The 57,540-nt window shown below is 73.2% G+C and carries 47 protein-coding genes and 1 pseudogene (2 of these 48 only partly in view); 26 read left to right on the forward strand and 22 right to left on the reverse strand.

The window, feature by feature from the left end:
• The 4 genes from ABTY61_RS03225 to ABTY61_RS03240 all read right to left on the reverse strand — a co-directional run.
• Positions 1-1,495 carry the 5' portion of an ABC transporter substrate-binding protein gene (locus ABTY61_RS03225; protein ID WP_350503187.1) on the reverse strand. It extends 224 nt beyond the left edge of the window, so 1,495 of the gene's 1,719 nt are visible here — the first part of the coding sequence; its start codon is at positions 1,493-1,495; its stop codon lies off the left edge, out of view.
• Positions 1,496-1,658: 163 nt separating this feature from the next.
• Positions 1,659-1,751, reverse strand: a complete 93-nt coding sequence (locus ABTY61_RS03230) for an Ms4533A family Cys-rich leader peptide (RefSeq protein ID WP_350503188.1) — start codon at positions 1,749-1,751, stop codon at positions 1,659-1,661.
• A gap of 147 nt (positions 1,752-1,898) precedes the next feature.
• Positions 1,899-2,609 (reverse strand): hypothetical protein, encoded by a 711-nt coding sequence (locus ABTY61_RS03235; RefSeq protein WP_350503189.1) that lies wholly within the window; start codon positions 2,607-2,609, stop codon positions 1,899-1,901.
• 241 nt (positions 2,610-2,850) lie between these two features.
• Positions 2,851-5,760, reverse strand: a complete 2,910-nt coding sequence (locus tag ABTY61_RS03240; protein ID WP_350503190.1) for an AAA family ATPase — start codon at positions 5,758-5,760, stop codon at positions 2,851-2,853.
• Between the two features lie 195 nt (positions 5,761-5,955).
• On the opposite strand from ABTY61_RS03240, the gene ABTY61_RS03245 reads away from it, so the two are divergent.
• The 4 genes from ABTY61_RS03245 to ABTY61_RS03260 all read left to right on the forward strand — a co-directional run bounded on the left by ABTY61_RS03245 (position 5,956) and on the right by ABTY61_RS03260 (position 11,408).
• A complete protein-coding gene (locus tag ABTY61_RS03245; RefSeq protein ID WP_350503191.1) occupies positions 5,956-6,630 on the forward strand; it encodes a cutinase family protein in 675 nt (224 codons plus the stop codon).
• Positions 6,631-6,792: 162 nt separating this feature from the next.
• Positions 6,793-7,731 carry an RNA-guided endonuclease InsQ/TnpB family protein gene (locus tag ABTY61_RS03250; RefSeq protein WP_350503192.1) on the forward strand — a complete coding sequence of 313 codons (939 nt, stop codon included), beginning with the start codon at positions 6,793-6,795 and terminating at the stop codon, positions 7,729-7,731.
• A gap of 49 nt (positions 7,732-7,780) precedes the next feature.
• Complete coding sequence (locus tag ABTY61_RS03255) at positions 7,781-10,267, forward strand: penicillin acylase family protein (protein WP_350503193.1); 2,487 nt, start codon at positions 7,781-7,783, stop codon at positions 10,265-10,267.
• 52 nt (positions 10,268-10,319) lie between these two features.
• On the forward strand, positions 10,320-11,408 hold the full coding sequence (locus tag ABTY61_RS03260) for an alpha/beta hydrolase (RefSeq protein WP_350503194.1): 1,089 nt from the start codon (positions 10,320-10,322) through the stop codon (positions 11,406-11,408).
• Positions 11,409-11,499: 91 nt separating this feature from the next.
• On the opposite strand, the gene ABTY61_RS03265 is transcribed toward ABTY61_RS03260, so the two are convergent.
• From ABTY61_RS03265 to ABTY61_RS03285, 5 genes are all read right to left on the reverse strand, one after another.
• Entirely contained in the window at positions 11,500-12,537 is a 1,038-nt protein-coding gene (locus tag ABTY61_RS03265) for an AfsR/SARP family transcriptional regulator (RefSeq protein WP_350503195.1), read from the reverse strand.
• 129 nt (positions 12,538-12,666) lie between these two features.
• Complete coding sequence (locus tag ABTY61_RS03270) at positions 12,667-14,136, reverse strand: serine/threonine-protein kinase (RefSeq protein WP_350503196.1); 1,470 nt, start codon at positions 14,134-14,136, stop codon at positions 12,667-12,669.
• 13 nt (positions 14,137-14,149) lie between these two features.
• A complete protein-coding gene (locus ABTY61_RS03275; RefSeq protein ID WP_350503197.1) occupies positions 14,150-14,914 on the reverse strand; it encodes a serine/threonine protein kinase in 765 nt (254 codons plus the stop codon).
• 224 nt (positions 14,915-15,138) lie between these two features.
• Positions 15,139-16,611 carry a DUF8189 domain-containing protein gene (locus ABTY61_RS03280; protein ID WP_350503198.1) on the reverse strand — a complete coding sequence of 491 codons (1,473 nt, stop codon included), beginning with the start codon at positions 16,609-16,611 and terminating at the stop codon, positions 15,139-15,141.
• A gap of 13 nt (positions 16,612-16,624) precedes the next feature.
• Positions 16,625-18,154, reverse strand: coding sequence for a DUF8189 domain-containing protein (locus tag ABTY61_RS03285; protein ID WP_502895201.1), 1,530 nt, complete (start codon positions 18,152-18,154; stop codon positions 16,625-16,627).
• 318 nt (positions 18,155-18,472) lie between these two features.
• Here ABTY61_RS03285 and ABTY61_RS03290 point away from each other — a divergent pair, with 318 nt between their 5' ends.
• The 13 genes from ABTY61_RS03290 (at position 18,473) to ABTY61_RS03350 (ending at position 32,296) form a co-directional block, all read left to right on the forward strand.
• Positions 18,473-19,141 (forward strand): class I SAM-dependent methyltransferase, encoded by a 669-nt coding sequence (locus ABTY61_RS03290; protein ID WP_350503199.1) that lies wholly within the window; start codon positions 18,473-18,475, stop codon positions 19,139-19,141.
• A gap of 71 nt (positions 19,142-19,212) precedes the next feature.
• Entirely contained in the window at positions 19,213-20,598 is a 1,386-nt protein-coding gene (locus ABTY61_RS03295) for an MFS transporter (RefSeq protein WP_350503200.1), read from the forward strand.
• A gap of 147 nt (positions 20,599-20,745) precedes the next feature.
• On the forward strand, positions 20,746-21,438 hold the full coding sequence (locus ABTY61_RS03300; RefSeq protein WP_350503201.1) for an aspartyl/asparaginyl beta-hydroxylase domain-containing protein: 693 nt from the start codon (positions 20,746-20,748) through the stop codon (positions 21,436-21,438).
• Positions 21,438-22,184, forward strand: a complete 747-nt coding sequence (locus ABTY61_RS03305; protein WP_350503202.1) for an SDR family oxidoreductase — start codon at positions 21,438-21,440, stop codon at positions 22,182-22,184. The genes ABTY61_RS03300 and ABTY61_RS03305 overlap by 1 nt, the downstream gene beginning before the upstream one ends.
• A gap of 17 nt (positions 22,185-22,201) precedes the next feature.
• Complete coding sequence (locus ABTY61_RS03310; RefSeq protein WP_350503203.1) at positions 22,202-23,209, forward strand: GNAT family N-acetyltransferase; 1,008 nt, start codon at positions 22,202-22,204, stop codon at positions 23,207-23,209.
• A 72-nt stretch (positions 23,210-23,281) separates the two neighbouring features.
• Positions 23,282-24,703 (forward strand): helix-turn-helix domain-containing protein, encoded by a 1,422-nt coding sequence (locus ABTY61_RS03315; RefSeq protein WP_350503204.1) that lies wholly within the window; start codon positions 23,282-23,284, stop codon positions 24,701-24,703.
• Entirely contained in the window at positions 24,693-25,562 is an 870-nt protein-coding gene (locus ABTY61_RS03320) for an isocitrate lyase/phosphoenolpyruvate mutase family protein (protein ID WP_350503205.1), read from the forward strand. The genes ABTY61_RS03315 and ABTY61_RS03320 overlap by 11 nt, the downstream gene beginning before the upstream one ends.
• Positions 25,559-26,731 carry a phosphonopyruvate decarboxylase gene (aepY, locus tag ABTY61_RS03325; protein ID WP_350503206.1) on the forward strand — a complete coding sequence of 391 codons (1,173 nt, stop codon included), beginning with the start codon at positions 25,559-25,561 and terminating at the stop codon, positions 26,729-26,731. The genes ABTY61_RS03320 and aepY overlap by 4 nt, the downstream gene beginning before the upstream one ends.
• A complete protein-coding gene (locus tag ABTY61_RS03330; RefSeq protein ID WP_350503207.1) occupies positions 26,721-27,887 on the forward strand; it encodes an iron-containing alcohol dehydrogenase in 1,167 nt (388 codons plus the stop codon). Before aepY ends, ABTY61_RS03330 begins: the two co-directional genes overlap by 11 nt.
• An 11-nt stretch (positions 27,888-27,898) precedes the next feature.
• Positions 27,899-28,930: a C-terminal binding protein gene (locus ABTY61_RS03335; protein ID WP_350503208.1), complete on the forward strand. Its 1,032-nt coding sequence runs from the start codon at positions 27,899-27,901 to the stop codon at positions 28,928-28,930.
• Positions 28,930-30,102 carry an aminotransferase class I/II-fold pyridoxal phosphate-dependent enzyme gene (locus ABTY61_RS03340; RefSeq protein ID WP_350503209.1) on the forward strand — a complete coding sequence of 391 codons (1,173 nt, stop codon included), beginning with the start codon at positions 28,930-28,932 and terminating at the stop codon, positions 30,100-30,102. Before ABTY61_RS03335 ends, ABTY61_RS03340 begins: the two co-directional genes overlap by 1 nt.
• A 117-nt stretch (positions 30,103-30,219) precedes the next feature.
• Positions 30,220-31,215 carry a GNAT family N-acetyltransferase gene (locus ABTY61_RS03345; RefSeq protein ID WP_350503210.1) on the forward strand — a complete coding sequence of 332 codons (996 nt, stop codon included), beginning with the start codon at positions 30,220-30,222 and terminating at the stop codon, positions 31,213-31,215.
• A gap of 16 nt (positions 31,216-31,231) precedes the next feature.
• Positions 31,232-32,296 (forward strand): peptidogalycan biosysnthesis protein, encoded by a 1,065-nt coding sequence (locus ABTY61_RS03350; protein ID WP_350503211.1) that lies wholly within the window; start codon positions 31,232-31,234, stop codon positions 32,294-32,296.
• Positions 32,297-32,393: 97 nt separating this feature from the next.
• On the opposite strand, the gene ABTY61_RS03355 is transcribed toward ABTY61_RS03350, so the two are convergent.
• Positions 32,394-35,222 (reverse strand): FAD-binding and (Fe-S)-binding domain-containing protein, encoded by a 2,829-nt coding sequence (locus ABTY61_RS03355; RefSeq protein ID WP_350503212.1) that lies wholly within the window; start codon positions 35,220-35,222, stop codon positions 32,394-32,396.
• A 214-nt stretch (positions 35,223-35,436) separates the two neighbouring features.
• Here ABTY61_RS03355 and ABTY61_RS03360 point away from each other — a divergent pair, with 214 nt between their 5' ends.
• From ABTY61_RS03360 to ABTY61_RS03390, 7 genes are all read left to right on the forward strand, one after another.
• Positions 35,437-36,123, forward strand: a complete 687-nt coding sequence (locus tag ABTY61_RS03360; protein WP_350503213.1) for a 2OG-Fe dioxygenase family protein — start codon at positions 35,437-35,439, stop codon at positions 36,121-36,123.
• Between the two features lie 5 nt (positions 36,124-36,128).
• Positions 36,129-36,977: a class I SAM-dependent methyltransferase gene (locus tag ABTY61_RS03365; RefSeq protein WP_350503403.1), complete on the forward strand. Its 849-nt coding sequence runs from the start codon at positions 36,129-36,131 to the stop codon at positions 36,975-36,977.
• Complete coding sequence (locus tag ABTY61_RS03370; RefSeq protein ID WP_350503214.1) at positions 36,974-38,359, forward strand: diaminopimelate decarboxylase family protein; 1,386 nt, start codon at positions 36,974-36,976, stop codon at positions 38,357-38,359. The genes ABTY61_RS03365 and ABTY61_RS03370 overlap by 4 nt, the downstream gene beginning before the upstream one ends.
• A complete protein-coding gene (locus ABTY61_RS03375) occupies positions 38,356-39,678 on the forward strand; it encodes an MFS transporter (RefSeq protein WP_350503215.1) in 1,323 nt (440 codons plus the stop codon). The genes ABTY61_RS03370 and ABTY61_RS03375 overlap by 4 nt, the downstream gene beginning before the upstream one ends.
• A gap of 11 nt (positions 39,679-39,689) precedes the next feature.
• Positions 39,690-40,985, forward strand: coding sequence for an ATP-grasp domain-containing protein (locus ABTY61_RS03380; protein ID WP_350503216.1), 1,296 nt, complete (start codon positions 39,690-39,692; stop codon positions 40,983-40,985).
• Positions 40,982-42,130 carry a GNAT family N-acetyltransferase gene (locus ABTY61_RS03385; RefSeq protein WP_350503217.1) on the forward strand — a complete coding sequence of 383 codons (1,149 nt, stop codon included), beginning with the start codon at positions 40,982-40,984 and terminating at the stop codon, positions 42,128-42,130. Before ABTY61_RS03380 ends, ABTY61_RS03385 begins: the two co-directional genes overlap by 4 nt.
• A 216-nt stretch (positions 42,131-42,346) precedes the next feature.
• Positions 42,347-43,183: a hypothetical protein gene (locus tag ABTY61_RS03390; RefSeq protein WP_350503218.1), complete on the forward strand. Its 837-nt coding sequence runs from the start codon at positions 42,347-42,349 to the stop codon at positions 43,181-43,183.
• Positions 43,184-43,424: 241 nt separating this feature from the next.
• Here the strand turns inward: ABTY61_RS03390 and ABTY61_RS03395 are convergent, their stop codons facing one another.
• The 7 genes from ABTY61_RS03395 to ABTY61_RS03425 form a co-directional block, all read right to left on the reverse strand.
• The gene (locus ABTY61_RS03395) at positions 43,425-44,525 is read right to left on the reverse strand and encodes an acyltransferase family protein (protein ID WP_350503219.1); all 1,101 of its coding nucleotides are present in this window, start codon (positions 44,523-44,525) and stop codon (positions 43,425-43,427) included.
• 789 nt (positions 44,526-45,314) lie between these two features.
• Positions 45,315-45,671, reverse strand: a complete 357-nt coding sequence (locus ABTY61_RS03400) for a beta/gamma crystallin domain-containing protein (RefSeq protein WP_350503220.1) — start codon at positions 45,669-45,671, stop codon at positions 45,315-45,317.
• Between the two features lie 213 nt (positions 45,672-45,884).
• Entirely contained in the window at positions 45,885-46,538 is a 654-nt protein-coding gene (locus ABTY61_RS03405) for a serine aminopeptidase domain-containing protein (RefSeq protein WP_350503221.1), read from the reverse strand.
• A 106-nt stretch (positions 46,539-46,644) separates the two neighbouring features.
• Entirely contained in the window at positions 46,645-47,076 is a 432-nt protein-coding gene (locus tag ABTY61_RS03410; RefSeq protein WP_350503222.1) for an SRPBCC family protein, read from the reverse strand.
• A gap of 269 nt (positions 47,077-47,345) precedes the next feature.
• A complete protein-coding gene (locus tag ABTY61_RS03415; protein WP_350503223.1) occupies positions 47,346-47,627 on the reverse strand; it encodes a hypothetical protein in 282 nt (93 codons plus the stop codon).
• A 560-nt stretch (positions 47,628-48,187) separates the two neighbouring features.
• Entirely contained in the window at positions 48,188-49,702 is a 1,515-nt protein-coding gene (locus ABTY61_RS03420; RefSeq protein ID WP_350503224.1) for a cryptochrome/photolyase family protein, read from the reverse strand.
• Positions 49,699-50,232, reverse strand: coding sequence for a DUF4383 domain-containing protein (locus tag ABTY61_RS03425; RefSeq protein WP_350503225.1), 534 nt, complete (start codon positions 50,230-50,232; stop codon positions 49,699-49,701). The genes ABTY61_RS03420 and ABTY61_RS03425 overlap by 4 nt, the downstream gene beginning before the upstream one ends.
• 560 nt (positions 50,233-50,792) lie before the next feature.
• Here ABTY61_RS03425 and ABTY61_RS03430 point away from each other — a divergent pair.
• Together ABTY61_RS03430 and ABTY61_RS03435 are read left to right on the forward strand one after the other, a co-directional pair.
• Positions 50,793-51,854 (forward strand): MerR family transcriptional regulator, encoded by a 1,062-nt coding sequence (locus ABTY61_RS03430; protein WP_350503226.1) that lies wholly within the window; start codon positions 50,793-50,795, stop codon positions 51,852-51,854.
• A 330-nt stretch (positions 51,855-52,184) separates the two neighbouring features.
• Positions 52,185-53,447, forward strand: a complete 1,263-nt coding sequence (locus ABTY61_RS03435; RefSeq protein ID WP_350503404.1) for an NAD(P)/FAD-dependent oxidoreductase — start codon at positions 52,185-52,187, stop codon at positions 53,445-53,447.
• A 93-nt stretch (positions 53,448-53,540) separates the two neighbouring features.
• Here the strand turns inward: ABTY61_RS03435 and ABTY61_RS03440 are convergent, their stop codons facing one another.
• From ABTY61_RS03440 to ABTY61_RS03460, 5 genes and pseudogenes are all read right to left on the reverse strand, one after another.
• On the reverse strand, positions 53,541-54,350 hold the full coding sequence (locus tag ABTY61_RS03440) for a DUF1295 domain-containing protein (RefSeq protein WP_350503227.1): 810 nt from the start codon (positions 54,348-54,350) through the stop codon (positions 53,541-53,543).
• Positions 54,347-54,532 (reverse strand): hypothetical protein, encoded by a 186-nt coding sequence (locus ABTY61_RS03445; protein ID WP_350503228.1) that lies wholly within the window; start codon positions 54,530-54,532, stop codon positions 54,347-54,349. Before ABTY61_RS03445 ends, ABTY61_RS03440 begins: the two co-directional genes overlap by 4 nt.
• Positions 54,529-55,818, reverse strand: coding sequence for a class I SAM-dependent methyltransferase (locus ABTY61_RS03450; protein ID WP_350503405.1), 1,290 nt, complete (start codon positions 55,816-55,818; stop codon positions 54,529-54,531). Before ABTY61_RS03450 ends, ABTY61_RS03445 begins: the two co-directional genes overlap by 4 nt.
• 30 nt (positions 55,819-55,848) lie before the next feature.
• Positions 55,849-56,556, reverse strand: a pseudogene (locus ABTY61_RS03455) (DUF1365 domain-containing protein); the annotation flags it as partial.
• 329 nt (positions 56,557-56,885) lie between these two features.
• Positions 56,886-57,540, reverse strand: partial view of an endo alpha-1,4 polygalactosaminidase gene (locus ABTY61_RS03460; protein ID WP_350503229.1) — the 3' portion only. The gene runs 272 nt beyond the window's last position; only the last 655 of its 927 coding nucleotides appear in the window; the start codon falls outside the window, past its right edge — the gene reads right to left on this strand; its stop codon occupies positions 56,886-56,888.

The raw sequence follows: 57,540 nt of genomic DNA on the forward strand, positions 1-57,540 counted from the left end.
CCAGCTGCGCGGAGTTGAAGTTGTAGCCGTCGGTGACGATCTGCCGGCCGTCGAAGATCGGCGCCAGGAACGGGCCGCCGGACGGCCAGTCGGCGCCCCAGCCGGAGAGGAAGAGGCCGGGCTCGGTGCCGACGGTGTGGATGGTCTTGGAGTACCGGGTGCCGTCCAGGGCGTCGAGCTGGACGGTGATCCCGGCCGCCTTGAGGCCGTCCTGGACGGCGGCGGCCAGGTTGGGGCCGTAGCCCTTGCCGCTCTCGGTGGAGTGGGTGAGCGTGATGGTCAGGCCGTTCGGGTAGCCGGCCTCCTTGAGCAGTTCCTTGGCCTTCTCCGGGTTGCCGGTGGCGCCGGCCGGGAACGGGTCGTACGGCGTGTACCCGAAGGTCTCCTGGGTGGGCAGGTAGGTGGTGGCGGCCTCGGCGAGCGAGGAGCCGCCGGCGGCGTTGACGACCGAGGTGCGGTTGAGCGCGTAGGCGACGGCCTGCCGGACCTTCGGGTCGTCGAAGGGCTTCACCTTGGGGTTGAACGCCAGGTAGTTGACGTAGCCGAAGTGGCCGGTGCCGACGCGGGCGGCGAGCGCCTTGTCGTCCTTCACCTGGGCGAGTTCGGAGGGGCCGAGGTTGGTGTCGGTGGTGACGGCGGCCGCGTCGGCGCCGGTGCCGGCCGAGAGCCGCTGGTTGATCACCGCCGGGTCGAGCCCGGACTGCACGTCGACGGTGTCCGGGTACGCCTTGCGCTGGTCGTCGGTGGCCGCCGACCAGTTGGGGTTGCGCTTGAGGACGAGGTGGGTGCCGTCGTTCTCGTTCTTCTCGACCAGGTAGGGGCCGGAGGCGATCGGGTGGTCCTGGTACTTCGTCCCGGTGTCCTTGGCCTTGGGGACGGGCGCGAACTGGGTCTGGGTGGCCAGATAAGGGAAGTCGCCCTCGGGCTTGTCGAGGTGGAAGACGATGGTCTTCTCGTCCGGCGTCTCGATGGCGTCCAGGGTGCGGCCGTCCTTGTAGGGGCCCTGGTAGTCCGCGGCGCCGATCAGCCAGTCCCGCAAGTACGGTGCTCCACCGGAGAGTTCGGGAGCGAAGGAGCGCTCGATGCCGTACTTGATGTCGGCGCTGGTGATCGGCGAGCCGTCCTCGAACTTGAGGCCGTCCTTCAGGTGGTACGTCCACACCTTCGCGCCGTCCGAGGCGGTGCCGGTGTCGGTGGCGAGGTCCGGGACGACCTTGGTGCCGGCCGCGCCGTCCGCCCGGTTGCGGGTGGTGAGGGTGCGGAACACCAGCGAGGGCACGTTGCCGCCGCCGGAGGTGTACATCCGCGCGGGGTCGAACTGGTCCTGCGGGTTCTGGTTGAGGACGGTGAGGGTGCCGCCCTGCTGCGGTGCGGCGTCCTTGCCGGTGCTCCCACCGCCGTCGGCCTTCGGCCCGCACGCCGCCGCTCCGGCGACGAGGGCGACGGTGACGGTCGCCGCGGCCAGGCGGCGAGGGGTGAAGGTGGTTCGAGACATCGGAAAAGGGGCCTTTCGCTACCGATGGTGTACGGAGGAAGGCGGGCGGCGGTGGGGCCTGGAAAGACGGTGAGGTCTCGGAGGAAGTGCGCGGCACCGCGCCCGCGGGAATGGGGCGACGCCCCGAGGCGGCGATCAGCGCAGCGCTTCGGGACAGGCGGATTCAGCGACAGAGGTTGTCGGCGACGCAGTGCGCGGCCACGCCGATCAGCGCCAGCTCGATGGCGGCGCACTCGATCGGGTGATGGTCGGACATGCCGAGAAGACTGTATGACTTCATGTGGATTGTCAAAGGTCAGATGCGCGCCCGGCCGTCCCGGGAGCGGAAGCGCGGAGGCGGGCCCGCCGGTGCCGTCGTGGACGACACCGGCGAGCCCGCCTCCTGGTTTCCGGGTCGGACGGGTCAGTCGAGGGTGTAGCCGAGGACCCCCTCGGCGACCTGGCCCTCGCAGTTGATGTCGTTGGAGTCGAAGTGCTCGCCGTTGACGAGGCAGCGGCGCAGGACCCGGCTCGGCACGCCCGCCGGCGGCGCGGTGTAGGCGTAGCCGAGCGTGGAGAGGAACTGCTGGCCCTCGCAGTTGCCGGACGGCGAGGTGAAGGTGTCCACGCTGTTCCAGACCTTGCACGAGTAGAGCGGGGCGGTACCGGCGACCTGGCTGCCGTAGAGCCAGCCGAGGCTGCCCTCCAGGAGGTAGCCGGCGGGCGCCGACCCGGTGGTGCTCAGGTGCTCGGGGCCGTTGTACCGGTTGAGGTTGACGGTGCCGGCGGCCGGCTGGGTGGTGCACTGGAGCTGGGCGCTGCCCTCCCAGCTCGTGACCGGCCCGATGGCGGCGGACGCGGCGGCCTTCACGCCCCGGGCCGCGAGCAGGTTGTTGTTGTTCGGCCAGGCCTGCGCCGTGCCCACCTGGAGACACTGGGTGCTGCTGAAACCGGCCGCCTGGGCCTGCGCGAGGGCGTTGTTGAGCGCGCTCTGCTTGGCCTGGGCCGACGTCGAACCGAAGCCGTCGCCCGTGTAGTTGGCCTGGGCCGGGGTCGCCGAGGCGGGGATCGCGGCGACCAGCAGCATGGTTCCGGCGGCTGCGGCGATGCCCAGTGCGCGGGGGATTGCCCTCATGGTGTGGCCTTTCGTCGTTGGATCCGGTGCTGGCCGGCGCGGGTGGCCGGCCCGGGGGGCGTGTGCCGGGGCCGAGTTGCGGGTCACCGAGTCCCCGGCGCCGACCGAGAACCTAACGGCCCGACAGGTCGCCGCTGTAGCCCCCGATATGGGGGGCTTGAGGCCGGTGGGCCGGAGGGTGTCCACTGGCTCTGCTCTGCTCTGCTCTGCCCTGCCCTGCCGGTGCCGGTGCAGGTGCAGGTCAGGGCGCGGCGAACCCGTCCTCCCGCACCCGGGTCGCCAGGTCGATCTTGGTGTAGGCGGGCCGCCCCGCGCGGCGGTACTTGGCCTTGACGCGGTCGAGGTAGTCCTTCGCCGTGTTCGGGGTGATGCCGGCCCGGCGCGCCGCGGACTTGAGGGTCAGCCCCGAGGCGTAGTCGAGCAGGACCTGCAGTTCCTTGGGCGACAGCCGGGGCCGTTCCGTTCCGTTGTCGTGCGCGTGCTGCGAGCCCTGGTCGGCGGTCATCGCGACCTCCCCCGTACCGCCGCAGCGGGCCTGCGAGCCGCCGCGGGCGGCCCGCCAGGGCAGCTCCGACCGGGCCAGCAGGGCGTGCGCCCCGACCTGGCCGAACAGTCGCCGGGCCGCGTCCGTCGCGCTCTCGTAGCCGGAGCGGTCGCCGCGGTCGGCGGCGATGTCGGCGGCCACCAGCTGGGCCATCCCGGCGCGGACCACGAAGCCGGAGGCGGCCAGCCCGTCCGCGGCCCGGCGGGCCAGCGCCGTCGCCCGGTCCTGCTCACCGCGGGCCCGCAGCAGCCGGGCCGAGGCCAGCGACACCACGGCTCCGGCCGCGGGCAGGCCGGCGCTGCGGGCCGCCCGCCCCGCCAGCTCGACGTGCCGGGCGACCAGGGCGGTGTTCCCCTCCGCCGCGTGCACCGCGGCCATCAGGTCGTGGCCGTGGGCCGGCATCGGGTCGCGCCACCGGTCGTCGCCCAGGCTGAGCAGCCGGGCGGCCTCGGCCGCCGTCGGCGGCTGCCCGCAGATCACCGCGGTCTCCACGACGGCGTGCCGGACCACCGCGCGCCACACCGCCGTCGGCGGCTCCGGCTGGCCGAGCAGCAACTCCCGTGCGGGCCCCACGGCTTCCGCTCCGCCCTGCCAGGCCGCGGCCCGCAGCCGGAGCGCCGCCGCGATCGCCAGCGTCTCGGCGGCACCGAGCTCGCGGGCCAGCTCCAGCGCCCGGTCGGCGGCCGCCCGTGCCGCGTCCATCGGGCCCGACATCAGGAGCAACGCCGCGCGCACCGCGTGCAGTTGGGGGAGCACGTAGTGGTGCTGGTGGCGCTCGGCCAGGGCGATGCCGTGCTCGATGCGGTCGGCGGTCCGCTGCCGCCGTTCCAACAGCACGCCGGCCCAGCCGCGTTCGGGAAGGGTGGCGAGCGCCCGGAGCCGGCCGCGCGCGTCCAGCGAGTCGGCGAGCCGCTCCGCCGCGTCCAGGGCCCGGCGGGCGGTCGGCACCGCCCCCTGGCCGATCGCGGCGAGGCTGGTCAGGGTGTGCGCGGCCAGCCGGGTGCCGTCCGAGTCGTCACGGTGGACGGCGGTCTCGATCCGGTGCAGGCTCCGCCTGGTCCGACCGTTCATCAGATCCAGTCTGGCCAACTGGAGTTGGTCGGACGCCAGGACCCCGTCCCGGTCCAGCAGGCCGTAGACCCGGTCCGTCCGGCCGCGCAGCCGTTCCACGAGGGCGACCGGCCCGACGGCCCGCGCCCGGTCCGGGTTCGTGTCGGACAGCAGCGGGCGCAGCGCCTCGGCGGCCTCGTCCAGTCGGCCGGTGAGGGTGAGCGCGCGGCCCAGGAGCACGGTGGCCTCGGTGCGCGGCTCGGTGGGATCCGCCCGCTCGGTGGGATCCGACCGCTCCGGGAGCGCGTCCAGCACGGCGCGCAGCCAGCGGGCGCCGGTCGCGGGCTCGGTTTCGAGGACGGCACGGGCCGCGGCGGTGAGCCTGATCAGGCCTTCCCGGCCCGCCGTGGGCGCCGCGTACTCGGCCTGCCCGGCCCACGCCGCGGGCGGCGCCCCGCACCGGTCGAGGTGGTCGGCGGCCCGCCGGTGGGCCCCGGCCCGCCAGACCGGGCCGGCCAGCCGGTAGACGGCGGCGGCGGGCAGCGGCTGGGCGAAGCGGTAGCGGCCACCGGCCGGGGTGACGCAGCCGTGCCCGGCCAGCTCGTCGAGCGCCTCGTCCACCGCCTGGACGGGAAGGCCGGCCACGGCCGCCACCAGCGGCGGGTCGAATTCCGGTCCGGCCACGGCCGCGGCCCGCAGCACCTCGCGGGCCCGCTCCGACAGCGTGGCCAGCTCCCCGCGCAGCTCCGGTCCGGGCTGCCAGCCGTCCGCGGGCCGCTGGGCCGCGGGACGCTGGGCCCTGGGCCGCCCGATGGCGCGCGGATCGCCCGCGGCCAGCCCGGCCAGCAGCTCGGTGGACACCTCGGCGAGGGCGCGCAGGTAGCGGGGGTTGCCGCCGCTCGCCCCGGCCAGTAATCGGCGGCGCTCCGGTGCCGCGTCCGGCAGCAGCCGGGCGAGCGCGCCCGGACCCAGCGGAGCGAGCTCGATCCACTCCGCGTCGGCGTCGACCAGCGTCCGGGTCAGCCAGGGCGGACAGCCGCCGCTGCGACAGGCCAGCACGACGGTGAACCGCCCGGCCGGCGGGCTCGCGACCAACCGGTCGAGCAGCAGCAATGACTCCCGGTCGGCCCACTGGAGGTCGTCCAGCAGGAGGACGGGCGAGGCCCCGGCGAGCGCCTCCCGCAGCCGCCGGTGCCGCCGGTGCCCGTGCCGGGCCCCTTCGCCGTCCGCCCCGCCGTCCGCCGCGCCGCCCGTCCCGCCTGCATCGTCGGCGAAGCCTTCGAGCAGGCCCCGGGCACCGGTGCCCCAGAGCGCGTCCAGCAGCAGCCCGTACGGCACCGAGCGGCTGCCCCGGGCGGCCCGCGCCTGCCCCACCGGTCGTCCGGACCCGGCCGCCGAGCGCCGCAGTTCGGCCAGCAGCCGGCTCTTGCCGATCCCCGGCGGCCCCTCCACCACCCCGACCGTCGGCCGTCGGTCGTCGGCCTCCAGCAAGCCCGCCAGGCGGCGCAGTTCGTGGTCGCGCCCGGCCAGTTCGTCATCGTCCCGAGAAATCCGCACGAGCTGGCATGAAACCACGTCCGGCACGGATCGCCCAGGCATCGGACACGAAGAGCCCCCGCCCCCGACCGCCGGCCCGCGCGGCGCGCTTCATCGGGATGTCATCGGCCGCTGCGATGGTCGTCCGGTGACCTGGGCCGACCACGCACCGCGACGGAGCGGGCGGGTGGGCCGACCTCGTGGGGAGGAATCGCAATGCAAGCACGAAAGATCGCGGCCGCGTCCGCCGGACTCCTGCTGACGCTGGGGCTGACGGCGGCTCAAGGCGCCACGGCACAGGCGGCGGCCACGCGCGTGGCCGCCCCGTGCGAGGGCACCTACACGATCGTCGTCGGGGGCACCGGCAGCTCGTGGAACAACGACGGCTTCTACGGCAACATCCAGCAGCACGTCGGGTACCCGACGACGATCCCCAACGGCGCGAGCACCCGGGCGGGCGTCAACGAGCTGAACCGGCTGGTCCGCGACCAGCGCGCGGCCTGTCCGGACCAGCACGTCAAGATCGGCGGATACTCGCTGGGTGCCGGGGTGGTGCACGTCTGGGTGACCGAGAACTGGCAGACCTTCGGCAACGTCAACGCCATCCTGGTCGCCGACCCCAAGCGCCAGGGCCCTCCCGGGGCCAACGGCGGGGCCGTGCCGTTCGGCGGCATCATCGGTGCCCCGCTGGCCGGCGCCGACCGGTTCTTCGGCAATGTGCCGGTCAAGACGATCTGCCACTGGGACTACGTCTGCGACGAGTCCGCCGGCATCTGGACCTACCCGAACAACCACGTCAAGAACTACCCCGAAGACTTCAACATGGACCACCACAACGACAGCGCCAACGAGCAGTGGTACAACGGCGCCTGGTACCCGGCGAGCTGGTAGTCGCCCCGGGCCGCCGGGCCCGGAGCCGACTCTCCCTCACCTGATTCTGCCGAGGAGGCCCGGGGCTTCGGCCCCGGGAGGAATCGGTTCCTTGCCTCGGAGCCGCGAAGCGGTGGAGTGAGCTGCGGAGTTCTGGGTGCACGGGTGGTGTACAACGACGCGTTGGCGGCTCGGAAGGAGGCGAGGAAGACCGGGCGGCCGTACCCGAAGAGCGCCGAGCTCCAGAAGCTGGTGATCACCGGGGCGAAGAATACCGCCGAGCGGGCGTGGCTCGCGTCGGTCGGTGTGGATCCGTTGATCCAGTCCCTTCGGGACCTGGATACCGCCTACCGGAACTTCTTCGACTCCGTCTCGGGAAAGCGGGTCGGTCGCCCCGTGGGACTGCCCCGGTTCAAGTCGCGCAAGGACAGCCGGCAGTCGCTGCGGTTCACCCGCAACGGGTTCCGCATCCGGTCCAACGGGAAGCTGAACCTGGCGAAGATCGGTGACGTGCGGGTGAAGTGGTCCCGCGCGCTCCCGGCCGACCCGTCGTCCGTGACCATCGTGCTGGACGCGGCGGGCCGGTACCACGCCTCCTTCGTGGTGGACGTGGAACCCGACCACCTGCCCGAGGCGGACACCGAGGTCGGCATCGACCTCGGCCTGACCACCTACGCCGTCCTCTCCGACGGCAGCGTGCTCGACAACCCACGCTTCCTCCGCAAGGCGGAGAGGAGGCTTAAGGCCGCGCAGCGGGAGCTGTCCCGCAAGGCCAAGGGCAGCCGGAACCGGGCCAAGGCCCGAAGGAAGGTCGCCAGGGCGCATGCCAAGGTGGCCGACAGTCGCATGGACTGGCTGCACAAGGAGACCACCAGGATCATCCGCGAGACCCAAGCGGTGTACCTGGAGGATCTGAACGTGCGCGGCCTCGCCCGGGGCCGTCTGGCCAAGTCCGTCCACGACGCCGGATGGGCCACCTTCCGGCGCCTCCTCGAAGACAAAGCAGGGCGGGGAGGATGTCAACACCTGTCAGTGCCCGGGGAACTGATCCGTTGGCGGAGGGGGCGGGGGCGGTTGCGGGGGTGCCGCCCCCGTCATCGGGATGTCATCGCCCCTCCCTAGCGTGGCCGCGTACGGACAAACCCTCGGATGACAGGGAAGGGACGGCCCGATGGCGCGGAGGGGAATCAAGGCGAGGCTGCCGGTGGCGGTCCTGGCCGCGGCGGCACTGATGGGCACGACGGTGGCGGCCGGACCACCGGCCGGCGGGTCGGCCGCCGCGGGAGCGCCGGACAAACCGACGATCCGCTACACCGAGTACGGCATCCCGCACATCATCGCCGCCGATCTGGCGGGGCTGGGGCAGGGGTACGGCTACGCCGCGGCCAAGGACAACATCTGCACCCTGGCCGACACCTACCTGATGGTCGACGCCCAGCGGTCCCGCTACCTGGGCCCGAACGGCAAGGCCAGCCCCGGCCAGAGCCAGAACAGCACCACCAACCTCAACAGCGACCTCTATTTCCAGCGGATCAACGACAACCGGGTGGTGGAGGGGCTGATCGACCAGCCCGCGCCCAAGGGGCCCGAGCCGGAGGTCAAGGACGCCATCCGCGGCTACGTCCAGGGCTACAACCGGTACCTGGCCGAGACCGGCGTCGACAACATCTCCGACCCGGCCTGCCGGGGCGCGGCCTGGGTGCGGCCGATCACCGAGCTGGACGTCTACCGGCACGCCCACGCCGAGATCATCATGGGCAGTGCCGACCCGCTGCTGGACGGTGAGGTCAACGCCGCACCCCCGGGCGCGTCGGTCGCCGCCCAGCCCGGCGCCGCCCAGCCGGCCGCCGCGGCGCCGCAGCTCTCGCCCGAGGAGACCGGCAACCGGATCCGCGAGGCGATGGCCGCCGCCCGGCAGCAGGGCAGCATGGGCAGCAACGCCCTGGCGGTGGGCTCCCAGGGGGTGTCCGGGGGCACCGGCATGATGCTGGCCAACCCGCACTTCCCCTGGCAGGGCAAGAACCGGATGTGGCAGGCCCAACTGACCATCCCGGGACGCTTCAACGTCTCCGGTGCCAGCCTGCTCGGCCTGCCCGCCGTGAACATCGGGCACAACGACGACGTCGCCTGGAGCCACACCGTCGCCACGGTCGCCCCGTTCGGGCTGTTCGACGTCCAGGTGGACCCGCTGCACCCCACCAACTACCTGGTGGACGGCGTCTGGACGCCGATGACCTCGCAACAGGTCGGGGTCGACGTGCTGAACCAGGACGGTTCCGTCGGCCGGGTCACCAGGACGCTGTGGTCCACCCGGTACGGCCCGATCACCACGTCGCTCCAGGGCAACTCGCTGCCCTGGATCGTGAGCGCCCACGCGGTGCGCGACCCGAACATGGACAACCTGCGGGCGTTGAACACCTGGTTCCACCTCGACCAGGCCAAGGACGTCAACGACGTGGTGAACGCCCTGGAGACCACCGAGGGCGTCCCCTTCTTCAACACCGTCGCCTCGGACCGCAAGGGCAACGCCCTCTACGCGGACATCCAGGCCGCCCCGAACATCAGCGACGCCCACGCGCAGTCCTGTCTGACCCTGACCGGCCAGGTGCTCTTCAACCAGTCGCTGCGGCTGCCCAACATCCCGCCGGTCTCCATCTTCGACGGCAAGCGCAGCGAGTGCGACTGGCCGAACGACCCGAACGCCGTCGCGCCGGGGCTGATGGACCCGCACAAGCAACCGCGGCTGGTCCGCTCCGACTTCGTGGGCAACGCCAACGACAGCGCCTGGCTGGCCAACCCCGAGCAGCCGCTGTCGTTCCCCCGGGTGATGGGCGACAGCGCGGCGCCCCGGACGCTGCGCACCCAGGAGCTGATCCTGACCGCGCAGAACCGGATCAACGGCACCGACGGGCTGCCGGGCCGGGGCTTCACCCCGGAGAACATGCGGCAGCTGCTGTTCGCCGACAACAGCAGGGCAGCCGACCTGGCCCTCAACGCCACGGTGAGCGCCTGCCAGGGCGCGCCGTTCGGGCTCGTCCTGGTGGACGGGAACCTGGTCAACATCAGTGAGGCGTGTCCGATCCTGGCCGCCTGGAACCACAAGTTCACGCCGGACAGCCGGGGTTCCTGGCTGTTCGAGAACGTCTGGTTCTACCTGGGCAACGGGCAGGCGATCGAGAAACTGCCCTGGCGGGTGCCCTTCGACCCCAAGGACCCGGTGCACACGCCCAATTCGCTGGACGCCGGCAACGACGCCGTCCGCAACTCGGTCGCCCGGGCCGTCCTCGCGCTGCGCAACTCCGGCGTGGCGCTGGACGCGCGGCTGTCGGACGTCCAGAAGGTCACCCGCAACGGCGAGCAGATCCCGGTCCCCGGCGCGATGCACGAGCTGGGCGTGCTGAACGTGGTCACGCCCGGCGCGGTCGACGGCAAGTTCGACATCACCTTCGGCTCCAGCTTCATCCAGGAGACGCGGTTCACCGCCGACGGCCCGCCGCAGTCCGCCTCGGTGCTGGCCTACTCCCAGTCGGCCAACCCGAACTCGCCGCACTACGCCGACCAGACCAGGCTGTTCTCGGCCGGCCAGTGGGTGACGGAGCGCTACACCGAGGACCAGATCGCGGCCTCGCCGGCCCTGGAGGTCAAGGTCCTCGACTGAGGCCTTGCAGCGCACGACCAAGCCCACGACGACACCCACGAGGGGGAACACCATGACGAGGACACCGCACCGCTGGCGAAGGCTGGTGGCCCTGCTGGCCGCCGTGGTCGGCATCGTCGGGACGGCCACCGCGGCCGCTCCGGCCCAGGCCGCCGCCGGCACCGGGGCACCGCCGAGGATGACGGACGGGTACGGCCTGACCCAGACCGACCAGGCCGTGGGCGACCGGACCGACTTCTACCTCACCGTGACCACGCCCGAGGTCGCGGGCAAGCACCACATCAAGATCATCCTGCCGAGCGGGTACTACGACGACCCGGCCCGGCGCTACCCGGTGCTGTACTTCCTGCACGGTTCGCCCGACGACCCGATCCAGCAGAACTACCCGGCGCTGACCATGTCCAACGCGATGATCACCGTCATCCCGGACGGCGGCGCCCGCGGCTGGTACGCGAACTGGCTCAACCAGAACACCCCGGCCGGCGCCCAGAACTGGGAGAACTTCCACCTCAACCAGGTGATCCCGTTCATCGACGCGAACCTGCGCACCGTCGCCACCAAGAAGGCCCGGGCCGTCGCCGGGGTCTCCATGGGCGGCTTCGGGGCCTTCCACTACGCCCAGGACCGCCCCGACCTGTTCAGCCAGACCGCCTCGCTGTCGGGGGACATCGACCTCTCGGTGGACTCCATGGACCTGCGGCTGGCCGTCGTCGCCTCCCTGATCGACGCCCAGGGCGTGGTCTGCGGCTCGTCGTCCGGCGCCTGCGACCCGAACAACGACCCCTACAAGCCCGCCGTGGACAGCGACGCCCTGTTCGGCACGCCGTACCCGCTGTTCAACGCGGACTGGCGGTGGAACGCCGCCGACCCGTCCCAGCACATGGACAAGCTCGCGGGCATCGGCGTCTCCGTCTACGTCGGCAACGGCCGCGGGGTGGCCACCGAGCCGGAGTTCTGGCTGGAGGGCGCGTCCAAGCACGTCAAGGACCGGATGGACGCCCTGGGCATGCCCTACCACTACGTCGACTACGGCGACGGCGCCGCCTGGGGGAGCCACTGCAACGGCGCCCACAACGGCGGCTGCTGGGAACAGGACCTGCTGGACCTGATCCCCCGGCTGGAACGCGCCTTCGCCTCCTGACCCCACCGGGCCGCACGGCCCCGACGGGCCCCACCAGGGCGGTTCCCGGTGGGGCCCGTCGCCCGTGCCGGGCGGGACCGGGCAGGAACGCTCACGCCCCGTGCAGGATCAGCCGGCGGGTCCGCCGCAGCACCGGCCCCGGGGGCACCCCCAGGTCCTCGGCGAGCCGGCGGCGGGTGCGGTCGAACACGGCCAGCGCGTCGGCCTGGCGACCGCCCCGGTACAGCGCACCCATCAGCATCGCGGCCACCGGCTCGTTCAGCGGCTGCTCCGCCGACAGGGTGATCAGCTCCGTGACCGCCCGGGCGCACTGGCCCAGCTGGAGCCGCAACTCCGCCCGCCGCTGGGCGACGGCGATCCTGCGCTCGACGAGCCGCAGCCGCTCCAGTTCGGCGAGCGGGCCGGGCAGTCCGGCCAACGGCTCCCCGCCGAACAGGTCCAGGGCCCGGGAGCAGAGGCGGACCGCCTCGGGCAGGTCGCCCGCCCGGTGGGCCGTCCCGGCGGCGGCGACCAGCTCCTCCATCCGCGCCAGGTCCACCTCGGTCGCCCCGGTGGCCAGCCGGTAGCCGTACCGGTCGTGCTCGATCACCGGGACCGGGCAGTCCGCGAGGCGCAGGGTCTTGCGCAGCCGGTAGACGTGGACCGGCACCACATTGGTGACCGGCGGCTCCGACCCCCACACGCCGTCCAGGAGTTCCTGCCGGCTGACGGTCCGCCCCCGGTGCAGCGCCAGGGCCGCCAGCACGGCCTGCTGGCGCAGGTGCCCCAGGTCCACGGCCCTCCCGTCGTGCCAGGCCCGCAGCGGTCCGAGTACGGAGATCCGCACCCTCGGACCGGCCGTCCGGCCGTCGGCGCCCCGGGGCAGCTGGTCCGGCCCCGGCGTACGGGGCCCGTGGCCGGGGGAGACCAGCCCGCAGTCGAAGGCGTGGACGATGGCGGCGGCCCGGTCGCGCAGCCCGAGCTTGCCGAGGATCCGCGCGAGGTGTCCGGCCACGACGTCCTCGGAGACGGCGAGGGCGGCCGCGATCTCGTCGTCCCTCAGTCCGCAGCCGACCCCGTGGAGCACCGCGCGCTCCTGCTGCCCGAGTTCGGCTGCGCCCGGCCGGGCGGTGGTGGCGGTCGTCGGCATCGCTGCTCCCTGCACTCCGCGCCGACCGGTCCGGCCGGCGCCGACGTCAAGGTAGTGGCGGCCGTACCGGGCCCGGAATCCGGAACGATCCGGAGTGGCCCCGGGACGGCCCCGGGCGAGCGGTGGCGCTCAGGGGCAGTCCGCGAGGGCCGGACGGTCCTTGGTGCGGACGGCCGGGAGCCAGGCGGTGCCGGTGCCGGTCGCGGTGCCCGTGCCGGTCGCGGTGCCGGGGAGGCGCACGCGGTACCAGAGGGTGGAGGTGCGGTCCTCCTCGTCGATGATCGGCAGGCCGGTGGCGAGTTGGCAGTCGGCGTCCAGGGTGTCGCCGTGCCAGACCCGGGTGGGGACGACGTTGTCCGCGGTGTAGGGGCGCCGCGGGTCGACGGCCAGGCCGAGGCTGCACCCGCGGTCGCGGTCGGCGCGGTCCTGGCAGCTGCGCTCGGCGTTGAAGACCCGGATCCGCCCGGGGTGCCCGGGCGGCTCGGACCGCGGCCAGAACGCCGCGGCGGAGCCGGCGGCCGCGGCGCAGGCGACCAGGGCGAGCAGGGCAGCGCGCGCCCGGGGGCGGCGCCGACGGCGCGGGCGGCGGCCGCCCTGGTGGTCGCGGATGCGGGCGAGCAGGCTCTCGGCGGTGTGCGGGGCGCGGGCGGCATGGGTGGGGGCGAGGCAGTCGGCGGCCAGCTCGCGCCAGAACGGGGGGACGTCCGGGGCCAGCCGCAGCGCGGCGCGGCCCTCGGCGTACTGCTGGGCCGCAGCGCTGCGGGCGGTGGGGGTGGCGCCGGGGAAGGGCGGGACGCCCGCGGCGAACACCTCGTGGATCACGATGCCGAGCGCCCAGATGTCCGCCGTGGTACGGATCTTGACGCCCTGCTCGCCGAGCGGCTCCTTCCACCGCTCCGGCGGGAGGTAGTCGGGGGTGCCCATCGGGGCGCAGTGGCCGTGGGTGCCGGTGAGTTCGATGGCGAGGCCGAAGTCGGAGAGGCGGACCTCGCCGTCCCGGCCGATCAGGACGTTCTCGGGCTTGAGGTCGGTGTGGACCCAGCCGGAGCGGTGCAGGTGGGCCAGGCCCTCGCAGATGCCGGCCACGATCCGGCCGCCCCGGGCCTCGTCGACGCCGGTGGCGAGCAGCTCGCGCAGGGTGCACCGGGCGCGCTCCATGACCAGGACGATCGCGCCGTCCAGCGCGGGGTGGTCGGGCGCGGTCAGGGCGAGGGTGTCGAGCAGCGGGACCAGCCGGGGGTGCGGGGCGGTGCGGGCCAACTCGACCTCGCGGCGGGCGGCTTCGGCGACGCTGCGGGCCTGGCGGGGGGCCAGCCCGGCGGTCGGCAGCACCTTGAGGGCGACCGTGTCGTCCGGTCCGGTGGTGCCGTCCGGTCCGGTGGTGCCGTCCGGTCCGTCCGTGCCGTCCGTGCCCCCCGGTCCGTCCGTGCCCTCAGGTCCGTCCCGGGTGTCGTCCGGAGCGGCCGTTTCGCTCCGGCGGGCGGCGTAGACCGTCGCCCAGCCGCCCTCGCCGATGAGCCCGGTGACGGTCCACTCGCCGACCCGGTGGCCGGGCGGCAGCAGGTCCTCGCCGTCCCCGCGGAAGGCCGGATCGTGCATGGTCGGTGCCCTCCTACCGTCCGGGCTCGGCGGCTTCGGGGCGCGGCAGGAGGGCGAGGTGCTCCTCGCGGACGATGCCGAACTTCAGCGCGAGCCCGACGACGGCCTCGCGCTTGCCGCTGCGGCGGTCCGTGCGGCCGGCGCCGTCGGGCAGGTCGATGCGGAGCTTCTCGTCGGCGAGGTAGTCCAGGTGCGAGCTGACCGCGCGCGCGGTCAGCCGCGCGCAGGCCGGGTGGTTGCGCAGCCGGGCGACCACCTGCGGGGTGGTGGGCACGGCGGCGGGGGAGAGGTCGCGCAGCCACGGTTCGCAGAGCGCGACCAGCACCAGGAAGTAGGTGGCGGTCTCGTCCAGCGAGTACGCCGTCATGGTGCGGCTCTCCCGGGAGCCGGGGCGGGCGTGCGGGTCGAGGTAGACGTGGTCGGGCGCGAACACCTGGAAGGACAGCGGGGTCTCGCGCCGCGAGGGCAGCACCACCCGGGAGAACTCGAAGGGGATCGGCGCGCCGAGCCGGCGCGGCGGCACCCGGAGGTACTCGCCGGCGCCCTCCGGGTTCTCCACCAGGTAGGCGTGGGTGTTGCTGAGGTTGCTCAACTGCCAGTGGTCGTCGGTCGCGTGGATCTCGCCGGCCAGCCGGGAGACCGTCTCGTCGCCGAGCCGGAGCTCCACCGGTGTGCCGACCGAGCCGCGCCCGAAGCGCGCCCGTTCCCCCGGACCGAGCCGCAGGGTCACCGCGTCCTCGCCGTTCCCCTCCGGCAGGTGGACGAGAATCCCGCTCACCGTTCCCCCGTCCCGCGCACCGCTGTTCCGTGTCGCATGTTCCGTGTCGCCCGCCGACCGTTGCCCCGACGGACGAACGTTACCTCTTTGAGCATGACAATAAACGGAATGGTGGTGCAGACCACGTGACGGGGCGCGGCGGGGGCGCGCGGCTGGGGGTGGACGCGCCGCACGGACCGGCAGGTCGTAGCTGCCGATCCGTGCTCTGGGGACTACCGGTGTCGTCAGTTGACGGCGGGGCCGGCGGTGGTGTTGAGCCAGGCCCAGTCGGACCAGGTGGAGAAGCCGGTCTGCCACTTGTGGTAGACGCCGGCGCTGCCGGCGCCGAAGACCTCGATCCGGCCGTCGGCGTTGGCGGCGGCGAAGATCTCGGTGCCACCGCCGCCGAAGGTGTCCCACTGGCCGTACGGGGCGTTCACGCCGGTCTGCCAGATGTGCTGCGCGGTGGTGCCGTTGATGGCGAAGGCCTCCACCCGGCCGTCGGGGGAGCGCTCACTGGTGATCCGTGCGCCGGCCGGTCCGCCGGCGGCCTCCCAGTCGGACCAGGTGGTCGGGTTGGTCTGGTACTTGTGGAAGACGCCGGTGGGTCCGGAGGCGAGGACCTCCAGCCGGCCGTCCTCGTTGTGGTCGACGGTGAGGGCGTGGCCGCCGCCGCCGAAGGTCTCCCAGGTGGACCAGGCGCCGCTGACGGCGGTCTGCCACTGGTGCTGGAAGGTGGTGGCGTTGAGGGCGAAGACCTCCAGTCGGCCGTCGGGGGCCTTGCCGAGCCGGACCTCGCTGTCGGCGGGTCCGCCGCCGGCCGATTGCCAGTCGGACCAGCCGCTGTTGGGTGCGGTCTGGTACTTGTGGAAGAGGCCGACCGGGCCGGAGGCGAAGACTTCGAGTCGGCCGTCCTGGTTGGCGCCGACGGCGAGGTCGTGGCCGCCGCCGCCGAAGGTCTCCCAGTTCGACCAGGCGCCGGAGGGCTGGAGCTGGTAGCGGTGCTGGAGGGTGCTGCCGTTGAGCGCGAAGACCTCCAGTCGGCCGTCCGCGTTCGGTCCGATCGCCAACTCGGCGCCGCCCGGGCCGCCCAGGGTCTCCCAGTCCGACCAGGCGCCGTTCACCGCGGTCTGCCAGGCATGCGAGACGCCGCCCACCCCGGCCGCGAACACCTCCAGCCGGCCGTCCGCCCCGCGCGCGGACACCACCCTGCCGGACTTCGCCGGGTACACCAGCGGCGCCGGTCCCGGGTCGTGGTGGCCGAGCCGGTCCGCGGCGGCCTGCGCCGCGTCCAGGTACCGTAGGTGGGCGCGCTCGTTGTAGGTCGACCAGGGCTGCCAGTTGGTGCCGCCGTTGGAGATGCGGTAGGCCGCGTCGGCGTTGCACTGGGCGTCGAAGGCGCAGGCGTCGCTGACCTCGGGGTGCCAGTAGTCGTTGATCTCCCACAGGCCGCGGTCGCGGGACGGCGGGGTGTTGTTCTGGACGTTGGACGCCGACGGGTTGCAGCTGGACTCGGCCATGCCGACGGCGATCGCGGTCACCAGGGCGTCGCCCCGGAAGCCCGCGTGGTAGCCGACCTCGGCGCACAGGTCGATGCCGGTGGCGGCCGGCGCGGGGGTGGCACCGGCCGTCAGGCCCGCCGTCGCCACGCCGAGCGAGACGAGGGCGGACAGCAAGGCGCGGTGCGGCGCCCGGCGGGCGCGCGGTGTGCTGGTCACGGGTGGGCCTTCCTCAGTTGACGGCGGGGCCGGCGGTGGTGTTGAGCCAGGCCCAGTCGGACCAGGTGGAGAAGCCGGTCTGCCACTTGTGGTAGACGCCGGCGCTGCTGGTGCCGAAGACCTCGATCCGGCCGTCGGCGTTGGCGGTCGCGGTGATCCCGGTGCCGGCGCCGCCGAAGGTGTCCCACTGGGTGTAGGGGGCGTTCAGGCCGGTCTGCCAGGCGTGTTGGGCGGTGCTGCCGTTGATGGCGAACACCTCGACGCGGCCGTCCGCCGTCGGCTGGCTGGTGAGTCGGGCGTCGGCCGGTCCGCCGGCGGCCTCCCAGCCGGACCAGGTGGTCGGGTTGGTCTGGTACTTGTGGAAGACGCCGGTGGGTCCGGAGGCGAAGACCTCCAGCCGGCCGTCCTCGTTGTGGTCGACGGTGAGGGCGTGGCCGCCGCTGCCGAAGGTCTCCCAGGTGGACCAGGCGCCGCTGACGGCGGTCTGCCACTGGTGCTGGAAGGTGGTGGCGTTGAGGGCGAAGACCTCCAGTCGGCCGTCGGGGGCCTTGCCGAGCCGGACCTCGCTGTCGGCGGGTCCGCCGCCGGCCGATTGCCAGTCGGACCAGCCGCTGTTGGGGGTGGTCTGGTACTTGTGGAAGAGGCCGACCGGGCCGGAGGCGAAGACTTCGAGTCGGCCGTCCTGGTTGGCGCCGACGGCGAGGTCGTGGCCGCCGCCGCCGAAGGTCTCCCAGTTCGACCAGGCGCCGGAGGGCTGGAGCTGGTAGCGGTGCTGGAGGGTGCTGCCGTTGAGCGCGAACAGCTCCAGCCGGCCGTCCAGGTCCGGTCCGATCGCCAACTCGGCGCCGCCCGGGCCGCCCAGGGTCTCCCAGTCCGACCAGGCCCCGCTGACGGCCGTCTGCCAGGCATGCGAGACGCCGCCCGCCCCGGCCGCGAACACCTCCAGCCGGCCGTCCGCCCCGCGCGCGGACACCACCCTGCCGGACTTCGCCGGGTAGACCGGCGGGGCGGGGCGGGGGCCTGTCCCCGGCCGGCAGGGCATGGTGATGCCGCGGTCCGCGAGGTAGGGGATCGGGTCGGTGCGGACGGTCGCGTTCGCATCGGCCCAGACCCGCAGGTGCAGGTGCGGGCCGCTGGCCTCGCCCTCGCTGCCCATCAGCGCGATCTGCTGACCGGCCGTCACATGGTCGCCGGTGGCCACGTCCCGTTCGCGCATGTGCCCGTACTCGGTGATGGTCCCGTCCGGGTGCAGGATGCGGATCCACTGGCCGTAGCCCTGGGCCGGTCCGGAGGCCGTCACCTCGCCGTCGCCGACCGCGTAGATCGGGCTGCCGTAGTCGTTGGCGATGTCGATGCCGTTGTGCTCAGGGGTGTAACCCTGGGAGATGTAGCCGCCGTTGGGGCAGGAGGCCGCGAACCCGGCGACGGCCGCCGGGGCGGCCCCGGCGGGGGCGGCCGGCAGCAGCAGCGAGGCCGCCGTCAGGGCCAGGGCCAGGCCCGAGGCGCGGCGGCGGAGGGAGCGGCGGGAGAGGGATTCGAACACCCTTGGGACGGTAGCCATCCGCCACCCGTCGCTGAATCCGGAACCATCCGGACTGACAGCTCCGGTCCGCGTGCTGAGACTGTCCCCTGCGGTGCCCGGTCGCGGGAATGCCTGAACAGCTGATGGCCCGTCAGCTAACAGAAGGTCAACTCCCGGTTTACGCAAGGGTGGTGGGAGATTCTGTGATATCCATTGCTCCGGTGAACTTTCCCGAGGTCAGCCCCGTTGTCGGGTGTGATCTGGATCACTCTATGCTACCGGTCGGTAGTTAGTTAGCTTTCTCTCCGTTGCATGACAAGATCAACGGGGAGTCGGCGTATGAGTATTGAGAAGCTGGTAGCGACTCAGCAGGAGTACTACGACGAGCGCGCCGTCGAATACGACGACACGTTCGTGCCCTACCAGGAAGCCGCCTCTCCTGCTCTCCTGGAGCGCCTCGCCACCGGCGAGTTGCGCGGAGACGTGCTGGAGCTCGCCCCCGGAACCGGCTACTGGACGCGCCACCTCGTGAAGCGCGTCGACAGCCTCACCGCGGTCGACGGCTCGGCGAGCATGATCGAGGTCGCGCGCGCCAAGGGGCTCGGCGACGTCGAGTTCATCCAGTCCGACCTCTTCGAATGGCAGCCCCACCGCCAGTTCGACGGAGTCTTCTTCGCGCACTGGCTGGCGCACGTCCCGCTGGAGTACTTCGAAGACTTCTGGGCGCGGGTCGCCAAGGCGCTCAAGCCCGGCGGCGTCGTCGAGTTCGTCGACGTGACCCCGCTGGAGCGCATCGGCGAGGCGGAGGACCAGGAGGACCCGGAGCACGCCGTCGTCCGCTCGCTCGCCGACGGCCGCGAGTTCCGCATCGTGAAGATCTTCTTCGAGCCCGCCGAGCTGGAGCGCCGCCTGACTGCTCTCGGCTGGGAGTGCACGGTCGAGGAGGCCGCCCCCGGCTTCTTCTACGGCCGGGCCCGCCGCGCCGGCGAGACCGAAAGCGCGGAGTAACAGGCTTCATGGAGGCCACCCGAGCCACCGCCCCGGCGTCGTCGGACACTCCGCCGGGATGGCGGGAGAGGATGCGCACGCCGGGCTTCGCCCTGCTGGCGATCTGCTTCACCCAGGCGCTCGTCCTGCTGGACACCACCGTCGTCAACATCGCCTTCCACACCATCGAGCAGGGCCTGGACGCCTCGCTCGACCAGATCCTGTGGGTGACGAACAGTTACCTGCTCACCTACGCCGTCCTGTTGGTCCTCGGCGGGCGGCTGGGCGATCTGTTCGGAACGCGACGGGTGCTGCTGATCGGCCTGGTCGTCTTCACCGTCACCTCGGCGGCCTGCGGACTGGCCCGGACGCCGGGTCAACTCATCCTGGGCCGGGGCCTCCAGGGCATCGGTGCGGCGCTGCTCGCCGCGCAGGCGATGGCCGTGATCACCCGGGTGTTCCCGGCCGAGCAGCGAGGCCGGGCGATGGGGACGTGGGGCGCCTTCGCGGGCCTGGCGACCGCCGTCGGGCCGACGGTCGGCGGGCTGCTGGCCGACACGCTCGGCTGGCGCGCCATCTTCGTGATCAACGTCCCGGTGGGTGTCGTCGGCTTCGCCCTGGTGATGCTGAGCGTTCCGCCGCTGCGGGGCGAAGGCCGGTCCCGGCTGGACCTGTTGGGCTCCGTCGTGCTGGCCGTCGCGATCTTCCTGCTGGTCTACCCGCTGGTCGAGGGGGAGCGGCACCACTGGGGCACGCTGTGGGGACCGGTCACGGTGCCCGGCTGCCTGGCGGCGGGGCTGGTGGTGCTCGGCGCCTTCGTGCTGGTGCAGCGCCGGCGGCAGGGGCGGGATCCGCTGATCCCGTTCGGGTTGGTCCGCAACCGGAACTTCGCGCTGCTGTCGCTGGTGATCGGCGCCATCCCCGGCGCGGTGGCCGCCGTGCTGCTGCTCGTTCCGCTCTACCTCCAGACGGTGCGGCACTGGTCGCCGTTCGGCGCCGGACTGGTGCTCGCGGTGCCGCCGCTGATCTCGGTGGCGGTGGCCCGGCGTTCCGGTCGGCTGGTGGACGCGGTCGGCGGCAAGACCGTGCTGATCGTCGGTCTGCTGCTGTTCGCGGTGGGCGTGGCCGGACAGGTGCCGGCACTGTCGGAGCACTCCTCGTGGCTCCTGCTGCTGCCCGGCCTGGCCGTCATGGGTGTCGGCATGGGGGTGTGCTTCGCCCCCTCGGTCGCGGTCGCGATGCAGGACGTCCCGTCGGAGCTGGCCGGGGTGGCGTCCGGAGTGTTCAACACCACCCGGCTGTGCGGCAGCCTGCTGTGCACCGCGCTGACGGGTGCGCTCTTCCAAGTCGGTCTGGCCCGGGGCGACTTCTCCGGTGCGGTCAGGACCACCTACCTGATCCCCGTCCTCGCGCTGCTGGCCGGAGCCCTGCTGTCGGGCGGGCTCCGCCGCGCCCCGGCCGGGACCGCCGGGTCCTGACACCGCCGGGTCCCGACACCGCCGGCCCCTGAGACCGCCGGCCCCTGAGACCGCCGGCCCCTGAGGCCGGTCGGTCACGCAGAATTCCCTTCCTCTTCGCCTATCGCGCGTTCCTGAAGACGGCGACGCGCTGTTGGAGGCAGCAAAATGGCCAAGTCGATCAGTGTTGACCACGCTCTCGTCAGAAAAGCCGCCAACAAGTACTTCCTGCGGTCCTACGGCGGTGACCGCCGCCCGCGCTTCACCTCGCCCTACCCGCTGTTCCCGGCGGTCCGCGAGCTGGAGGCCAAGTTCCCTCAACTCCAGGCCGAGGTCGAGGAGTTGCTGAAGCAGCGCGAGCTCGGACGGTACGAGGACATCGACCCCGTGCGCGCCGCCCAGATCTCCAAGGACTGGCGGCTCTACTACGCCTACGTGCTGGGCGTTCCCAACGAGGCCGCCCGGAAGGACACTCCGACCCTCCTGGAGTTCGCGGAGAAGACCCCCGGCGTGGTGAGCGCGATGGTCTCGGTGCTCGAACCGGGCGTCAACCTCGACGCGCACGCCGGACCGTACGCCGGGATCCTCCGCTACCACCTCTGCATCAGCACCCCGGAGAAGAACCCGCCGCGGATCCGGGTGGACCAGGAGTACTACACCTGGAAGGCGGGCGAGAGCATCGTCCTCGACGACACCTTCGAGCACGAGGTGCGCAACGAGGCCGACGAGCCCCGGGTCGTCATCATCATCGACTTCCGCCGCCCGCTGGGTCCGCTGGCCGACAGCGCCAACCGCTGGTTCCTGCGCACCAAGCGCAAGGCGTCCAGCAAGATGATCCAGCTCTCGAACGGGGACTACTGATGCCCGGAACCCTCATCGTCACCGGCGCGGCCCGGGGCATCGGCGCCGCGACGGCGCGCCTGGCCGGGCAGCGCGGCTACCGCGTCTGCGTGAACTACCTGCACAACGAGGCGGCCGCCGAGGCGGTGGTCCGGGAGATCACCCAGGCCGGCGGGACGGCCCTCGCGGTCCGGGCGGACGTCTCCCGCGAGGCCGAGGTGGAGCGGCTGTTCGCCACCGCGGACGCCGAACTCGGCCCGCTCACCGGGCTGGTGAACAACGTGGGCGTGGCCGAGAAGAAGTCCCGGATCGAGGACCTGGACGAGGAGCGGCTGCACCGCGTCCTGACCACCAACGTGGTCAGCGCCTTCCTCTGCGCCAAGCACGCGGTCCGCCGGATGTCCTCCCGGTACGGCGGCCAGGGCGGCGCGATCGTCAACGTCTCCTCGGCCGCCGCCCGCCTCGGCTCGGCGAACGAGTACGTGGACTACGCGGCCTCCAAGGGCGCGATGGACACGCTGACGACCGGCCTGTCGCTGGAGGTCGCCGCCGAGGGGATCCGGGTCAACTCGGTGCGCCCCGGCTTCATCCGCACCGACTTCCACGCCACCGCGGGCGATCCGGACCGGGTCGACCGGCTGCAGGGCAACCTGCCGATGCAGCGCGGCGGGGACCCGGAGGAGGTGGCCGAGGCGATCCTGTGGCTGCTCTCGGACCAGGCGTCCTTCGTCACGGGGTCGTTCACCGAGCTGGCGGGCGGCAAGTGAGCCGGCCCGGCGGCGACGTGCTGCAAGCGAACACCACCGTCGAGGTGCTCCGGTCCGTCGAGAGCATCGGCCGGGCCGACTGGGAGCGGCTGGCGGTGGCGGACAACGTCTTCTACGGCTACGACTTCCTGTGCTCGATCGAGCGCGACCCGCTGACCCGGCCGGCCACCCCGTACTACCTGCTGGCCCGGGACCGGTCGGGTGCGCCGTCCGCCGCACTGGTGCTCTCCCTCCAGGAGACGGTCGACCCCTTCGCCACCGACCCCGACGCCGGTGTCACCCGGATGCTGGTCGGCCATATCTGGCACTGCTACGACACGACGGTGCCCTCGGCCGGCACCCTCGAATCGGAGACGGTCGCCGCGCTCTGCGCGACGATGGGAACAGTAGCCGGGGAACTCGACGTCGCCACCTACGGTTTGGTGAACATCCCGTGGCAGGGAGACCTCGCCGGGCTGCTGGCCGAGGCCGGGCTGCCGGGCCAGGAGACGACGCCGCGCTACCGCCTGCCCATCCCGCCGGAGGGCCTGACCCTCGACGACCACCTGGCCACCATCGGCCGGGCCTCGCGCCGCTCGCTGCGGCAGTACATGCGCCGGGCCGAGCGGGCCGGCGCACGGATCACCTTCGAGGAGGGCGCCACCGTCCTCGACGACGCGGCGCTGGCGCTCTGCACGGCGACCGCCGACAAGCACGCCCCGGGCTACTACCCGCCGGAGGAACTGTCCGCCCTGATCCGGGCGTTGGGCCCGGACTGCCGGATCCTGCGGATCGAGCTGGACGGCGTGCTGCAGGCGGTGTCGATCTGCCTGCTGGACGAGCAGCGGGCGCACTTCTGGGCGGGCGGCTGCCTGTACCCGGAGGAGCTCAACTGGAGCCCGCAGTACGTACTGTTCGGCGCCGAGCTGGAGTACGGCATGGCCAGCGGGAAGCCGGTCGTGGAGTTCGGCCGGCGCAACGACGAGTTCAAGCGGCGCTACGGCCTGCACCCACAGCGCCTGGGCCGGTTCATGGTCTCGCGCTAGACCCATCGATATCAGGGGGAAGTCTTGGACGGCTCTCTACCGGAGAGTGACTATTCGCTGCGGTCCGCACGGTTGCTGCGGTCCGCGGCCAACGATCTGAAGCGGGACGACGCCTCGGCCGAGCAGGACCTCGGCCTGCCGCCCGGCGCCTTCGCCGAGCTCACCTCGGGACGCCGACCGGTCGACTGGGACCTGGTCGGCAAGGCGGCCGCCGTCTGGCCGCTCAACGAACGCGATCTGCTGCCGATCCACGACGACTGTCCGGACGGCGTGCGGATCCACCGGCTGGCCGACTCCGTCGCCAGCGGACGGACCATCAACCGGGGCGGCAGCCCGTACTACGAGTACCGCGACACCGCGATGTCCCGGGTGGCCTCGTACCGGCCGGAGTGGATCAGCATGCTCCGGGTGGTCGAGGACAGCGACCCGGACAACCCGGCGGTGGAGTGGAACCGGGGCCACCTGCTGTACCAGTTCACCTACTTCGTCGGCCCGGTGAACTACTACTACCGCTGGGAGGGCGTCTCCCACTGCGTCGAGATGAACACCGGCGACTCGGTGTGGGGCCTGCCCTTCGCACCGCACTCCTTCACCTCGCGCTCCAGCACCGAGCCCGCCTACATCCTGGCCCTCACCTACGGCGGCGACCTGCTGGGCGACGCCCAGCGGGAGCTGTCGGTGCTCGGCGCCGGGGCGGCCCGGGCCCTGGCCCTGCCCGCCGAACAGGCCGCGCTGCTGCGCTCGTTCGCCCAGGCGCGGCTGCTCTCCGGCGAGGAGCTCGCCCGCCGGGCGAAGCTGCCCGCACCGTACGTGGCGCAGCTGCTCTCGGGCGAGGCCTCCGCCACCTCCGACGAGACCGCCGCCCTGGCCGAGGCGCTCGGGGTGGCCGTCCGCGAGCTCCTGCCGACCCGGATCGACACCGAGGCGGGGGTGCACCTCGCGCACCGCTCCGGGGCGCGGTCCTGGGAGCTGCCGGAGCAGGGCCGGGCAGCCTACCGGGTGACCCAGCTGGCCGGCGACCCGGCGCACCCGCACACCACGGCCCTGGAGGTCGACGTCCTCCCGGGCGCCGACGCCTCGGACGGCTGGCTGACCACCTACCAGCACCAGTACGTCTACGTCCTCGACGGGGCCCCGGTGGAGCTCCACTGGGAGCACCGGGGGGAGCGCCGCACCGACCGGCTGGAGCCCGGTGACTCCGCCTACGTCCTGCCGGGGACGCGGCTGGCCTTCGCCGCCGTGGACGGCGCGGGCGCCGCCCAGGACGGCCGCACCGCCCGGGTGCTGCTGCTCCGCGTGGGCGGCGCCACCACCACGGACGTGCGGTTCGCCCTCGCCACCATCCCGGGTGACGGCATCGAGCGGTACCTCGACGAGGACCGGCTCTGGTTCACCTCCGACGCGGCGCCGTCCGACGCAGCACGGCCCGCCGCAGTACAGACCGATGCACCGCAGTACGACTCAACGGATCAGGAGTCCGCACGTGAGCACTGAGCGATCGAGCAAGTCCAGCCGGCTACGGGCCCTGCTGGCGGAGGACACCATCGTCCGGGCCATGGGCGCCCACAACGGCCTCACCGCCCGGCTGGCCGAGCGGGCCGGCTTCGAGGCGATCTGGGCCTCCGGGCTGGAGATCTCCGCCAGCTACGCGCTGCCGGACCAGAGCCTGCTGAGCATGACCCAGTTCCTGGACGCCGCCGAGGCGATGGACGCGGCCACCACCGTCCCGGTCATCGCCGACTGCGACACCGGCTTCGGCGGACCGCTCAACGTGGCCCACGCGGTGGCCAACTACGAGCGGCGCGGGATCGCCGGCATCTGCATCGAGGACAAGATCTTCCCGAAGATCAACAGCTTCGCGGCGGCCTCCCAGGACCTGATCCCGGCCGTGGACTTCGCCGAGAAGATCGAGGCCGGGAAGAGCGCCCAGGTCTCCGAGGACTTCGTGCTGATCGCGCGGACCGAGGCGCTGGTCGCGGGCCAGGACGTGGCGGAGGCGCTGGACCGGGCCCGTACGTACGCCAAGGCCGGTGCCGACGCCGTCCTGATCCACAGCAAGAGCCGCCAGCCCCGGGAGATCCTGGAGTTCGCCTCCCAGTGGGACCTCGACACCCCGCTGGTCGCCGTGCCGACCACGTACAACGGCATCCACGAGTCCGAGCTGCGCGCGGCCGGCTTCAGCGTGGTCATCTACGCGAACCAGGGCCTGCGCGGGGCCATCCGGGGGATCAAGGCCACCCTGTCCGAACTCGCCAGCAGCGGGCGCGGCAAGGCCGTCGAGGAGCAGATCTCGACGATGAGCGAGGTCTTCGAACTCCAGGGCATGACAGCCAAGTTCGAGAGCACCATATGAGCGGGTACGTATCCGCGGCCGGGCTGCTCGACGGGCTGAGGACGCTCGGCACCCAGCTGGTCACCGGCGTCCCGTGCTCCTTCTTCGGCGGCCCGATCCGGCTGCTGGAGGAGGGGCGGGCCGGGGGACTGCGCTACGTCCCGGCGGTGAACGAGGGTTCGGCCCTGGCGATCGCCGCGGGGTCCCAGCTCGGCGGCGAGCCGGCCGTGGTGCTCACCCAGAACTCCGGGTTCGGCAACCTGATCAACCCGCTCACCTCGCTGGTGCTGCCCTACAAGCTCCCGGTGCTGGTGATGATGAGCCTGCGCGGCTGGCCGGCCGCGGGGGCCGGCGAGCAGCAGCACCACTGGATGGGGCAGGTCTCCCACCCGTGGCTGAGCTCCCTGGAGATTCCGCACTGGACGCTGGACGGGCAGGTGCCCTTCGACCAGGTGCTGTCCGAGGCGGGCGACGCGCTCAAGGCGCGCCGCCCGGCCTTCCTCCTGGTGCCCAAGGGCGCCATCGGCGGCGTCCCGGGCGTGACCGAGCACGGCCGCGCCGCCGGGCCGGACCGCGCCGACCTGGTGTCCGCGGTGCTGGCCGAGGTGACGGACGAGCACCTGCTGGCCACCACCGGCTTCCTGTCCCGCGAGCTGTTCAACCAGGGCGACCGGCCGGGCAACTTCTACATGCAGGGTTCGATGGGCCACGTCGGCAGCGTCACGCTGGGCGCGGCGATGGCCCGGCCCGAGCGCCGGTTCGTGGTCCTGGACGGCGACGGCGCGGCGCTGATGCACATGGGCGCGATGGCCACCCTGGGCCACTACCGGCCGGAGAACCTGCGGCACGTCGTCTTCGACAACGGCAGCTACGAGTCGACCGGCACCCAGCTGACCGCCGCGGGCCGCACCGACTTCGCGGCCGTCGCGCTGGCCTGCGGCTACCGCACGGCGGTGACGGTCGACTCGGTCGCCGAGCTGCGCCCGGCGCTGCGCCGGCTGCTGGACGAGCCCGGTCCCGCGCTGCTGGCGGTGCGCGGGGTGCCCGGCGCGGCGGCGGGCGGACGGGCCTCGGAGAAGGTCTCCCCGGACGAGATCGCCGACCGCTTCGCCCACGGGCTGGTGGCGGGCGCGCGTCCGGTGGGCGACGGAGGCGACGGGGGCGGCGCCGGGGAAACCCATGCTGTCTGAACTGGTACGACTGCCGGGCCACCCGTCCGCGCACTTCGGCCAGGGTGCGGCCGGCCGGCTGCCGGAGGTCCTGGAGGCCCTGGCGGCCTCCAGGGTCCTGGTGGTCGGCGGCCGCGGCTCCTTCGGACTGTCCGGCGCCGCCGAGCTGGTGCGGGGCCTGGAACGGGACCACCGGATCCGCTGCTTCATCGGCTCCGGGCCGAACCCGACCCTGGAGACGGTCGAGGAAGGGCTGGCCGTCGCCCGGGAGTTCGCCCCGGACGTGGTGGTCGGCGTGGGCGGCGGCAGCAGCATGGACCTCGCCAAGGCGGTCGCCGTGCTCGCCCGCCAGCCACGCCGCCCGCTCGACTACCTGCGCGACCCGGAGCTGCTGGAGCCCGACCGGCTCGGGCTGGTCCTGCTGCCGACCACCAGCGGCTCCGGCAGCGAGCTGACCAGGTTCGCGACCATCTACGTCGACGGCCGCAAGCACTCGCTGGACTCGGAACTCTCCCGGGCCGACGCCGTCCTGGTCGACCCGCGCCTCACCGAGAGCGTCCCGCTGCGGGTCGGGGCGGCGGCCGGGGCGGACGCGCTCTGCCAGGCGGTCGAGTCCTGCTGGGCGGTCAGCGCCACGCCCGAGTCCCTCGGGTACGCCCGGCAGGCGGTCGGCTCGCTGGTGCCCGCGCTGGACCGGCTGGTCGGCGGCACCCCGCCGTACGACCGCGAGGTGTACGAGGGGCTGGCCCTGGGCGCGGCGCTCTCGGGCGCGGCGATCAACCTCACCCGGACCACCGCCGGCCACGCGCTCTCCTACGGGCTGACGGCCCGCGCCGGCATCCCGCACGGGCTGGCCGTCGCCCTCCACATGCGCTGGCTGATCGGCCACAACTCGGCCGCCGGCGAGGGCGACTGTCTGCACCCGGACGGACCGGCCGTGCTGCGCGGCCTGATCGACGACCTCCAGTCGATGTGCGCCCGGAGCACCGGCGACTCGCTGGAGGGGCTGCTCGGCCGGCTCCTGGAGCGCGGCGGCAGCCCGTCCCGGCTGGCCGGGCTTGGGCTCGACGCCGAGGACTGGGCGGCGGACTGGCAGCAGGCGCTCGGCACCGTCCGAGGTGGCAACAACCCGCGCGCAGTGACGCCGGACGACGTACGCAAAGCACTGGAAGAGTAGGAGTTCGAGCCATGACCGCACCCCGAGTGCTCTACACCGACCCCGCGTGGCTGCGCACGGGCGACACCATCGACCCGGCGCTGGCCACGGTCGAGACGGAGGTCCTGGGCGGCAGCACCGAGCTGCTCTTCGGCCCGTTCGCCGACGGCCGCTACCAGCTGGACAGCCCGGAGCTGGCGGCCCGCGCGGCCGGTGCCGAGGTCCTGGTGGTCTACCGCTGCCAGGTCACCCCGGAGCTGCTGGACGCCGCCGGCCCGGGCCTGAAGGCCGTCGTCCGGCAGGGCGTCGGCGTCGACAACCTCAACGCCGAACTGCTCCAGGAGCGCGGCCTGCTGGGCTTCAACGTGCCGGACTACTGTGTGGACGAGGTCTCCTCGCACACCACCGCACTGGCCCTCGCGCTGGAGCGCGCCGTCGTCCCGCAGCACCGGACCCTGACCGAGGGCCGCTTCGACATCTACGCGGGCGGCGTGCCGCGTCGGACCAGCAGCCGGACCCTGGGCATCGTCGGCTTCGGCCGGATCGGCCGCGCCGTGGCCCGCAAGCTGGGCGTCCACTACGGCCGGACCCTGGTCTTCGACCCGTACATCGGCCGCGACCTGGCCGAGGGCTACGGCGCCCATGCGGTGGACACCCTCACCGAACTGCTCGCCGAGTCCGACCTGGTGACGCTGCACTGCCCGCTGAACCCGGAGACCGACCGGATCATCGACCGGACGGCGCTGCGCGGCATGCGCGAGGGCGCCTACCTGATCAACGCGGCCCGCGGCCGGCTGATCGACCCGGTCGCGCTGACCGAGGCGCTGGAGGGCGGCTGGATCGGGGGCGCGGGACTCGACGTGTTCTCGCCGGAGAACCCGCACGACGACGAGGCCTGGGCGCCGGTGCTGAAGCACCCGGGCGTCGTGGTCAGCAGCCACCGGGCCTTCCTGTCCAGCGACGCCGAGGCCAGCAGCCGCCGCCGGGTCGCCGAGCTGGTCCGCGACGTGCTGGCCGGCCGTACCCGGCTGGTCGGCCGCGTGCTGCCGGAGGGAAGTGCCTGATGACCACCCTTTCCCCCACCTCCGCCGCCGGGATCGGGGCCGGCGTCGCCGTGCTGTCCACCGGGGACGTCCGGGTCCCGGTGTACCCGGCGGCAGCGGCCCTGCCCGCGCTCGACGACCAGCCGTACCCGCCCCCGGCGGGGCAGGACGGGCTGCGCGCCGCCATCGCGGCGTACGCCACGGCGAGCGGCACCGCGACCATCCGGCCCGAGCAGGTCCTGGTGGCGCCCGGTGCCCGGGCCGCCATCCTGTCGGTGCTGGCCGGGGCGCTCGGGGACCGGCGCGAGGTGCTCGTCCCCGGCCCGTACTGGGCGAGCTACCCGACGCTGATCAAGGCGGCGGGTGGCACGGCGGTGCTGGTCCCCGGCCAGGTCGGCGTCGGCGCTCCCTCGATCGGGGCGCTGGAGGCCGCGCTCACCGGGCGCACCGGCGCGCTGGTCCTCAACTCGCCGCGCAACCCGGACGGTTCGGTGATCCCGGCGGAGCGGCTGCGGGAACTCTCCGACTGGGCCGAGGCGCGCGGGCTGCTGCTGCTCTTCGACCAGGTGTACCGGGGCGTCCCGATCGGGGACGGTCCCGCGCCCTCCGTCCTCGGCCTCGGCCCCGAACTGCCCGCGCACTGCGTCGTGGTGGACGGGCTCACCAAGAGCCATGCGCTGGCCGGCCTGCGGATCGGCTGGGCGATCGCCGCCGGGCCCGTCCTGGACGCCGCGACCGCGCACGCCTCGCACGTCATCGGCGGCACCGGCTCGACCGCCCAGCGGATCGCCCTCGCCGTCCTCGGCGGGGAGCCCGGTAGTGACACCGGTGGGGGGCCCGGCGGCGAGCCCGGCACTCAGCCCGACCGGGACGACCGGCGGGCACGGCTGGGCTCGGCCCTGGAGGGCAACCTCAAGGCGGTGCTGGAGCGGTTGTCCGGGATCCCCGGGGTGTCCTGCCCCCGGCCGGAGGGCGGCATCTTCGCCTTCCCCGACCTGCGCGGCTGGCTCGCCGAGCACGCCCCGCCCGGGGCGCGCGCGGATCTGACCGGCTGGCTGCGGGACGAGCACCGGGTCGCGGTGGTGGACGGGAAGGCGTTCGGAGCTCCCGGGCACGTCCGGCTGTCCTTCGCCCTGCCCGAGGAGGACCTGCTGACGGGCGTCGACCGGCTGCGCACCGCGCTGACCGGCTGACCGGCCGACCGGGCGGGGAACGACGCCGACACCGGAGAAGTCCGGTGCGGCACAAGGTCGGTGCTGGACGAGGTCGGTGCGGGACGAGGCCGGCACGGAACAAGGGGAAGAGAAGCAATGGCAGGTGCGCTGCGGGTGCGGGTCGTCCGTTCGGCCGATGAGCTCAACCCGGGGCTGGACGCCCTGGTCTCGGCGTCCGGGGCGCCGTTCTACTTCGGCCGGGAGTTCCTCGCCGCCTACGAGCGCTACCCCGTCCAGGCGGTCGCGGACCGCTACTACCTGGAGGCGTACGGGGACGGGGAGGAGCTGCTCGGCTTCGCCCCGTGCCACGTCCAGGCGGACCCGCTGGGCGCGTTGGGGCTGGCCGAGGGCGAGACGGCCCTGGTCTCCAACCTGTGGCACTGCCCGGACAGCCACCTGGTCGCCGTGGAGCGCCGCCCGGAGGTCGCCGCCGCGCTGCTGGAGGCCATGGGCCGCTGCGCGGCGGAGGCCGGGCCGGCCCGTTACGGGTTCGTCAACGTCGAGGTGGGCTCGCCCAGCGCGGCCGCGCTGGAGGCCGTCGGCCTGACCGGAACACCGATCGACAAGCGCTACGCACTGGACCTGAGCGGCTTCGCGACCGAGGACGAGTACCTCGCCACGCTCAGCGGCAGCACCCGCCACGAGTACCGGCGCCAACTGCGCCGGGCCGCCGAGGCGGGCGCCGAGATGTCGATGCGCACGGCCACCGCGGACGAGGAGGTCGAGCGCTACCGGCTGCTGGAGGTCAGCGCCGCCCGCTTCGGGTCGGCCGGCTACTACGACGCGCAGCGGATCGTCGACTTCCTCGGCATGATGCAGAAGGCCGCGCGGGTCAACGAGATCCGCCTCGACGGCGAACTGCTGGCGATCGGCATCCTCTTCGCCGAGGAGCGCAAGCTGCACACCTGGGCGGCCGGCTACGACCGGGAGCGCGAACTCCCGTTCAGCCCCTACTACCTGCTGCACGCCTCGGCGGTACGCTACGCGCTCGAACTGGGTCTGCCGGTCCTGGAGGGCGGGCGGCGCAACGACGATTTCAAGATGCGTTTCGGAATGGCACAGAAGCCGCTGGCCGCATACCTGGGATCCTGACGAAAGGTTGTGACCGATGGCGCTCCGCCTCACCGTCACCGAGGAGCTCCCGAGCGACTGGGAGTCCGTCACGCAGCACGCCGCCGCTCCGGCGACCAGGCGGTGGATCCAACTCGGCCACGACTGGCTGCCCGGGCGGCTGCACACCCTCGCACTGCGGGACGACGACGGCGAGTGCCTGGCCGCGATAGGCGCCGCCGTCGTCGAGGACCCGGGGGCGCGGCTGCGGCTCAACGCGCACCAGGTGCTGTCCGGCGGCACCGCCGCGATGGGCCTGGCGGCCGAGGGGCCGTACCCGTGGGCGGACACCGAGCACGACGAGGTGTTCCCGTCGCTGCTGCTGATGTACCCGAACTACGCCAGCTTCCCGGTCGGCCCGGCCAGCCGCGACCGGGCCGTGCTCAAGGAGTTCGTCGCCCGGATCACCGACTGGGCGCGGGCGCAGGGGCTGCGCTCGGTGAGCCTGCTGTTCCTGCGCGCGAGCGCGGATCCGTTCATCGAGGAGCTGCGCTCGGCGGGCTTCGACATCCTCGAGCTCACCCAGACCTGCGACCTGCGGGTCACCTGGACGGACCTGGACGGCTACTTCCTCAGCCTGCCCAGCAAGCGCCGGGTCGAGGCCCGCCGTGAGCTCCGGATGCTGGAGGAGCGGGGCATCGAACTCGACGCCCGTCCGCTCGCCGCGGAGGAGCCGGAGATCCTCGACCTGCGCTGCCAGCTCGCCGAGAAGTACGACGGGGTCTCGGACATCGAGCGGGAGCGGCGGATCCTGAACGGGCTGCGCGAGCACGTCGCCCCCGAGGACCTGACGGTGTTCACGGCCGGCAAGGACGGCACGATGCTGGGCTTCGGGCTGATGGTCCGGGACGGCGAGGAGTGGACGGCCGCCATCGCCGGCACCAACTACCGGCGCGAGGAATCGGAGTTCACCTACTTCGCCAACCTCTACTACCAGCCGGCCGCGCTGGCGTCCGCCCACGGCGTCAAGACCATCGGCTACGGTCCCGGCTCCTGGGACGCCAAGCGGCGCCGGGGCTGCGAACTGTCGCCGCTCTACGCCGCCGGGCTGCTGCTGGGCTGAGCCGAGCGGTGCGGGCGGGGACGCTTTCGACGTCCCCGCCCGCTCACGCATGCCCGGGCGCCGTCAGTGCCCGGGCCCTGTCACCGCTCGGGCCCTGTCACCGCTCGGGGCGGGCCGCCGCCCGGGCGAGCAGTTCGGCGAGGTGGACGCCGTCCCGGCGGGCGAGCTGGTCGAGTTGGGTGCGGCAGGAGAAGCCGTCGGTGAGCAGGACGGCCGCCGTCCCGGCCTCCCGCACCGCGGGCAGCAGCGCGGTCTCGGCGACCGCCACGCTGGTGTCGTAGTGGCCGCGCTCGGCGCCGAAGTTGCCCGCCAGACCGCAGCAGCCGCCGACCGTGCGGAGCTCGGCACCGGCGCGTTCGAGCAGCGCGCGGTCCGCGGACCAGCCCATCACGGCGTGGTGGTGGCAGTGCGGTTGGGCGACGACCTCCACGCCGCCGAGGTACGGCGGCTGCCAGTCGGCGACGCCGTCCAGGAGTTCGGCGAGGGTCCGGGTGGCCCCGGCCACCGAGTCCACCGCGCCGGACCGGCCGAGCAGTTCGGCGGCCTCCCCCCGGAACACCGCGGTGCAGGACGGCTCCAGGCCCACGATGGGCACCCCGGCCCCGGCGTGCGGCGCCAGCGCGGCGACGCTGCGCCGCAGGATGCGCCGTGCGGCGTCCAGTTGGCCGGTGGAGATCCAGGTCAGCCCGCAGCACAGCTTGCGTTCGGGGATCCGCACCGAGAAGCCGGCGTCCTCGAGGACCTGGACGGCCGCGATGCCGACCTGCGGGGTGAAGTGGTCCGTGAAGGTGTCCACCCACAGCAGCACGGGAGTTCCCGGGGCGGGCCGGTGCCCGGCGAACCACCGGCGGAAGGTGCGCGGGGCGAACGCGGGCAGCTCCCGCCGGTGGTCCACCCCGGCCAGCCGCTTGGCCGCGCGACCGAGCGGCCCGGCCAGCACGCCGTTCACCAGGGCGGGCGCCGTCGAGGCCAGCCGTGCCCACCGGGGCAGCCGGCCGAGCGAGTAGTGCGACGCCGGGCGCAGCCGGCCCCGGTACCGCTGGTGGAGCGCCTCGGCCTTGTAGGTCGCCATGTCGACCCCGCTGGGGCAGTCGGAGGAGCAGCCCTTGCAGGCCAGGCACAGGTCCAGCGCGTCGTGCACCTCCGGGGAGTCCCAGCCGTGCACCAGCGAGCCGTTGACCATCTCCTGGAGCACCCGGGCCCGGCCGCGGGTGGAGTCCTTCTCGTCCCGGGTGGCCCGGTAGGACGGGCACATCACCGCGTCGGCCGGTGCGGTGGCCCGGCACTTGCCGACCCCGGTGCAGCGGTGCACCGCGCGGCTGAAGTCGCCCTGGTCGGCCTGGTAGGCGAAGGCCAGCTCGGTGCGCACGGGCCGCGCGGCGGGCAGCCGCAGGTCCGCGTCGACCGGGCGGGGCCGCACGATCACCCCGGGGTTGAGCAGGTCGTCGGGGTCGAACACGTCCTTGACGGCGGAGAACGCCTCCAGCGCGGCCGGCGAGTACATCAGCGGGAGCAGCTCGCCGCGGGCCCGTCCGTCGCCGTGCTCGCCCGACATCGACCCGCCGTGCCGGGCGACCAGCTTCGCCGCCGCCTCGAGGAAGCCGCGGAACACGGCCGGGCCGCCGGGCCGTTCGAGCGGGAAGTCGATCCGGATGTGGACGCAGCCGTCGCCGAAGTGGCCGTACGGGATCCCGCGCAGCCCGTGCTCGGCCAGCAGCGCCTCGAACTCGCGCAGGTAGGCGCCGAGCCGCTCCGGCGGCACGGCGGCGTCCTCCCAGCCCGGGTGGGCGGGGTGGTGGGCGCGGGTGGCCAGCCCCGCGCCGTCCTCCCGGATCCGCCAGAGTGCCGCGGCCTCGGCCGGATCGGCCACCACCCGGGCGTCCAGTGCCCCGGACACCGCGACGGCCCGGGCCGCCAGCGCCCGGGCCTGCGCCGGGTCGGCGCCGCCGACCTCGACGAACAGCCAGCCGCCGCCGCGTGGCAGCGCGGGCACGGCCGCGGCCCCGCGCAGGCCGCGCACCACGTCCACGATCCGCGCGTCCAGGCCCTCGACGGCGATCGGTGCCCCGGGCAGCAGGGCGGGCACCGCGTCGGCGGCCGCGGCCATGTCCGGGTACCCGAGGACGGCGAGCGCGGTCGCGGCGGGTGCCGGGACCAGCCGTACGGTGGCCCCCAGCACGACGCCGAGGCTCCCCTCGGTGCCGACCAGGGCCGCGGCGAGGTCGAACCCCCGCTCGGGCAGCAGGTGTTCCAGCGAGTAGCCGGACACCTGCCGGCCGAAGCGCCCGAGTTCGGTGCGGATCACCGCGAGCCGTCGCGCCACCACCTCGTGGAGGGCCGACAAGGTCGGCGAGGACGTGGGATCGGCGCCCTTGCGCGCGGTGATCCGTTCGCCGGTGCCGGTCAGGAAGTCCAGCTCGACGACGTTGTCCGCGGTCCGCCCGTAGCCGAGCGCGCGGGAGCCGCAGGCGTTGTTCCCGATCATGCCGCCGATCGTGCAGCGGCTGTGGGTCGACGGGTCGGGGCCGAAGCGCAGGCCGTGCGGTGCGGCGGCCCGCTGCAGGTCGTCGAGGACCACCCCGGGGTCGACCACGGCGGTGCGGGCGGACGGGTCGACGCGGTGCACCCGGTTCAGGTACCGGGAGAAGTCCAGCACGACACCGGGGCCGACCGCGTTGCCGGCGATCGAGGTGCCGGCGCCCCGGGAGGTCAGCGGGACACCGAGCGACCGGCAGACCTCGAGCGTCGACAGCACCTCGTCGACGGCCCGGGGGAACACGACGGCGGCCGGAACCACCCGGTACAGCGACGCGTCGGTGGAGTACTCGGCGCGGCGGCGCGCGGAGACGTCCACCTCGACTCCGGTGCGGCGCAGTCGGGTGGCGAGCGCGTCGTCGCCGGTGGTGTCGTGGTCGTGGGTGTTCATCGGTGTTCGTTCCTCGCCCCGTGAAGTCAGATCGACGTGGCCATGCCATATCACATGCTCGCCGCCGTACGCCAGCTGACAGTCCGTCGAAAATATTGGCAGGTATACCGGAAGCCGGATCTTGATCTTCTGGTTCATCCGTCCATAGCCTTGCCGACATCAGCTGTTCACCAGGGTCCAGGGGGACCCCTGTGCCCGAACGCCGGAGGACGCCATGGGGTTGAACGCACAAGGCTTCACGATCATCGATACGCCGCCGCTCGACGAACACACGCTCTCGGAGTTCGAGAACCTGCCGCTGGACCCGTACACCGGATCCAGCCAGCGCTTCCGCCGTTTCTCCCAGTTCCGCCTCGTCCACGACGGGCAGTGGAAGCTCGAACTCCTGCCGCACCGTCACTTCGCCCAGCCCCGCCAGTACAACGACCTGGTCGGCGGACAGCTGCGCACCCTCGAGCCGCTGACCACGGACCCCACGCCGATCATCGCCGCCGGGGCCGAGGCCCTCGGCCTGGACGAGGGCACCGTGTGGCAGCTCAACATCCACCAGTGCCGGGTGGTGTCCACTCCGGACGTGAAGGGCGTCGCCGCGCCCGAGGGTCCGCACCGCGACGGCCACCACTTCGGCATAGTCGCCGTCACCCGTCGGCACAACATCTCCGGCGGCGAGACCCACTTGATGCCCCTCGGCGGCGGCGAGCCCTTCTACACCACCACCCTCCAGGACGGCCAGGCCATCGCCTTCGACGACCGGGTGATGTTCCACCACGTGACCGACATCGAGCACCTCACGGACGAGGGCGGCCACCGGGACGTGTGGCTGGTGGCGGTCAACCCGTGGGAACACCGCCGGTACGGCGAGGAGTACGAGGCCGAGGTCCTCGCGAGCAACGCGTCGTGACCGCCATGACCGAGACCACGCTCATCGCCCCCACCGCCCCCACCGCCCCCACCGCCCCCGCCGCGCCGGTCTACGACCGCATCGGCGTCGGCTACTCCGCCGTGCGCCGCCCCGACCCCCGCTGGGCCCAGGCCGTCCGGGCCGCCCTGGGCGACGCCCGTTCCGTCCTCAACGTCGGCGCCGGCTCCGGGGCCTACGAGCCGACCGACCTCACGGTCGTCGCCGTCGAGCCCTCGCTCGAGATGCGCGCCCAGCGCCCGGCGGACGCCGCCCCCTGCGTCGTCGGCCGGGCGGAGAGCCTGCCGTTCGACGACCAGGCCTTCGACGCCGTCCAGGCCGTCCTGACCGTCCACCACTGGACGGACCTGGCGGGCGGGGTCGCCGAACTCCTGCGGGTGGCCTCCCGGTTCGCCGTCGTCACCTACGACATGGACGTCCAGGCCGGCTTCTGGTTCACCCGGGACTACGTGCCGGAGATCGCCGAGGCCGAACGCTCCAGGGTTCCCTCGCTGCACCGGATCACCGAACTGCTCGGCCCCTGCGAGGTCACCGAACTGCCCGTCTGGCACGACTTCACCGACGGTTTCATGACCGCGTTCTGGCGCCGGCCGGAGGCCTACCTTGACCCGATGATGCGGCGCGCCTGCTCGGCCTTCGCACTGACCGACCAGGCGGCCGTCGAGCGCGGGGTCGAGCGGTTGCGCGCCGACCTGGACTCGGGCGCCTGGCACCGCCGGTACGCCGACCTGGTCACCCGCGACCGCATCGACGCCGGCTTCCGGTTGATCACCGGCAGCTCGCCGTACGCGACCGGCCACCGGCGGACCACGGCGGGGCAGGGGGCGACCGGATGAGCGGCGCACTGCCCGACCCGGCCGCCGAACCCGGCTGGGACTACGACCGGCTGGCCGACCTGGCGGGCCGTCACGCCACCCCGTTCCACGTCCTGGACACCGCCCGGCTCGACCGGGCGGCGCGGGACCTGCTCGCAGCGCTGGGCGAACTGGGCAGGCCCGCCACGGCGTACTACTCGGTGAAGACCAACTACCTGCCCCACCTGACCCGTCGGCTCGCGCGGCACGGCATGGGCGCCGACGTGGTGTCGGGGTACGAGCTGGAGGCGGCGCTCGCGGCCGGCTTCGAGCCGGCGCGGATCGTCTTCAACGGCCCGGTGAAGACCGAGGAGGAGCTGGCCCTCGCGGTCCGGCACGGAGTGCGGGTCAACATCGACGGCGAGCACGAGATCGAGGTCCTGGACCGGCTCGCGGCCGAGGCCGGGCGGGGCGCCGTGGAGGTGGGTATCCGGATCTCCCCCGGGGTGCCGGTCTCCACCTCCGCCGACCCCTCGTACCGGCTCCAGGCCGAACTCGCCGCCCGCCGCAACCGGTTCGGCTGGCCGGCCGGCTCGGCGCAGCTCGACCGGCTGGTCCAGGGCATCGCCGAGGCCCCGCACCTGAGGCTCACCGCGGTGCACGCCCACCTCAGCAGCCAGATCGTGCACCAGGAGCTGATGCTCCGCGCACTGGAGACGGTGCTGGGCGAGGCCGCGGAGCTGCACCGGCGGTTCGGGCTGCGCGAGGTCAACATCGGCGGCGGGTTCGGCGTGCCGGGCATCCGGCGCCCCCGCACCGGTCCGCTGTCCGCGTTGTGGGGCCTGCACGGCAGCGCCCCGGCGGCCGACGAGGAACCGTCCCTGGACACCGCGCAGCTGCTGGCGGACGTCGACAAGCGGATGCGGGACCTGGGCCTGGACGGGGTCGCCCTCGCCTGCGAGCCGGGCCGCTGGCTGGTCTCCGACGCCATGGCCATCGTGACCCGGGTGATGTCGAGGAAGGAACTGCCGGAGGCCGGCTGGCTGATCGTGGACGCGGGCAACAACGTGGCCCCGTGGACCGGCAGCGGCGAGGTGCACCGGCTGGTGCCGATCGGCCGCGCCTTCTCGCCGGACCGGTCCACCTGGTCGGTGGCCGGGCCGCTCTGCTACGAGAACGACATCCACGGCCAGGCCGTCGACCTGCCCGAGGACGTGCGGACCGGCGACCTGCTGTGCCTGCACGACACCGGCGCTTACTCCCTGGGCCGGAGCAACAACTTCATCCGGACCAGGGCCGCCGTCGTCGCCGTCGACGGGGAGCGGGAGCAGCTGGTCTGGCGGGCCGAGACCGGTCAGGACGTCTTCCGGCTGGCCGACCCGGAGCTTCCGCCGCCGGACGGGAACCCGGGACCGGCAGAGTGATCAGGAGCTACGCGGAGCTGCTGCGGCTCCCGGGCGCGAGCGCGGCGGCGGTGCCCGCCGCGCTCGCGCGCCTGGCCGGGACGATGGTGCCGCTCGCCCTGCTGCTGACCGCGGTGCAGTCGGGGCACTCCATCGCCGCGGGCGGCGGCGCGGGCGCGGCCTACGCCCTGGGCGGCGCGGTCGCGGGCCCGGCGATCGGGCGGCTCATGGACCGGCTCGGCCCGGCCCCGGTGCTGCGGATCACCGGCCCGGTGGCCGGGCTCGTGCTGGCCGCCGCCGCCCTCGCGGCGGACCGGCTGCCGACGGCCGTCCTCCTCGCGGCCGCGGCCGCCGCCGGACTGGCCACCGCGCCGGTCGGGGCCTCCGTGCGGGCGATGTGGGGCGGCCTGACCGAGGACGCGGCGATGCGGCAGCGGGCGTACTCCTTCGAGGCGACGCTGAGCGAACTGCTCTTCATCCTCGGGCCGACGGTCGTCACCGTGCTGGGCTCGCTCGTCGGTGCCCGGGACGCCCTGCTGGTCACCGCCGCCCTGCTGGGCGCCGGCGCGGTCGGCTACGGGCAGGCCGCGGTCGTGCGCCGCCGCCGGCCGCAGCCGCCGTCAGCCGCGCCCGAGGGCCCCGGTGCCCGCAGGTCCGGCCCGGGCGCCGCCACGCTGTCCGTCCTCGCCGCGATCGCCCTGACGGCCGCCCTGTCCAGCGCCCTGGCCGTCGCGGTCACGGCCGCACTGCGCGACCAGGGCTCGGCGGCTGAACTGGCCGGGACGCTGGTCGCGCTGCAGTCCGCGGGCAGCGTGGTCGGCGGGCTGGTCTACGGCGCCCGCAGCCCCAAGGGCAGCACCTACCGTCGGTACGTCCGGCTGCTGGTCGTCCTGGCCCTCGCCCTGGCGGTCCTGCCGACGGTCCACCTGGCCCACCGGGCGGGCCTGCCCGCCTCCTGGACGCTGGTCCTGCTGGGTGCCCTGCTGCTGCTCAGCGGGCTGCCGATCGCCCCCGCCGGGGCCGAGGAGTTCCAGCTCATCGGAGAGATGACGGCCCGACGGAAGATGACCCAGGCCTTCGCCGGGGTCGGCAGCTTCATCGCGGTCGGCGCGGCGGCGGGCTCGGCGCTGGCCGGCCTGGTCGCGGACCACCTCGGCCCGGCCGCCGCCCTGTCCCTGCCGGCCGTGTTCACGGCGCTCGCGCTCCTGGTGTCGCTCGCCGCCCGGGGGCCGATCTCGGCGGCCCTGGCCCCGGAGCCGACCGCCTCGCACCCGCCCCCCGCCCCGGAGCCGTCCCCCGCCCGCCCCGCCACCCCCGACCTCGGAGAGCAACACCCATGACCACCGCACCCATGAGCACCGCACCCGTGAGCACCGCACCCGGCGTCCTGGCCGTCGTCGAGAGCCAGTTGTCGAACTTCGGCCTGACGCCCCTGCGGGCCGCCCACGAACTCGGCTTCCACACCGTCCTGATGAGCAACGACCCCGACCGGTACCGGGTCGTCAGCCTCGCCGAGGAGGTCTACGCCAAGCACATCGACGAGATCATCCAGGCGGACACCAACTCCGTCGACGCGGTGGCCGCCGCGCTGGAACCGTTCCACGCGGCCGGTCGGCTCAGCGGCGTGATGACCGTGACCGACTACAACATCCCCCTCGTCGCCGAGGTCGCCGCCCGCTTCGGCCTGCCGGGGCTGTCCCCGGCGGCCGCGCGGAACTGCCGCGACAAGCTCCTGATGCGCCAGGCCTGCCAGGAGGCCGGAGTCGCCGTCCCCGGCTTCCACCAGGCGATCGGCGAGGAGGACGCACTCGCCGCGGCCGACCGCTTCGGCTACCCCTGCGTGGTCAAGCCGATGACCGAGTCCGCGAGCATCGGCGTCACCCTGTGCCGCACCCCCGACGAAGTCCTCGCGGCCTACCGGGACATCACCTCCTCCTCCACCGACTTCCGGGGCCAGCCCCGCCGCCCCGGCGCGCTCGTCGAGGAGTACCTGCTGGGCTTCGAAGTGAGCGTCGAGTCCGTCCTGGTGGACGGCGAGCGGCGGTTCCTGGGCGTCACGGACAAGGCGCTCGGCCCCCACCCGTACTTCGTGGAGATGGGCGACACCTTCCCGTCGATGCTCTCGGCACCGGTCCGCGCCGAGTGCACCGAGCTGGCCCGCCGCGCCCTGGAAGCCGTCGGGCACGACTTCGGCGCCGCCCACGTCGAGGTGAAGATGACCGCGGACGGGCCCCGGATCGTGGAGGTCAACGGCCGGATGCCCGGCGCGGAGATCACCCAGCTGATCCGCGAGGCGACCGGGGTGTACCTCCAGCGCGAGGTGGTCAAGCTGCACGCCGGCCGGCCCGCCGACCTCACCCCCAGCCGCGACCGCGCGGCCGCCTCCCGCTACCTGGCGGCCCGGCAGGCCGGCATCCTGTCCGGCGTCGACGGGGCGGACCTCGCCCGCCGGGTCCCCGGGGTCGTCGAGGTCGACCTGGAGGCCCACCCGGGGGACCGGGTCCGCCCCGCCGAGAGCAACCTCGACCTGCTGGGGTACGTCGTGGCGACCGGCGACACCACCGGAGACGCCGTGCGCCGGGCCGAAGCGGCGCTGGGCCAGCTCACCCCGCGGATCGACACCGGGGCCGGGACGGAGCAGCGGTGAGCAGCACACCCGAGGCCGGCGGTCCGACCACGCTGCGGGTGACCGCGTACCGGGACCTCGCCGAGCTCCCGCACCCCGGAACGGTGCACTGGGACACGCTGTTCGGGCCGCGCGGCTTCTACGCCGCGAGCCCGTGGCTCGGCCACGCCCAGGCCACCGCCGCCACCGCGCCGTACTACTTCACGGTGACCGACGGGGCCGAGTGGGTCGGCGCCCTGCCCGCCTACCCGCTGGAGCAGGACACCCCCTACGTCTTCTGCAGCCCCGGCCGGGTCGTCGACACCCTGCACCGGCAGGCCACCGGGGAGCCCGCGCCCTGGGCGGCCGGCCTGATGCCCGCCCTGGCCTGCGGCGGCCGCAACCCGTCCCACACCAAGGCGGGCGTCGCCCCCGGGCTCGACCCCCGGCGCCGACGCGAAGCGCTGGCGGCGATGGTGGCGGAGGCGGAACGGCAGGCCTGGGCAGCCGGACTGCAGTCGGTGTCGTTCCTCTACGTCGACGAGGACGACGACCTGCTGCGCGGCGTCCTGGCCGACGCCCAGTACATCTCGTTCCCCGGGCAGACCGCCTACTCCCTGGCCGTTCCCGACGACGGCTCCTTCGACAGCTACCTGGCCCGGTTCGACCAGCGCCACCGCGTCAAACTCAAGCGGGAGCTACGCGCCCTCGCCGAAGCCGGGGTCTCCTACCGCACCCGGCCGCTGACCGAGGAACTCATCGAGCAGATCGCCCCGTTGGAGATGGCCCTCTACGCCCGCCACGGCACCACGGCCGACCCGGTCGCCTTCCGCGCGGTCTTCGACAGCATCGCGACGAACACCGGCGACACGGCCCGGGTGACCACCGCCCACCTCGACGGAGCCCTGATCGGCTTCGCCCTCACCTTCACCCACGGCGGTGAACTGTACGCCCGCCAGGCCGGCTTCGACTACGAGGCCAAGGGCCGCCTCCCGGTCTACTTCGGCCTCGTCTACTACGAACTCCTCCGCCTCGCCCTCGCCGAGGGCCTCACCCACATCCACTACTCCACCGGCTCCGACCGCGTAAAACTCTCCCGCGGCTGCACCCCCCGCCGCCAACACGCCTACCTCAAACCCCGCCACCCCACCCTCACCCCCCACCTCGCCCCCCTCGCCCACCCCTGACCCCCGCCCCCGCCCGCCCCCGCCCGCCCCAACCGCCACACCCACCGCCTGCCGGCCGCGACGCCACCTCGCCCGCGACTACGCCGGCCCGCGCGGCTCGGGGGTCGGAGGGCCGGTGCGCCGTACCGTCGACATCTGCCCGATCTCCCCCCCGTTGTCGGACCCTTGCCGTACGTTCGTGCCGACCGTGTGCGCCGCCCCTGCCTGAGGAGATCCATGGCCGACACCATCAACTCGCTCGCCTCCCGGGTCCATGAACTGCTGGTGGCGAACCTGACCAATCCGGCGGCCTCGGCCATCCCCGGACAGGGGGCTCTCTCCACCCTCGCCCGCGCGCTCATGGGCGCCCCGCAGGGCGTGGACGTCGCCACGGGCTTCCAAGACGTCATCGCGCGCGCCGCCGCGCTCGGCCCGGACGCGGCCTGGCTGGTCGGCGCCGGGCACAGCGGGCTCGCCGCCCTGGCCTTCAGACGCAGCCAGATCGACCGGGCGCTCTTCCACCTCGACGCCGCCGTGACGGCCGGCTTCAACGACTGCGTCGCCCTCCACGCCGCCCCGCTCCGGCCGCTGCACGACGATCCCCGCTTCCGCGCGACCTACCAGCGGATCCGCATCACCATGGCCGACCTCGACGAACTCGTCTGGATACACCGGGAGATACACCTCATGTCCCGGGATGCCGGGAGGGCCTCCACCGAGAACATCGGCCGCCACGACACCGGGGTCTCCCTGCTCCCCAAGGCCCCCATCCCGACCCGGGTGCCGAACACTCCCGGCGTCCTGATCACCCGGATCGACCTTGCCGCCACGCAGACCGTGCTCCAACGCGCCATCATGAAGGCGGACATCAGCCGCGCCGCCGGCAACGCCTCGGTCAGCGCCGTCTCCTACAACTGGGACGACGCCCGCGCCCGGCGGGACGCCTGGCGCGCGGACGACCTGGAGTCCCAGCGCCGCCAGGCCGCTGCCGCCCGCGCCTTCGTCGAGCGCCCTGGTGCCAGCACGCTGGTCGTTCCCTGTCCGCCGCTCGGGTCGCTCAGCCATCCGTCCTGACACGGGTATCCGGCCGCCCGGGGAAACGACATGGTCCGGCAGACGGGCCGGGTACGCACGTGGGCGGGGCGGCGGCCTCGCCGCCGGTGGACCCCTGCGGACCGCCCCCCGGACCCGCGTTCCCCGCGGCCCCGCGGCCGCACGAGCGCACGGCCGCACGAGCGCTCGTCGCCTACGGCGCTCGGAGTCCCGCTTCCTCGCGCTACGGCCGGGCCGGCACGACGCGGTGATCAGTGGCGGGTCACTGTACGGGTTGCGGATGTGGTGCCGGCGGGTTGCTCGGGTGTCGGTCGAGGGCTTGGTCGAGGTGGCGGCGGAGGGCACGGCCGACGGGCTTCTCGACCACTCGGTGGATCACTGCGGCCAGGAGGAGCATCGAGACGGTGGTGAGGGCGAGTCGGCCCCAGGGGCCGAGCCAGTGGGCGTGGCGGGTGAGTTCGGTGGCCATGGGCAGGCCGAGGCTCTGGTGGATCAGGTAGAAGGGGTAGGTGAGCGCACCGGCCGTCATGAGCCAGCGCCAGCGGATGCGGGCGAGGGGGCCGATGGTGGCCAGGAGCAGGAGGGCCAGGAAGGCGGTCAGCAGGGCGCTGGCGACGGTCCAGGAGCAGAGTGCGCTGGACCCCCATTCCCGGTAGTGGCCGGACAGCCGAATGGGGAGCATGGTCAGTTCGTAGCACCAGGCGAAGCCGAGGAGGATCCAGAGCATGAGGTTCTGCCCGAAGCGGTACATGAGGTAGACCGCGATGCCGGCGACGAACAGGCCGGCGTACTGGCTGAGGACGAGGTCGTCCAGGAACTTGCTCTTCGTCTCGGAGGTGATGATCCCGGCGGTGAGCCAGATCACGCAGAACCCCATGACCCGGTGGTAGGTGGTGCCGAAGGCCAGGAGGACGGCCATGAGGAGGTAGAAGTGGGCCTCGACGGCAAGGGTCCAGGCGACGCCGTCCAGGAGGCTGGCGTGGAGGGCGTCGGGGAACATGGTCAGGTTGGCCAGGACGATCCGGGGGTGGATCACCGCGCTGACGTCGTGGGTCTGCATGGGGATCAGTGCGATCCTGGCCACGATCAGGATGAGGGCGCACCAGTAGGCGGGGTAGAGCCGGGATATTCGTGAGGCGGCGAACTGTCCTGCGGTGCGGCCCCAGGCGCTCATGCAGATGACGAATCCGCTGATGAGGAAGAAGGCCTCGACGCCGAGCCAGCCGTACATCGCCGCGTGGTGCAGTGGGTAGGCGAACTCCTTCGCGGACGGTCCCCACAGGTTGGGCGGGATCGCGCTGAGGTAGTGGAATCCGGTGACGGCGAGCGCGGCGAGCAGTCGCATGCCGTCGACGACGGCCAAGCGGGCACCGGACTCACCCCGGACACGGCCTTCGGTCAAGGCTCTTGCCCGCGCAAGGCCACTCCGGGCCTGCCGGGGGGTGGGCGGTGACGTGGGCTCGTGAAGCACTGGCTGAAATCCGATCGTGTCGATACGCCCGCTCTCCCTCGGGACCGCAGACGAGGGCCATGGGGGTAGCGAACTGTGATGCCGCTCAGCCGATGCGCGGGCACGTCACCCGCGGACTGATCAACAGCGTGTATATCGTATTGCAAAAAATGTCAAGGAAAGCCGTGCGGTCGACGTGCCCAGCGCAGCCGATCGGAGGCAGCGCGGGGCGAAAGCCGGCTATGAAAAGAATCGGAGCTTCACGGGGGATCAAGGCCCCGGGCCCGCTCTGCCGCAGGGCCGTTGTCGGGCTGTGGAAGGAGATCGTCCACAGGCCGACAACAGCCCGTTGAGCGGACGCTGGAGTCGGTGGCGGCGAGCCTGGGGTTGATCGCGCGAGCAGCCGTGCCCGCCGGTCGGCTGTCCAGGTCGTACGCCATCGCAACATCGCCTCGGAGTGGGCGTTCGCCGGCCCGGAGCCGCTGGAGAAGGTCCGTGCGTTCCGGCGTGAACTGCGTCGCGCGGTGAGAGAACAGGCCGCGGTGCCAAAGGCCGGTGCCGGCCATGCCCAGGGGCGTGGCCGGCACCGGTGAGCCGGGCTGGAGCGAATTCACGTCACGGAGAATTCAATGACGACCCAATTGACGGGACTTCGTGCGGTGCGGCCGGGAGAATCCGTGTGGGGTCCGCTCCGCCGGTTCTTCAGAGGATCCGGATGGAGTTGACCTTCGGCGGGCGGTTCGGGAACGAGATGTCGGTCCAGCGGTTGATCCTCACCGAGTCGCCGTTGGCGTCGGAGTAGACCAGGTCGTTGTTCCCCGTGGAGATCCGGTCGACCCACCAACCGCCGAAGCCGATCGTCCCGGCGTTCGCGTAGCAGTCGACGCTGTCACGGCCGTCGAGGTGCGACCAGATCTTGAGGTAGTCATTGCGGTTTCCGTCGCACGGGATGTGGTCGATGGCGAAGGCATTGCCGGACGGCACGGCCACGGTGAGCGCGGCCGCCGCGGCGAAGGCCAAGGCCATCGAGCCCACGGCCTTCTTCGCGTTCGAGAACATGGATCCTCCCTGGTCAGATAAAATAACGAATTCTGGGCGTGCGGCGACTTTCTGTTGAGTCGTGCCCGATCAGTATCCAGACCAATTTTGTGAGGGTCAATCGAACGCGCCTTGACCTGACGTTTTCTCGGTCATTTATGTCCGAGATTTCCGCACGGCGTGGGGTGCGCTGTACCTCTGGGACTCGTGAGCAGCGTGGTCTTCTCGAGCCGGTCAGGGTTCGTTCGGTGAGACCTCCTGGAAGGTCCGGTGTTCGAGGATCGCCGTGACGGACCGGGCCGCGAGGCGGTGCCAGGTGCGGGCCCCTCGGATCATGGTGTGGCCGCCGTGCGGCATGGCCATGTACTGCACGTCGGCGCCGGCCCGCCGGGCGCGGGCGGCGAAGGCGCGGGACTTGTCGGCGCTGGTGACGCGGTCGGCCGGGTCGTGCAGGATGACGATGCGTTTGCCGTGGAGGTGTGCCACCGGATCGTCGTCCTCGCACCAGGGCGCGAGCAGGACCGCGCCGAGGACGTGCGGGTGGCCGGCGGCGGCGATGGCCGCCCGGCCGCCCATGGAGTGCCCGAGCAGAGCGATCCCCGCTCGGGGCGCCAGGGAGGCCAGTTCCCGGACGGCCGCGACAGCGTCAGCCGCCGGGTGTGCGTGCCGGCCGTTCCAGCCCCGGTGACGGTACTCCACCTCCACCGTCACCAGGGCGCGGTCTCCGGTGCGGCGCTCGACCGCCGCGCCGAAGACGCGCATGCGCAGCCGGGCGAGTCCGAACCGGGGCTGCGGGGCGAGGCTTTCGGCCTTGCCTCCGTGCAGGAGGAGCAGTACGGCGGGGTCCGTGTGCGGGTTCGTCGTGGCGGCCGGTTCGTCGGCTGGCATGACGGTGTCGGCTCCTTCGGCTGGACCGGGGTGGCGGGTGGCGGGTGGCGGCCGGGGTCCGCCGGGTGAGGCGGGCCCCGGCCCGGGGTGCGGCGTAATCCGCCGGTCACTGGCCTGCCAGCACTCGGGGAAGCCGCTCGGCGACCGCATCCGCGAGACGCTCGAACTCTGCACGCAGGAACGGCGCGACAAGACGCGCCAGGCCGTTGAACCGAAGCGAAGCCCGGTAGACCAGCAGCGTGCGGCCCTCCGACGCACGGAGCGAGATGTCGTCGGTCGCGGTGACGGTGCGGTTGTGCCCGATGAAGACCAGCCGATCGGGCCGGTAGTCGTCAAGGCGGTAGACCAGCTCCGTCTGCCTCCCCCTGAACCGCGAGGTGTTGCGCCAGCGCGCACCCGCCACCACGGGGCCGGAATCCAGACGCACGCAACTCACTGTGCCCGGATCCCACTCCGCAGTGTTCCCGAAGTCCGCCAGGTACCGCAGGACCTCTCCGGCCGGCTGCTCGACGACCATCCGGCGTTCCACGCTGATCATCGGCTCTCCTTCCCGTTGCCCGTTGCCCGTTGTCCGTCGTCCGTCGCCGTCCGCCCCGGTCGGTTGACGTCGCCCTTCTCATTCGTCGCGGACGCGTCCCCGGATGGCAGACTTCCCCGCCGGTGCCGTACGTCACCGCGGGGCCACCGTCACCGGTTCGATGGACATCGGTTCACCTCCAACGGGCACCACACCGCGAAGGGCGCGGCAGCGGCCACCCGTGCGAAAGGCCCCGGAGGTGGGCTTCGGGGCCCCGCGGGCGGGCCCGGTCAGGCGGTCTTGCCGCCCGGGTGGTCGAGCCAGGCGCTGCGCGAGCCCTTGGCGGCGGGCGCTTCGCGTTCGTAGCCGGCGAGTGCCAACCCGAGTCCGAAGAACGTGGGCGCCCACTCGCCCACGAAGATGCCCCACCGGTCTGCGCGTTCGACTCCGGCCTGTTCGGCCTTCATCGACGCGATCCAGCTCAGCAGGGACAGGCCGATGGACCCGAACGCCGCCGCGTAGGCGTGCTCACTGGTGATTCCGGCTTCGTGGAGCTTGCGCACGATGGTCATGACTACCCTCCAAGGGGGCTGTGCGTGATCGTTCCTGTGTCTCTACTGTCGGGCCGCCGCCGGCAACGCGGCAGTCGCATCGTTGGTGCATCGTCCTGTTCGGCCGGGGACCGGCGGGACGCGATCCCGGTCGATCGACTGCCGCGTGGGCGAAAACCGGCCCGGGCCTGGATGCTCGCGGGCCTCCACCACCGCACGACCCTGCTCCTGGTGCGCGGCTCTCCCACGGACCCGACCGAAGTCGAAGCGGCGGTCCGCCCCCGGCTCGCCGAACTCCTGGCGGCGGACCCCGGTCGCGCGGCGTCGGGCGGCCTTGTGGCCCGCACTGTCCGACCGTCATGTCCGGCTGTTGGAACGGGTGTTGCCGCATGATCGGCCGGGATCCGCGCTGTACGTGTGCCCCAGTGCCAAGGAGGAGTTCGGGCCGGCCGTGCTGGAGGCCATGGAGGCGGGCCTCCCGGTGGATCGGTCGCGGGAGACGGACCGGGTAGGCCCTGTGCCCGGCGTCACGGGTAGCGGCTGAGCCTGCGGGCGTTGGGCGGCACCGTCGTCGCCTGCCGTCAGGGGGGCGACTGGCCGCGGGCGCGTTCGGCGGCGAGGACTTCCGGCAGGCCGGTGAGGCGGTTCAGGCCGGCAGCGGCCTGCGCGGTGCGGTGGTTGGCGGCGAGGAGGGCCCGGTGGCGGTGGACGAAGGCCCAGTAGCCGGTGGTGAACGGGCAGGCCCGGTCGCCGAGGCGTTCGGTGGGGCGGTAGCGGCACTTGCCGCAGTGGTCGCCCATCCGGTTCAGGTAGGCGCCGCCCGCCGCGTAGGGCTTGGTGGTGATCAGTCCGCCGTCGGCGAACTGGGACATGCCGACGACGTTGGCGGTCATCACCCAGTCGTAGCCGTCGACGAAGCAGCGGTGGAACCAGTCGGTGAGTTCACGCGGGTCCCAGCCGTGCTGGAGGGCCCAGTTGCCGAGCACCATCAGCCGGGGGATGTGGTGGACCCAGCCGTGGTCGCGGACCTCGGTGAGGACGCCGGACAGGCAGCGGGCGGTGACGGCGTCGGCGTCGAGATCGCGGAACCAGGCGGGCAGCGGCTCGTGGTGGCCCAGCCGGTTGGCGTCGCGGTAGTCCTCGCCGAGGTGCCAGTAGAGCTGCCATACGTACTCGCGCCAGCCGGCGATCTGCCGTACGAAGCCCTCGGCGCTGTTGAGCGGCACCTGCCCGGACCGGTACGCGGCCTCGGCCGCGCGCACGCACTCGCCGGGGTCGAGCAGACCGAGGTTGAGCGGGACGGACAGCGCGCTGTGGGCCATCCACGGGTCGGCGTGCAGCATCGCGTCCTCGTACCGGCCGAAGTCGGCGAGGCGGTGGGCGACGAAGTGCGCGAGCGACTGCTCGGCCTCCGCGCGGGTCGCGGCGAAGCGGCGCGGGCCGTCCCGGCCGACGAAGGCGACGTCCCCGTCGCGCTCCCAGCGGTCGAGGTCGGCTCGGACTTCCTCGTCGATGCCGTCCTCGGCCGGCGCGAACGGGGGCGGCAGCGGCAGGGTGGCGGCGCCCTTGGGCGGTGGTTCGCGGTTGTCCCGGTCGAGGTTCCAGCGGCCGCCGGCCGGGCTGCCGTCCGGCTCCAGCAGCAGGTGCTCGGCGCGGCGCACCCGGTGGTAGAAGTCCTCCAGCAGCAGGCGCCGTTCACCGGGTTCTCCCGCCCAGCGGCGGAAGTCGGCGAACGGGACCAGGAAGCCGCGCGCCGGCAGCACCGTCACGCTGGGGAGGCCGTCCACCAGGCCGAGGGCCGCGCGCGACGTCGGGTGGCAGACGGTCACCCGGCGGCGGCCGACCGCCTTCGCCAGGCCCTCGCGGTAGGTGTCGGCCCGCACGTAACGCACCCGGTCCCCGAGAGCGGCGGCGGCGTGGCGCATCGCCGACAGCACCAGGTGGGCCTTCGCCCGGTGGAACCGCCGTCGGCGCAGCACCGAGCGGGCCTCGATCATGACCAGCGGAGCGTCCGGGTCGGGGCCGCCCTCGCCGGGGGTGAGGAAACGCGGCCCGAGCTGGTCGCCGAAGAGCCAGTGCGGGCGCGGCCCGCTCACGCCGCCCGCTCGGGAAGGCGGGCCGGTCGGGAGTCGAGGGAGAGCGCCGGAGCATCCTGGCGGTCGCCGGGCCCCGGGTGGCGGTGGCGCCAGTAGGGGTTGTCGAGCGGGAGCCTGCCGCTCACACGGCCGTACATGCCGAACGTGGCGATCACCAGGCCCATGACGAAGCTGAAGAGCACGTTCTGGATGCGGAAGGCCAGGATGTTGGCCTGCGAGTCCAGCAGTGCGAGGTTGACGAAGCCGCTGGGGACGAAGAGAGCGCCGACGGTGATGTTGACCGTGGAGGAGATGTTTCCGCCGATCAGGGCGCCGCCGAGAAGTACCGCGGCCGTGACCACCGAGACGAGGCTGAGCAGGCCGTTGCTGGAGAGACCGGCGATCTTCTCGCCGTCGGTGCTGAAGAAGGGCAGTCCGTCCGACAGGCCGAGACAGCCGAAGACCAGCAGGGCGGCGCCGCAGAGTCCGGCTCCAGCGCGGTAGACCCGGGACAGGCGGTGGTCGACCGGCAGTTCCTCGTGGAGTTTCATGGTCCGCTCCGTTCCTCGGTGATCGTGTCGGGCACGCGCTGCACGGCCCTTCCGGGAGCGTCGGCCGCGGTGGCCGACCGGAACAGTCGCAGCGGTGCTGCATCGTTTGCGGATCGGCCGGAGGCGGCCTCCGTGTCCCCGCCGTGAAACGCTGCACAAACGATCCGACTCGCTTGCGTGGTGCCGAGCGCATGCCACGGCCCGCTCCGCGGAATCCCGGACAAGTGCTGCGAAAACGCTGCGACTGGGAACGACGGCCTCGACCGGAAGAGCATGGCGGTGTGGAGCCACCGGGCAGCCCGGTTGTCCGGAAAGCCTTTGACACACTTCCCGTCACCGGAGGGCGTCATGACCGCCGATCACCGGATCCCTACCCCTGAGAGCCCCGTGCCCGCGAGCCCTCCCACCGAGACGCCCGAGTGCGAGTCGTCGACGTGCTCGGGCATTTCGACTCCGGAGTCGGTCGAACTGCACACGGCCTGGCCCGGCTGGATTCCCCTGCTGATCATCGCCGTCATGGTGGTGTCCTGCGTGGGGTTCGCCGTGGGGAGGATCGCGGGATGGTGACGACCTCCCCGGAACGTGATGACGCCGGGCCGCGGGACGGCGAATCCGTCGGTGCCCCCGGCCCCGCCGATGACGTGGGTCTGCCCACGGGGGCCGTGGCTCAACAGCTCGGCGTTTCCCCCACCACGGTCCGTTCCTGGGAGCGCCGCTACGGCATCGGCCCCGCCAACCGGGAGGCCGGTCACCACCGCCGGTGGGCCCGGCAGGACATCGCCGTCCTGGAGAACATGTGCCGTCTGACCGCCCGCGGGGTACCCCCCGGCGAGGCGGCCCGTGCCGCCCTGGCCGAGAAGGGATCCGCCACCGACCCCAGCACGGCGAGTCCTGTCCCACGCCGGCCGGATCCGCTCCCCCGGAGCGATGTCCAGGCCTTCCACCGCCCCGGCCCCGGGGGAGGCCGCGCTCTGGGCGTCGGAACGGTACGCCCCGAGTGCCGTGGCCTGGCGCGTGCGGCGGTGCGCCTCGACGCGCCGCAGATCGTCGCGATCCTGCGCGATGCCGTAGCCACCCTCGGGGTGATCGACGCGTGGACCGAGGTCATGATGCCCGCGCTGCGCGCCGCCGGCCGTAGATGGGCGGCGGACGGCGAGCAGTACGTCGAGGTCGAGCACTTGCTGTCCTGGCACGTCTCCAGCGTTCTGCGCGGCGTCGCGGTGGCAACTGCCGTCACCCGGCCCGTATCGCCCGTCCTGCTGGCCGCGACGCCCACCGAACTGCACACGCTCCCGCTGGAGGCCACGTCCGCCGCGTTGGCCGAGCGCGGCCTCCCCTTCCGCATGCTGGGGGCCGCCGTCCCGCCCCGGGCCCTGCTCGACGCCGTCCAACGGCTCGGCCCGGCAGCCGTGATGATCTGGTCCCAGGACCGGCGCAGCGCGGACCACGAGCTGGCACGCCGTGTCAGCGCCAGTGTCTGGGGGCCGCGGGGCTCGCGCGGCGGGGCGGTCGTCGTCGCCGCGGGCCCCGGCTGGGCCCGCTCCCGGCTGCCCGTCGGCGCCGCCTGCCCCCGAACCCTGGCGGACGCCGTCGACGTCCTGGAACGGACGGTCACGGGCTGAGTCCCGGTCGTCGCGAGGCCGGTCCTCCCGCCCGCCGCCTCCTCAGCCGCCACGTCAAGGGCCTCCCGCTCTCATGGAGACCGCACCGGCCTCCCTGCCCGCGGCCGGGCCGAGCGCCACCCACGTGCCGTCCGCCGCATCCCTGGTACCTGAGGTCCGACAGACGCCGAGTCAGGCCAATCCAGGCCCGGGCCAGGTCCGAAGAACCGGTGCAAGGACCATGCGGGCCGCATTCGGGCCCCGTCGGGAGGGGCTCTCGTGACCACGTTCGACACCGTCTCCGCCATCCGGGGCTCAGCCGGGGCAGACGGCTGTTCACGTCCGCGCCGGGTGGCGGTGGTGGGCGCCGGCGTCGCCGGACTGACCGCGGCCCTTGAACTGTCCCGCGGCGGGGTGGAGGTGGAACTGTTCGAAGCCGACGACCGGCTCGGCGGCCATGCCCACACACAGGACGCCACCGGGCGCGACGGGCGGCCGGTGGCGCTGGACACCGGCTTCCTGGTGCACAACGAGCGGACGTACCCGCACCTGGTGCGGCTGTTCGCCGAACTCGGCGTACGCACCCAGGACAGCGAGATGAGCATGTCCGTGCGCTGCGACGGCTGCGGCCTCGAGTACGCCGGCGCGCGCGGGCCCGCCGGTCTGTTCGCCCGGCCCGACGTGCTGGTCCGCGGCCGCTACCTGCGGATGCTCACCGAGGTGCCGCGCTTCCACCGGCTCGCCCGCCGCCTGCTGGCCGACCCGCAAGCGGGGGATCCGAGCCTGCGGGACTTCCTCGCCGACAAGGGCTTCTCGCGGTACTTCGTGAGCCACTTCATCACCCCCGTGGTCTCCGCCGTCTGGTCCTGCGCCCCCGACCTCGCGGGCGACTACCCGGCCCGCTACCTGTTCGCGTTCCTCGACAACCACGGCATGCTCTCCGTGACCGGGTCGCCGACGTGGCGCACCGTCGTCGGCGGCTCCCGCAGCTACGTCGAGAAGATCGCCGAGCGACTCACCGCCGTCCACCGGTCCACCCCCGTGCGTGCGGTGCACCGCCACGCGGACGGAGTCACCGTCATCTCCACGTCGGGTCGCCCGACCGACGTCGACGCCGTCGTGGTCGCCACCCACGCCGATCAGGCCCTGGAACTCCTCGCCGACCCGAGCGACACCGAGCGCGAGGTCCTCGGGGCCTTCTCCTACTCGCGCAACCCCACCGTCCTGCACCGCGACCCGGCCGTGCTGCCCGAAGCCCGCCGGGCACGCGGATCGTGGAACTACCGGATGCCCCACTGCTCCGCACCCTCGGACCGGGTACAGGTCAGCTACCACCTCAACCGGTTGCTGCGCCTCGACACCGCCGAGGACTACCTGGTCACCCTCAACGAGGACCGCCGGCACCCCGTCCCCCAGGACCTGGTGGTCTCCCGTACCGTCTACGAACACCCCGTCTACACCGCCCGGACCGTCGCCGCCCAGCGCCGCCTGCCCGAACTCGCCACCGGCCGCACCGTGTTCGCCGGGGCCTACCACGGCTGGGGATTCCACGAAGACGGCTGCCGCTCCGGTCTGACGGCCGCACGCACCCTGCTGGGAGTGAGCGTGCCGTGACCACCCTCCCCGGTCAGGACCACGGGGACGCCCGGGGCGAGTGGTGATCCACCGGGAGCGGCGGGTGGCGCCGTGCCGGTCGCGGGGCGCCGGTCATCGGGCGCCCGATGACCGGCGGGGCGGGCGGGGCAGGAAGCTGCTGGTGCGGGCGACGTAGGCCTCCCAGCCCGGTTTGGTGGAGCCGAGTTGGCGCTCCAGCAGGGGTTTGCCGCTGCCGAACGCCAGCAGGTAGGTCATCAGGAGCGGGCTGAGGACGAATGCCCAGCCGACCGGCTCCGCCGCCGCGAGCAGGAACAGCGCCCACCAGACGCAGGCGTCGCCGAAGTAGTTGGGGTGGCGGGTCCAGGCCCACAGTCCGCGGTCCATGATCTTGCCGCGGTTGGCCGGATCGGCTTTGAACCGGGCGAGCTGCCAGTCGCCCACGGTCTCGAAGAACATCCCGACCGTCCACAGGGCCACCGCGGCGAAGGTGACGGGGCCGAGCCCGGCGGTCAGGTACTGGGCGGCCTGGACCGGGAGCGAGACGAACCAGACGATCGCGGCCTGCAGCAGGTAGACCATGCGCAGTGCGTAGAGGTTGCGGTGCCCGCCGGGAGCCTTGGCGAGCATCCGGTCATAGCGCGGGTCCTCACCCTGGCCGCGCGAGCGCGACCGGATGTGGGCCGACAGCCGCAGCCCCCACACCGTGACCAGGACCGTGACGAGCAGGCGTCGTGCCGGGTCTCCGTGGCCGGCGGACAGCGCGTAGCCGGTCCAGGCGACGGCGGTGAAGGCCAGGCCCCAGGCGACGTCGACGCCGCGGTGGCGGCCGGTGCGCACACCCACGACGAACGCGGCCAGCAGGACGGCCAGCGCCGCCCCGGCCGTGGCGGCAAGACCGACGGTGAACGCGGCGGTGTTCACGCCCGCCCCTCCTGGTACCGGTCGGCCGGCGTGGCGGGGGCGCCGCCCGTCCCGTCCTGGCCGGGCCGCACCGCGAGGATCCGGTCCACCGGGCGGCTGCCGGGGTGCGGGTCGAGCTTGCGGCAGATCAGGTCGAACTCGGCTTCCTGCGCGCTCCGCAGGGTGTCGCTCCCGGGCGTCATCGGGCCGGCTCCGGGCGGGTGAGGAGGATCTGCCGGACGTCGAGGTAACCGGCGGCGAACCCGGCCTCGGAGTAGGCCAGGTACAGCTCCCACATCCGCTGGAACACCTGGTCGAAGCCGAGCGCGCCGACCTCGTCGGCCCGTTCGGTGAAGCGCTCGCGCCACAGCCGGAGCGTCTGGGCGTAGTGCGGGCCGAAGGAGTCGCAGGCCGCCACCCGCAGGCCGGTGTGCCGTGCGGCGCCCTGGCGGATCGCCTCGATGGAGGGGATCTGGCCGCCGGGGAAGATGTACTTGAGGATCCAGGTGTAGGTGCCGCTGCTGGCCAGCATCCGCTCGTGCGGCATGGTGATCGCCTGCAGCGCCGCCCGCCCGCCTGGGGCCAGGACACGGTCGATGGTGGCGAAGTAGGCGGGCCAGAACGGCCGGCCGACCGCCTCGATCATCTCCACGCTCACCACCGCGTCGAACTCGCCCTCGGCGGCCCGGTAGTCGCACAGCCGCACCTCGACCCGGTCCGCGAACCCGGCCGCGGCGATCCGCCGCCGGGCCAGCGCCAGCTGCTCCTCGGACAGGGTGAGGCTGACCACCCGCGCGCCGCGCGCGGCCGCGCGGATCGCCAGCTCACCCCAGCCGGTGCCGATCTCCAGCACCCGGCTGCCCGCCCCGACCCGGGCGAGGTCCAGCAGCCGGTCGATCTTGCGGTGCTGGGCCCGCGCGAGGTTCTCCCAGGAGGCGACGGGTGTGCCGGCGGGGTCGGTCGGGAAGAGGGCCGAGGAGTAGGACAGGGTGGGGTCGAGGAAGAGCGCGAACAGCTCATTGGACAGGTCGTAGTGCCGGTGGATGTTCGTGCGCGCGTTGTCGACGGTGCTCAGCTCCCCGGCGGGCGGCCGCTGGACGTACAGGCGGCGCAGCCACTGGGCGCCGGTGGGCACCAGCGTCTCGGGGGCGGTCGCCAGCTCGGTGAGCAGAGCGACCAGGTCGGGCGAGTCCCACTCGCCGGCCTGGTAGGACTCCCCGAAGCCGATCAGCCCGCTCATCCCCACCCGGTGGAAGAACGCTCCGGGCCGGTGCAGCCGCAGCACCGGCGCCGCGGCCGGGGCGGGTTCGAGCAGCCGCCCGTTCGGCAGTTCGACCCGCAGGCCCCGCCTGCGGGCGACGCGTCGCAGGAGCCTGCGGGCCACCGCGGCCTTGAGCGGTGTGCGGGGCACCCGGGCCACGTCGGGCCAGTGCTGCGGATCCGCCGTCGCGAACGCACCGGGTGCGAGGGCTTCAACGTGCGTGGTCATGGCGGCAGATCCTGTTCCGGGAGGTGCGGCGGGGCGGGGGTGGACGGGCAGGCCGCGCAGCCACAGCCGCACGCCCTGAAAGCGGATGTGGGCGCTGACCGCCCAGGTCGCGAGCGGGTGGCGCAGTGCGGCCCGCAGCAGCTGTGCGGCGCTTGCGGGCCGGCGGGCGCCGCGGAGGGTCGCGGTGAACGGCCGGCCGCCTTCGCGCTCCAGCTGGACCGTGAGGGCCAGCCGCTCGTCCGGGGCGGGCAGGGCCATCCGGTAGCGGCCGTCGACGGGGAAGAACGGGGAGACGTAGAACTCCTTCGCCGCCTCGGCCCGCCCCTGCCCGTCCGGGCGCAGCAGGTAGCGGTGATGTGCGCCGTACGTGTTGTGGACCTCGGCAACCGTGCACACGGGCCGGCCGGTGCGGTCGTAGCACCAGTACACCGTCAGCGGGTTGAAGACGTACCCGAGCGAGCGCGCGTGGGCCAGCATCAGGACCCGTCCACCGCTCAGGTCCAGACCCTCGGACTCCAGGTAGCGGTGCAGGTCCTCGCGGGGGGACCGGCCCTGCCCGGCGGTGCGGCCGTCGGCGGGAAAGGAGGCCAGAAGGCGCAGCGGCCACGGCAGGCGCGGGGGCCGGTCCAGGTCGGTCAGCCACAGGTAGGTGTGGTGGCGGAAGGCGTGGCGCACCGGGGCGGTGCGCACGTGGGAGATCCGGCACTCGTACAGCGCGGCGCCCCACGGGCCCGGCAGAACGGGTGCCGTCGGCGGCGCCGGGGCGTGCGGGCCGGCCACCGTGCCCCGCGCACCACCGGCGCCGCGTCCTTGGTCCGCTGCCGTCTGCCTGGTGCCCATCGGTGACACCACGGGCCCTCCTCGACTCACGGGCGGTTCCCACGGACGGCCTGCCACCCTGTTCCACAGGTCCTTCGAAGCACGCGGGCCCGCAGATTGCTCCGTACGTGGCCCCGCCGCGCCCGGCAGGATCCGCCGGACAGGCCCTACGTCGGAATGTGCCGTATCGGACGGCCCGGGGTACGAGGGTGTGACGCTCAGCGCTCGGCCGCCTGAGACGGCACCGTTCAGCAGGTCTGGCGCAGGCTGCCGGACTTGCCCTGGGGCAGCACGTTCTTGTCGCGGCGCACGATGCTCAGCTTGTCGCCCCACTTCTTGCAGGCCCGCGACAGGCCCTTCTCGTTGTACTCGACCACGTACACCTTGTCGCCGAACGCATCGATGTAGCCGTTGCACTCGTCCTGCTCACCGCACTCCTCCGCGACGGCGAAGTCCATGCCGACCTTCTTGGCGTCCCCCGCCAGCTCCACGGAGTTCTTCTGGCCCATGGCGAGCTTCTTCTCGTGGGCGTGGGCGGCGAGCAGGGCCCCCAGCGCCATGTCGTCGGCCGCCGTCACCAGGCCGTCCGAGCGGGTGTAGCTGTCGTAGTTGTCCACCTCCAGGCCGTTGTAGCCCTTGGCGGCGCACTCGTCGATCCAGACACCGACCTTTTTCGCCACCCGCTGGCGCTTGGCGTCCGTGCGGATGTCCAGAACGGCCTCGTTCCACTGCTTGTCGTAGACGAGCCTGCCCTTCGCGTCGCGCAGCAGCAGGTCGTCCTCCCACTCCTTCTCGGCGCCGGGCTGCGCCTGGAAGCCGTTGACGTAGCAGATGTTGTACACCCCGGCGGCCGGCGGAGCCGCGTGGTCGCGGCTCACCACCGTCACCCCCGCGGGCGGGTCG

The organism is Kitasatospora sp. NPDC096128 (genome assembly GCF_040303105.1).
GTDB lineage: Bacteria > Actinomycetota > Actinomycetes > Streptomycetales > Streptomycetaceae > Kitasatospora.

Excerpts from the sequence above, each read along its gene's own strand:
- ABTY61_RS03350 (WP_350503211.1), top strand. The coding sequence starts at position 31,232 with ATGGCGCTCCGCCTCACCGTCACCGAGGAGCTCCCGAGCGACTGGGAG.
- ABTY61_RS03390 (WP_350503218.1), top strand. The coding sequence starts at position 42,347 with ATGGCCGACACCATCAACTCGCTCGCCTCCCGGGTCCATGAACTGCTG.
- ABTY61_RS03235 (WP_350503189.1), bottom strand. The coding sequence starts at position 2,609 with ATGAGGGCAATCCCCCGCGCACTGGGCATCGCCGCAGCCGCCGGAACC.
- ABTY61_RS03425 (WP_350503225.1), bottom strand. The coding sequence starts at position 50,232 with ATGAAACTCCACGAGGAACTGCCGGTCGACCACCGCCTGTCCCGGGTC.
- ABTY61_RS03430 (WP_350503226.1), top strand. The coding sequence starts at position 50,793 with ATGGTGACGACCTCCCCGGAACGTGATGACGCCGGGCCGCGGGACGGC.
- ABTY61_RS03400 (WP_350503220.1), bottom strand. The coding sequence starts at position 45,671 with ATGTTCTCGAACGCGAAGAAGGCCGTGGGCTCGATGGCCTTGGCCTTC.
- ABTY61_RS03370 (WP_350503214.1), top strand. The coding sequence starts at position 36,974 with ATGAGCGGCGCACTGCCCGACCCGGCCGCCGAACCCGGCTGGGACTAC.
- ABTY61_RS03360 (WP_350503213.1), top strand. The coding sequence starts at position 35,437 with ATGGGGTTGAACGCACAAGGCTTCACGATCATCGATACGCCGCCGCTC.
- ABTY61_RS03410 (WP_350503222.1), bottom strand. The coding sequence starts at position 47,076 with ATGATCAGCGTGGAACGCCGGATGGTCGTCGAGCAGCCGGCCGGAGAG.
- aepY (WP_350503206.1), top strand. The coding sequence starts at position 25,559 with ATGAGCGGGTACGTATCCGCGGCCGGGCTGCTCGACGGGCTGAGGACG.
- ABTY61_RS03255 (WP_350503193.1), top strand. The coding sequence starts at position 7,781 with ATGGCGCGGAGGGGAATCAAGGCGAGGCTGCCGGTGGCGGTCCTGGCC.
- ABTY61_RS03365 (WP_350503403.1), top strand. The coding sequence starts at position 36,129 with ATGACCGAGACCACGCTCATCGCCCCCACCGCCCCCACCGCCCCCACC.
- ABTY61_RS03245 (WP_350503191.1), top strand. The coding sequence starts at position 5,956 with ATGCAAGCACGAAAGATCGCGGCCGCGTCCGCCGGACTCCTGCTGACG.
- ABTY61_RS03270 (WP_350503196.1), bottom strand. The coding sequence starts at position 14,136 with ATGCACGATCCGGCCTTCCGCGGGGACGGCGAGGACCTGCTGCCGCCC.
- ABTY61_RS03335 (WP_350503208.1), top strand. The coding sequence starts at position 27,899 with ATGACCGCACCCCGAGTGCTCTACACCGACCCCGCGTGGCTGCGCACG.
- ABTY61_RS03300 (WP_350503201.1), top strand. The coding sequence starts at position 20,746 with ATGGCCAAGTCGATCAGTGTTGACCACGCTCTCGTCAGAAAAGCCGCC.
- ABTY61_RS03260 (WP_350503194.1), top strand. The coding sequence starts at position 10,320 with ATGACGAGGACACCGCACCGCTGGCGAAGGCTGGTGGCCCTGCTGGCC.
- ABTY61_RS03295 (WP_350503200.1), top strand. The coding sequence starts at position 19,213 with ATGCGCACGCCGGGCTTCGCCCTGCTGGCGATCTGCTTCACCCAGGCG.
- ABTY61_RS03230 (WP_350503188.1), bottom strand. The coding sequence starts at position 1,751 with ATGTCCGACCATCACCCGATCGAGTGCGCCGCCATCGAGCTGGCGCTG.
- ABTY61_RS03450 (WP_350503405.1), bottom strand. The coding sequence starts at position 55,818 with ATGACCACGCACGTTGAAGCCCTCGCACCCGGTGCGTTCGCGACGGCG.
- ABTY61_RS03445 (WP_350503228.1), bottom strand. The coding sequence starts at position 54,532 with ATGACGCCCGGGAGCGACACCCTGCGGAGCGCGCAGGAAGCCGAGTTC.
- ABTY61_RS03405 (WP_350503221.1), bottom strand. The coding sequence starts at position 46,538 with ATGCCAGCCGACGAACCGGCCGCCACGACGAACCCGCACACGGACCCC.
- ABTY61_RS03340 (WP_350503209.1), top strand. The coding sequence starts at position 28,930 with ATGACCACCCTTTCCCCCACCTCCGCCGCCGGGATCGGGGCCGGCGTC.
- ABTY61_RS03305 (WP_350503202.1), top strand. The coding sequence starts at position 21,438 with ATGCCCGGAACCCTCATCGTCACCGGCGCGGCCCGGGGCATCGGCGCC.
- ABTY61_RS03330 (WP_350503207.1), top strand. The coding sequence starts at position 26,721 with ATGCTGTCTGAACTGGTACGACTGCCGGGCCACCCGTCCGCGCACTTC.
- ABTY61_RS03355 (WP_350503212.1), bottom strand. The coding sequence starts at position 35,222 with ATGAACACCCACGACCACGACACCACCGGCGACGACGCGCTCGCCACC.
- ABTY61_RS03380 (WP_350503216.1), top strand. The coding sequence starts at position 39,690 with ATGAGCACCGCACCCGTGAGCACCGCACCCGGCGTCCTGGCCGTCGTC.
- ABTY61_RS03345 (WP_350503210.1), top strand. The coding sequence starts at position 30,220 with ATGGCAGGTGCGCTGCGGGTGCGGGTCGTCCGTTCGGCCGATGAGCTC.
- ABTY61_RS03265 (WP_350503195.1), bottom strand. The coding sequence starts at position 12,537 with ATGCCGACGACCGCCACCACCGCCCGGCCGGGCGCAGCCGAACTCGGG.
- ABTY61_RS03290 (WP_350503199.1), top strand. The coding sequence starts at position 18,473 with ATGAGTATTGAGAAGCTGGTAGCGACTCAGCAGGAGTACTACGACGAG.
- ABTY61_RS03415 (WP_350503223.1), bottom strand. The coding sequence starts at position 47,627 with ATGACCATCGTGCGCAAGCTCCACGAAGCCGGAATCACCAGTGAGCAC.